Raw genomic sequence first — 45,355 nt, forward strand, 5'->3', positions numbered from 1 at the left:
ACGAAGAAGCGCTCATTGACATGGACGGCATAATGAAACGCATGGAATGGCTGGTGGAAACGGTGGCTCGTGAAAGATGGTTTGAGGCACGCGTCCTGCCGCAGCTTCATGTTCTGCTCTGGGGCAACAAAAGGGGCGTCTAGCCCGCGCAGTGCTGGTAGCTGGAATGCGCCTGGCCGAGGCGACCTATTCCGGTTGCGGAGCACTTCGTTCGGGCCACCTGCTATAGTAATTTTCGTGAATTTCGTGAAAATCTCCGAAGTAATCCATCGGGTTCAGGAATTGACGGCTTAAGATCATTGAACCGCAGCAGTTCCGTCGACGTCAATGTCACATCAAGTTTGACGAGGCAAATGCGGCTTTGGCCACACCTGCCTACTCTCCCGCGGTAACTTCTCCGCGACCCATGGCGAGCCCTTCCGCCCGATTTGATTGGCCGCCCACCGTCGCCACGGCCGAATGCGCTTGACAAGATAGCGCCGGCCCGTTCAATTCGACCCATTCACCAGGGGGGTCCCGGCAAGGGGCTGAGATACTGCTGGCTTTCGCGGCGCAGTGACCCGTTGAACCTGATCCAGTTCATACTGGCGTAGGGACGGTGCAAGCGCTTTGCGGGAGTTCGCGCCCGAAGTCCTGTTTGGAACAGGCGGCCAAAGCGTCTTTTCATCCTTCCGGCACAGAACTGGGTCTCCAATGCATGAGCAAAGGAGCCTCAAGATGAATGCCCTCACCCCCGCCGTGTCGACGGGACCGCTGCCCGCCTCGCGAAAAATCCATAGGCCGGGTGCCATCCACCCGCAGATCAGGGTGCCGATGCGCGAAATCTCCGTCCATCCGACGGCCGGCGAGCCGCCCGTCACGGTCTACGATTCGTCCGGGCCCTATACGGATCCGACTGTCGAAACCAGCATCGAAAAAGGCCTAGCCCGACTTCGCCACGAATGGATTTTGGCGCGCGGCGATGTCGAGGCCTGTGACGGCCGCCATGTCCGACCGGAAGACAACGGATTTGCGGCTGGCGAGCGCCTGACGCCGGAATTTCCCGTTCGCAACCAGCCGCTCAGGGCCAAGGCCGGTAATATAACGCGTCTCTCGCCCATCGAGGTGCGGAAGGCCGCATTCCTCATAGGTTGGAGACAGCCGACCTTTCGAAGCTCCGGCGAGCGCCGCGAAGCAGGAGTGTGACAAAGCTGCAATGACGGGACCTGGGTGGTGTGCTGCGTGTCCTGACGCCGCCAGGAAGATCTGGTCGTTGGACCTGCGGTCTGGTTCATGTTCTCCCGACAACTTGGTCGAGAACAGTTGGTGAGAAACAATCGGCTGGCAAGGCCGTGCCCGCAGCAATCTCCCACGGGCCCCAGGTTCGAAAAGGATCGTGTTGAGGCCTGGATTTCATTGCTTTCCGCGGCTGGCATCATTATCAACGAAACCCTTGTCAGCTGCCTTAGATTGACCAGGAGCATACCGTCTCAGCCTATGTGTCGAACAATCCGGTTCCGGTCGAGAACTCCCGGCCCTGATCGACCAGGTTCATGCAGCGTGCCGGAAGACGCAACCGATGCCCTCATCGAGTTCAACGCTGATGTCGTTGAAGGGCACGATCGGCAGCACGCCGGAAAAGCCTGAGGCTCTCATACCTGCCGTCCCCATCAGGAAGTCGGTTACGCCCGACTATATCCTCAGCTTGGAGGACGGAAAGAAATCAAGTCGCTCAAGCGGCATCTGTCGACCCACTATGGTCTGACTCCGGACGAATACCGCGCCAAATGGGGCCTGCCGGCGAACTATCCCATGATCGCGCCGAATTATGCCGCCGCGCGCTCGACTTTGGCCAAGACAATGGGCCTCGGCCGTAAGCCCAAGTGACGCGAACAGACGGTGTCTGCAAAAAGGATCCGCGCGAAGCCCGGGCCAATGCATCTCTTGATCTCGTGCCCACAGCCGCTGCCTGCACGTCTCTACCACTCTTTTGCTGGTGAGATAGGTTGTGCGTGCCCCTCTGGCGAAAGCTCGAGCCGGATCCGAGTGTTGGAGTGATCGAGGCAAGCACCCGATCGGCACCGGATCTGGCCCTGTTGCCAAGCGACGACCGCCTGGCGACCGACCAGGTTTGTATATGCCGTGGCAGCAAGGGGCGAGCACCAGATTCTTTAGAAGTGGCCCCGAGGGCACTCCGAGTGCGCAATTTGCTGGCGGGTTCGCCCGATCGGCCGATCGGCTGAACAGGCGGATGTAAGAGCTGCCGCATGAACGTCCGCGCCTTTGAGGAGCCGGCGATGCTTCAAGAAGAAAGCGGCCGAATCCGATTTTTCTGCAAAGCCTACGCGGCGACGGCGCCGCTCCCGTTCAAACCCGTGGGGCTGAGACTGCCTTGTTACAGCCCCAGCCGTCTTTTCAGTTCCGCGTTCTCCTTGCGCAGACGTTCGGCAAGCAGGTTCTTCAGCCGGTTGTTTTCTTCCTCGAGGGCGAGAAGATCCTTGAGATCGTCACTGGCTGGCGCGGCTATCGCGGCCTTCTTCTTCCATTGATAATAGGTCTGCTCCGTTGTGCCGGCCTGCTTAACGGCGCTCTTGAGCGTAGTGCCGCCACCGAGCAACTTTTCGATTTGACTGAGCTTTTGGACGCGCTCCTCTTCGGAGTACACCTTGCGGCCGAGCCGCACTGATCCGACCCCCTTATTGGCCTCGGATGAGGCGCCGTTCTTACGAGCAGGCGACCTCAAATCCGTCTTTGTGTTTCGCGGCGGGCGGCTCTTTTTCTTCGTCTCTGGAGCCTCGATGTTCGCAGCGCCTTTCGTGGCGGCGTTTAACGGTTCAGTATGCTCGGTCTCTGCCATGTGATGCTCCACTTTTGCCTGGTCCAAACGTTCAGCATTAAAGGTCACGATATTGGAATCAACAAACTGACGGTTTGACGTGTCCATCTCCTCGAGTTGCCGTGTTGTCTCGGCGAAAGCAGACGAGAGATCCATGTCGCCCCAAATGGAATTGTCGCGTTTTTGATAGCCGCGCCTTTGCTTGACTTCCACAATAAACGGTCGGGTTTGCCGCCTCATAATTTCTTCCTTGATTACATGCCAATTAGATAGGAAAACCACTGCTGAAGAGAGCCGCTCTGTCCAGGCGCTTCCCTGTTTCGGTGCAGATCTTTCCCTGAGTGAAGGAGCGATCTTTGCCGGAAACGTTCGATCAGGCTTTGGGCTTCCGTTTTGCAACTTGCTGGGCCTTTCGGCCTAAGCCCGCCTTCTTTGCCAAAGACGAGCGAGTTGCCGCGTAGTTCGGCGCAACCATGGGGTAGTCGGAAGGCAGTCCCCATTTCGCACGATAGTCGGCAGGTGTCATGCCATAGGTCGTAGCCAGGTGACGCTTGAGAGACTTGAACTTCTTGCCGTCTTCCAGCGAGATGATGAAATCCGGCGTCACGGATTTTCTGATCGGAACCGCCGGCTTCAACGGCTCTGCCTCTGGTTGGGATTGGGCACCAGACGGCAACGAGTTCAACGGCCGGTATACCCGGTCGATCACAGAGGGAAGTTCTCCCATAGGAACCGGATTGTTGGACACATATGCCGAAACAATTTCGGCGGTTAGCTCAACAAACGCGTTGCTTGTTTCACCCTCAGCCAACGTTTTTCCTCCAAGTCAGACAAATCGCACAAAAGCCGAGAATAGAGTAGCCACGCGATGTCTGCAATCGCACCCCATTGTGCGGCGTCCACCAACAGTTATCGATATATGACGGAGGCGAGAGGCACGTCGCTCGAAGCTGTCACCGGAGAGCAACCGCTTACGGAAGCGCGGTGAATTTTAGCGACGGTAAAAGTCGAGATTTTCGAATACGCCGACGTTAAGTTTTGACTGTTGCCGTGCCAACAGCGTGTTCAGGCGCAACGTGTCTCAAGAACGGCTGATGACGCTTGCATGCCTCGCCTGCGCGGCGTGCTCGCTGTCGCTTGCCACTGACCTCTTCGATTCCAGTTGCGGCAATTGCCCTTGCGGTGGGTGGCGCGGGTTGGGTCACCGCAGGGTCAGCGGCCAATACGGCCGGCGTGAGCCGGTGGGGCGGGCGGGCTGTTGACGCCGCCGCGCTTTTGGCCATCGATGCGTCAGGACACGAGAACGACAGGGAGAATGAACGAACCGGCCACGCCCTGGCGCGGGAGCGACCGGTCGGGACTAGGCCGCGCCGGTGACCAAGGATCCCTGACGGCCGATAACAGTACTTCCGGAAGCCCGCGCGTAACCGTCGGCACAGAACCAGCTAGCGAAGGGCGCCTATCGGGAAAGCTGCAAGAGAATCGTAAGGGACACATTCTCAAGCACCGTGAAATCGCGTTCGATGAAGGTCAGTTCTGCTGGTCGAAGAGTCGGTCCAGCTCGTCCGGATTGACGGTGGGAAGAACAGCCGTTCGTACACGGTGATCGTTCAGGTCAAGTCGTCTGATCTGCTCGCCCGCGACCCGGATCAGCTCGATGCGCCCGAATCCCGAACCATGCCGTCGACTGTGCCGCGCAGCACGATGAAGTCAGGATACCCCGGCAGGCGATTGCCATTGCGGAGCCAGGAAAGAAAGTCAGGGCGGTCGCGCTCCTCTGCGAGCACGGATTTTTCCCAGCCATTGAGTTTGGTGTTGAACGCACCGGCCTGGTCCACAAAAAGATGGCCCGGCGCATCGACGGCGTCCGCCGGGAGAGGAACGGCGATTGTTTCCGGAAGGTCCAGCATGCCGGGCTCTTCGTAACGAGTCACGGCATGTAGCTGGTTGTACGTGGCGCGTCGCTCCGGTCCGAGGCGCGTGATCGCCGCGCGATGCTTCTGAAACAGGGTGTGGATCTGCGCCGCGGCATCGGTCTCCAGGGCCCTCATGCACGCTTCGTCGAGTGCGAGTTCATAGGCCTCCAGCTTGGCGCGCAAGGGATCGTCGGCCTCGAACCGGCCCCGTTAGAAGGTGGGTAAGGATGGTCACAGTCGCAGCGATGACACCGGCCTGCGCATCGGGTGCTATGCCATCCTGTGTCAGCATGCGGCCAAGACGACGTCTCGACCTGAAGGCAGTGAACGACCTCCTCCGGCCGAAGGTCCGGAATGTTCTCGCGCAAGGTATCGAGAAGCGCGCAAACGATCGTCGACCATGCGCTCGGGGCAATCAAAGGAAACTGAACCGGCCGTACCGCTGGCGATGATCGATGCCTACTTCCCGAGGAGATGCTCCCCAGGATAAATGATCGTTCCATCCTCGCGCACGACAGCGCCGGGCGTCACGCTGGCCTCCTCGACATGACCGGCCCCAAGGATGTGCATGACGCGTTCGCCTTCTCCGAGCAGGTAGTCGGCAATGATGCGGCGATGGCAGCGCCACCAGACGGCTTCCGCGCACATGATTGCACAGCGATGCTGGCTGCCAAGCTCTCGCAGTTGCGCCAAGCCTTTGGCGAACGGCTCGGTCAGCGCATAGTCGGCGTAGTTGCGAAAGCTGCCTACGCGCCAATAGCTATTGGGGGAAGGTCCCGACCCACGCGCCTTGCCTCGCAAGCCACCAAGTGCAGCGATATGCTCATAGCGGATCCGCCACGGCACCAACGCTCCCGGAAGGCTTTCGCCGTTGAACTGCGGATTCATGCGCGAACGCGGCATCGAGCGCACATCGACAACGAAATCGACACGAGACTCCTCAAGCAGTTCGGCGAACTTGACGATCGTGCGCGTGGAATGGCCTATGGTGAAGAAGCTGTTCGTTTCGGTTCCAATCTAGCCGCGCATGGCGACCTGCCACCTCGGCGCGGATCGTACCCGGTTTAGCTTCCAGATCAAAAAGCCCTGCACCGGGAAGCGATTCACTGGAACGAGCGCGAAGGTTGAGTGGTGGATCATCGTTCGATCGCGGCATCCGATGCGGAACGGCGTCTTGGTTCCGCGAGAATCCCTGTCACCCTAGATGAGCCTCATGGCGGATAGATTCGAACTCGGCGATCACGTGAGCTGGAATTCGGAAGCCGGGCGCGTCAGTGGCACGATCGTTCGCGTGCACACACGCGATTTCGAGGTCAATGGCTACACGCACCATGCAAGTGCCCGCAGCGCCGCAATACAACAGCAAGACCGAGCATATTGCCTTCCACAAGGGTTCGGCGCTCACCAGACTTCGCGACTGACGGTAGCTCCATGCCCACCAACACGCAGCCTCCTTCGCCCGAACCGCTTCGCGCCAAGCTCAGCGACGCTTTCGCCAGACTCGATCGATCAAAGAAAGCGGCTCCCCGGCGTGCAGTCGCGGCCCCAATAGACCGTGGAGGATCGGCCAGGATCTGCAGGCCTGCCCGCATGATGATCAGCATGAAGAACATGTTCAGGAAATGCTGGACTTGCAGCCATCAGGGGAAAGCCACATTCAGCGCCAACGCGAGTTCAGCCGCTTATGTCGGAGCGCCGAAACCGACCGATATGTCGTCATCGAGGTCATCAATTCGAACGGGAGATGCCGGAGTGGCTTTGGGGAGAGGCCGGGCCTAGCATCCGAAGGCATGAACGGCCGGCCACATGGTGAAGGCGGCCTGCCGTATCAACAACCTGCCAGGCGAACCGGACTTACGCCACGCTTCACTAACTTCTCGACGAAAACTAGCGCGCCGATTGTTTCCTGGCATATGTGGGCATGGCGCAGAGGAAAGGCAAAGCAGCAGTGTCACACGCCGTTCGAGACGGCCCTTTTGCAAACAGTACGGCATCCGCAATCGGGAGAGTCAGGCCATGCTTTTGGCGAAGGATGTAAGCTCGTAAGGCTGATCGTCATCTTGATTGCGAATACCAAGTTGGTAGTCCATCGATCATTTCCTCCCGTGGTCCCAACCATCGCCTCTTTGAGCCCACAATGATTAGCTGCCCATGGCAGGTTCTTGTAAAGAGCATCTTCTTCGAAAATGCCTATGCCAAATAGGGTCATGCCTCGCGGGGCCAGCTACTTCGTCTCAGCAGAGCCTGCGCGGATTTTTCTTTCTGGGCAGATCCGGCCATGACGCCCGGCCCAGGTACGCCTTTGCCCCTCGCAGATGAGATGCGGACGCCGAATGCGGCGCACCTCCTCCGCAATGCATTTCAAATCAAGCCCGCTGCCATCTCCTCTCGGCAGCTGCTTTTTCTTTATATGAGCGGCAGTTCCGGGCCATGGGCGATGTCGCCGTCTAAGCGAGGCGAATGCTCCGGACTTCCAAGCCTTTCTTGCCTTGCCCGCATTTGGCAAACACCTTCTGTCCCTGCACCAGCACGCTGAGCCCTGAGCGGGTCAGTGTGCTGGCATGAACGAAGACATCCTTCTCACCGTTGTCAGGTGCAATGAAGCCGAAGCCCTTTTCGGGATTGTACCACTTTACCGTGCCCCCGCTCTCCAGCTCCATACCCGTCTCGACGATGGTCCCTCCAGCGACGCGCGTATGTGACGGAGTTTCCGCGATCTGATCGCCGATCTCCAGCACTTGCGCGACTTGATGACCTTTTGGACTTTTTTCGACCGTGACCTTGAGCGGCGTCCCCGCGGCAACATCCCGGCTTCCGGCCGCCTCTAACACTCGGACGTGCAGATAGGCCTCCGTGCCGTCCGACAGTTTGACGAAGCCAAAACCCTTGCTGACTGTGAACCACAATACCTCGGCGTCGACAGGGTCCGCGGTCACGGTCGCCGGGTGCTGAAAGTAGCTTGGCTCGGAAGTCCGTTCCAAAAAGGAAACGGGGCCATCGTCATTGCGATGCCGGCGTGGCTCGCGATGGTCTCGATATTTGCCCATGATCATCTCGACTGGCATGGATGGCGCACTGCGCAACCGTCAAGATAATCTCTATCGGGCCACGCGTTGATGTCAAATGGCCTTGATGGCCGCAGCTCAGTGCCTAGCCAAGTGCCTGGTAGCCGGGGCAAAACGGGCGGCGGACGCGGCGAAATGACTCGGGTGTATCGGGTTAGGGTGGGTGGCGGTTTGGTGGGGCGGCGTGATTCCGTCAGGCCATGGCGGGGTTCTGTCGCAAACTTTTCGGAAAGGTCATTTGCTGCATGACGCTTGCTCTTTTTTTCGGGAGTTTGTCATGTTCAAAGGCCGCCATTTTGATCGATCCGTGATCCTGCTGTGCGTTCGCTGGTATCTGGCCTACAATCTCAGCCTGCGCGATCTGGAAGAGATGATGGCCGAGCGCGGCATTCACGTCGACCATTCCACTGTCCACCGCTGGGATTTTTCGCCGCTGCTGCTTGAACGCTTCAACCGGACAAAACGTCCGGTCACCGGCAAGTGGCACGTTGATGAAACGTATGTCCGGGTGGGCGGTCGCTGGATGTATCTCTACCGCGCCGTCGACAGCGTGGGCGACACGGTCGAGTTCTTCTTCAGCGAGAACCGTGACCTGCCGGCGGCCAAACGCTTCCTACGGAAGGCGCTGCAGCGCCATGGCAGGCCGGAACGTATCGTCATCGACGGCAGCCAGACCAATCACGAGGCCATCCGATCTAGCGATCTTGAAAATCGCCTGCGGGATCGATCGCGACGAGCACTGAAGCCGATCAGAATCCGCAAGAGCCAGTATTTAAACAACCGCATCGAACAGGATCATAGGCGGATCAAGTGCCGCGTCCGGTCCATGCTCGGCTTCAAGTCAACGACAACGGCCGAAATTATCCTCTCGGGCATCGAGATGGTTCATATGATGCGCAAACGACAGGGGAGGTTTGCCTACGATCCGACGCCCTCCATTGCCAAGCAGTTCGAAATCCTCGCCGCATGAGCGCCGCGTGACGCTCAACCTGCCTTTGCGACCTCAGCTGGAGTTTGCGACGGAACCCTGCTGCTTCACAGGCGGCCAGCTCGGCTCGCAGAGGTGGCCATTGTCGAATTCTCCACATGATCGATGCCGGTCTCCAGAATAGAAGAGATCGAGACCAGGCTTGGCAGCGTTTCGGGGTCGCTCGCTATGTTACATCGAGCCTGGATGCGCCAACCGCGGCGGGATCAATACGCGCAAGATGGCGGAATTCGTCGCGATTGACCGCAGTGCAGGACGAGCATCGCAATAGTCGGCCGGAGCTTTATTGCTTTCAGCGGCAACCGCCACTATGTAGCGACACTTCGCCAACTGTCTTTCAAGCCACCTGGAGAGTTTCATGACAGAAGAAGCCGAAAGCACCTTCGATGTCCTCATCGAGCTCACCGCCGATGTCGTCTCAGCCTATGTCTCAAACAATCCGGTCCCGGTCGGCGAACTCCCTACCCTGATCGGCCAGGTGCACGCGGCACTCAAAGGCACGGCCGCCGCCAGTGTTTCCGCGGAAGAACCGGAGGTTCGCAAGCCTGCCGTATCGATCAGGAAGTCCGTGACGCCGGACCACATCATCTGCCTTGAGGACGGGAAAAAATTCAAATCGCTGAAGCGCCATCTGTCGAGCCACTATGGGCTGACGCCGGACGACTATCGCGCCAAATGGGGCCTGCCGGCGGATTATCCCATGGTCGCGCCGAACTACGCCGCCGCGCGCTCGGCATTGGCCAAGACGATGGGGCTCGGCCGCAAACCGGCGGAGCCGGAACAGCCTGAGACGGCGAAGCGGACCCGCAAGAAGGTCGCAGCTTGATTTCAGCAATCGATTTGTTCTGGGGCGCGCAGCTGCCATTGGCATGATCTGCATCGGTCCGGAATCTGAAAAGGCGGGGCTATTACCCGCCGTACCTTTGCTCCCCAGGAATTCGCGCGGGGTTGCGGCAATCTGCTGATCAAGCTGGACCGGTCGAGCTCACGCTCGCCCGATCTTGTCACGCGGCGTCAGACCACACGGGATCTATCGCGTCCATCCGCCGTTGCCAGCAGGCGATAGAAAATTCAGCCAGCTTTGCTGAGGCTTCCAGCCGAGGACTTGCCCGTGCGGCGGTCCTGTTCGATTTCATAGTTGATCTTCTGGCCGTCAGTGAGGGTCGAGAGGCCCGCTCGTTCAACGGCGGAAATGTGGACAAAAACATCCTGACCGCCATTGTCGGGCTGGATGAATCCAAATCCCTTGGTGCTGTTGAACCACTTCACCGTTCCAGTCGCCATATGCGTTTTCCTTTGTAACCATTGCAATGTGGGCAGGCCGTCAGGCCAGTCCCGATTCATAACCGAAACTTCTGCGTTAGGCTTAGCAAAAACGAGAAATTTGCAAGGCTCGGTTTGACCGGCGGCTATAACGCCTCAGGCACCGTCCAGCGTCCGCCCGTAGGGGCTCACGTGACGACACGCTTTACGGTCCCGATGCGATACCCGACACGGGCGGGCAAGAAGGCAAGAGCGACCAGCCACGGCAACGAGAAGGTGATCGCTTGGGGCAAATGGGAACTGTCGACGACGACGCTATCGGCCGGTTCGAGCCTCGCCGGTTAAGACGGAAGCTGGCCGTCGGCCTTCCCCGCGGCAGGTCCACCCGGCCCCAAGGGACGCCCGTCTTTTCGCGAGCGGTGGTCCTATGCAAAAGCCACATGTGCGCAGTAGATGTCCGTCCGGCCGGACAGGCCAAGAGCCTCTGGGGAATCGACAATGCCGCTGCTGCCGCCTTTGATCCGCCACCTCAAATCTCCTGACCTGTTTGGCAGCCTTGACCGCCTGCCGGCGCTGGCCAAACCAGTCAGTGAGCGCACTTTTGTGGTCCTCAACCCATCGACGGGCGAAGTGCTGGCAGAGCTTCCCGACATGGACGTCGAGGAGACCCGCGCTGCGATCGCCAAAGCCTATAAAGCGCAGCCTGGATGGGCGGCATTGACGGCCCGTGAACGCAGCGACGTTCTGTGGCGCTGGCATCAGCTGATCATCGACCACGCCGATGACCTTGCCGCGATATTGACCGCTGAGATGGGCAAGCCCCTTGCCGAGGCCAAATCGGAAGTGGCGCATGCGGCCGCGTACCTGCAATGGTACGCCGAAGAGGCCAACCGCATCTATGGCGAGACGATCTCCCCGCCATCGACGGACCGTCGCCTGCTGGTGATCAAGCAGCCGATCGGCGTCGTCGGCACGATCACGCCATGGAATTTTCCGGCTTCGATGGTGGCGCGCAAGATCTCGCCGGCCTTGGCGGCTGGCTGCACGATCGTGCTGAAACCCGCTGAACAGACGCCGCTCGTGGCCGGTGCGATGTTTGCCCTTGCGCACCAGGCTGGTTTTCCCGAAGGCGTGGTCAACCTGCTCTACGCTTCTGAGGGCGATGCCGTCGGCCGCGAACTCTGCACAAACGCCAAGGTCCGCAAGATCAGCTTCACCGGCTCGACCGAGGTTGGACGGCTGCTCATGCGCCAGTGCTCGGACCAGATCAAGAAGGTCAGTCTCGAGCTCGGCGGCAATGCGCCTTTCATCGTCTTCGACGATGCAGATGTCGATGCGGCGGTCGACGGTGCGATCCAGGCCAAGTTCCGCAACGCCGGCCAGACCTGCGTTTCCGCGAACCGCCTTTACGTCCAATCGGGCGTTCACGATCAATTTGTCGACAAATTCGTGGAGCGGGTTCGCCAGCTTCAGGTTGGTGACGGTTTTGATCCAGGTGTTGCCATCGGCCCGCTGATCGACAGGCATGCGCTTACCAAGATCGAATCGCACATCGCCGATGCCGTCGCAAAAGGCGGTGTAATTCACTGCGGGGGCAAACGCCTTGGCAAGGACGGCACATTCTTCCAACCGACGGTCCTCACCCAAGTCTCCGGCGAGATGACGATTGCGCAGGAGGAGACATTCGGGCCGCTGGCCCCGATCATTCGCTTCGACGATCCGGATCAGGTCGTGCACGAGGCAAACGACACGATCTACGGCCTCGCCGCCTACTTCTATGCCTCGAACCTGCAGCGTGTCTGGCGTGTGGCCGAGGCCTTGGAATATGGCATGGTGGGCATCAACACCGGACGCATGTCATCGGAAGCGGCACCCTTCGGCGGGGTGAAACAGTCCGGCATCGGGCGGGAGGGTTCGCGCCACGGGCTTGAGGACTACCTCGAGATGAAATACCTCTGCATGGGCGGCATCTGAAGCACCTGCGTACGAATTCGCGGAGCGGCCTGTGCAAGCGATTTCGAAGATGTGAACCATAGTCGATCCTCGATGGGCGGGGGCTCCGGACCCGCTGAAACTGTCGCGTTCTCGCCTCGAGGTCAGCTTCGCGCCGACGCCCGCCTTTGTGCCGCAGTCAGGTAAGTTGGGATCGCCATCATGATTGCAGCTGTCCCGACGATGGTCAGTCAGCAATTCCCGAGCCCAGCTTTGTTAATCGCTGCGCAGAATCTTTGCTTCAATCGCGGCTGCCACGAAAGCTCTTCGGGCAGCAGCCGGATAAGCCTCACCGCGCAATACCTGCAGACAGGCATCCATCGCGGCCTTGCGTTTTACAGTCTGACGTTGGAGATCACGCAGCAGAATGGCGGCCGCGTCATTGACCTCGAACACGATCCGCTCTGAGCTGTGGTGGCCAACTTGAACAACGACTGGCCTCTCAAATCTGCTCAAGCCGGTCATCTCTCCGCTCCTGCGTGGCAAATAGCCCTAGGTCGCACTCTTTGCCCAGCCGAACGGTTCGGTTGGTCGCGAGCCCGGCCACTCGCGATCGAAGCTCGGTATCTGATTCATGGTGGGATTGCGCCGCAAATGTCGAGACCTGCTTCTGCGGCTATCCGGGAAATCTCGACCAATGCACTCCTCAGCGTGCCCCGTGCCAGCCCCTATATCGGTACTTTTCCACATGCCGACTTGCAGGCAGCCAGCCACTGCATGGCGGAAATTGCATCTTCCAATATGGCTGCCCGCTTCGCAAAGCCGAAAAAAGCATTGCGTGCCGCGCTTACGGGTTTTCGCCCGTCATATGCATCATAGCAGGCCCTGAGGGTAGCTTCGTGGATCGGGTCCCTGCGGTCTTCCGGCCATTCATTGAGGAAGTCGATAGCGTCCGCAAGGCTGGCAATCTCCTGCACGATGTAGGTTGCACGCTTCACGAAAACCGGGCTGCTGAAAGCCTCAGGGTTCATTCGTTCCTCCCGACCTACTGAACGACTGGTCTGCATGAACAGGCGCTTCCTCGACACCCGCCGACGATTGCACAATGTGTTGTCAGGGCAATGACGGTTCAAGAGGAAAGAAGCGGCCTCGGCGACCAGCAGGCCGATTCTATGCTGCAGCTCCTCGAGACCTCTAGCAAGGAAGCGATGGTGGGTCTCGACCGCCCGACGCGTTTTTCAGGAAGCACCGGTGGTCGGCATGGCGCAGCGGGTGGCGGTCGCCCGCAGGCTCGTGACAAAGGCCGCGTTCCTGCTGCCCGACGAGCCGCTGGGGCCCGCGCTGACCAGGCTACGCTTGCAGGACGAGCTTTCCAAGAACTCGACAATGATCGTCACGCACGACCTCGAGGAAGCAATCTATCTCGGAGATCGCCACGTCATCATGCATCCCCTCCCGGGCGAATCTCCATGACCCTGACACAGTGTCTCGCGACCGTTCCGATCCGAATTTCATCCGGCTTCGCAACGAGGTGTACCCTGACTTGGCGTGCCGCGCGAGCGCATCTGTGTAATTGACAGGTGATCAATATGATCGAGCGCCAGCTTGAAGTGGCGCCAACGATCGGCGGCTCCGGCCGGCCTACCGACGCTGCAGGTCCATCAACAGCATGAATCGATCGCCTGTGACCGATTCCGAAAATGCGTTGGACGCGTCCGACGTCATTGGGAACATGGAAGTATGGATCAGCGTGGCGGCCATCTTCATTGCATTGTGCATATTTTGCGGCTTGGCAACGCGCTCCACAACGGCGACTGCCTGGGCGGCGAAATGATCGTCGTCACGATGGCGCTTAAAGCTGGACAAGAGATCGGGGACGCGGCCATGGGCCAGGTTGCGGGTTCCGAGCCGCTTGAGTGGTGGTTTGGGCAGCGGCAGTGTCTTCGAAAACCTTTGGAGAATGCGTGTGGGCGGGTGGACGAAGGCGCACGATCCGCTTGGACGACGTTCGCAACTCCCCTAAGTCCGCCGAGAGTACCATGAGGCAGCAGCAGCGACCCTTTGTCGTCGAGATCAAACAGAAGCGTGGGTTGGTGAAGCGGCCACAGTCGATTTGGGGCGGCATCGACCTGGCTTCCATCGCGAACGAAGTCGCGGAAGCAAAAACCGATGGTGTTACCGCTGAAGCGCCGCCGCCGATTTTTCCTGAAGATGTTCGTCCACAGCCCATGCTCGCCACCCGCGTAGCCGTATCCGATGCCAAGGACGTGACCGTGTGCGACGGATCGCTTCCTAAGCCGCCGACGGTTGAAGAAGCGCCGATGGCGGAAGCATCGAACGCACAGGCTGGAGGCAGACGAACCCGCAAGACGAAGCGGTGGCAGAAAGATATTCCTTTACCGCGCGGTCAACGATGGAAACGGCGCCTGCCTTGGGTGCTCCGCCAGAGCCGGACGTAGCGGTAGGTCGACTGCTCCAGGGTTTGAAGCTGCCCTTGTCAATCCGACAGACCAGCAGTGCATCCAGGTAACGAAAGAAGCTTGAACCGCACGCTAGGTGACGTCTATCAGCCGCTCCCGGAATTGGGTGCGAGAATGAAATCGAAAACGGGCTCAGGCAGGCCAGGCGTCGGCTCTCGCAAGGCAGTCGGGAAAATTGTGGCCGCTTCGGCCTCTGCCGCGAGGGCGGCAGGTGTCATTCCGAGTGCGGCCTCAAAAGGGCCGGCTCGGCAGAAGCGCCACCCGACGAAAAAGCGCCGCGGCTCTTGCCGCATGGCGCGCGGCAGCGACCCGCTTTCCCTCGCGGATCTTCACCCCGGCCGCTGCCAACAGGATCAATCCCTTGAAGAATTGGCGATGCTGGGCGCTTTGTTGTGCAGCATGCCATAGAGGCTCCCAAGCCTCGTGAGCCTCCCAATAATAGCCGTGGTTGAAAAGGTCGATTCCCCATCGGAACACATCTGAGTTGAGCGAGTCCTCGACGGCAACGATTTTCACAGCGTCGCTTTGATAGCTATGACCCAAGGGGTCGCGAACCGGATGTGGATGTTTGCCAGGCGGATATGCGTAGCCCGGGAAATTCTTTTCGGGCGCCAAGGCGAGGACGTGACATGGACCCAGCAATCATGAAAGGGCGTTGGTGGCAATTCCAGATGAAGCAATCGCTTGCACCAGAGTGCCAGCAGTAAAGAAATATCTTGCGATGCACCGGCAAAATGCGCTCATGGTGCCATTCCTCCACGGGCACGTGCGCCGGGAGGGCACCTCTAACACGACCTATAGACCGAGGGAGGGCTCAACCCAATGAGCAGGGTGGCGCGCGAAGATGCGAGTCCGGCGTCGTCGGCGACATTTGCGCCGCTCGAGAATGCGACCTTTCGTTCGATCTGGCTTGCCACTCAGGTCGCCAGCCTTGGCTGGCTAATTCAGACTGTCGCCATCAGCTGGCTGATGGCGACCATCTCAACCTCGGACGTTATGGTCGCCCTGGTTCAGGCTTCGACCACACTGCCCGTGTTCGTCCTGTCGATCATCGCCGGCGCCCTGGCGGACAATTACAGCCGCCGCAATCTCATGTTCGCCGGCTGGTGCGCTATAGCGTTATCCTCGGCGATGCTGACTGTTCTTGCGGCGCTGGGGATTTTCAATCCATGGATGGTTCTCGCATTCAGCTGTTTGGCAGGCGCGGGCGCCGCCTTCACCGATCCTGCCTGGCACGCGTCGGTCGGCGATATCTTACGAAAACGCGAAGTCCCAGCCGCGGTCACGCTCATCTCGGTTGGATACAACGCCATTCGAAGCGTCGGCCCGGCGCTCGGTGGCATCGTCGTTGCCTCCTTTGGACCTCTGACAGCTTTCGCTGTGGCGACACTGACCTATGTAGCGCTGCTGGTGACCATAGGGCGCCGCACATGGGATGTTCGCGCTTCACCTCTCCCGCGTGAGCCATTGACCACTGCCATCCATGACGGAGCGCGCTTCACGGCCCTGTCGACCGAGATCAAGGCGGCAATCGCGCGTGGAGCACTATTTGGCCTGGCCAGCATCTCCATACTCGCGCTCCTGCCGCTCGTCGCCCGCGACCAACTAGGGGGAGGACCAATCGTTTATGGTGTCCTTATGGCCGGCTTCGGGACCGGCGCCTTGTGCGTCGGCATTTGCAACAATGTGCTGAGACGGTCACTCTCCCAGGAGCGGCTGACCACACTGGCATGCATTGCCTGCGCGGCGTGTTGTCTGTCTCTTGCTCTCACGTCCTCAGTCGTGGTGGCGGCTATTGCGCTGGCCCTCGGCGGCGCGGGCTGGGTCGTCACCTGGACGGGGCTCGACGTGAGTATCCAATTGTCAAGCCCAAGGTGGGTTGTTGGTCGCACGCTATCGATCCACTATGCCCTTTTGTCGGGCGGGATCGCGGCTGGCAGTTGGCTTTGGGGCTCAGTGGCTGAGAACTATTCGCTGACCACAGCCCTGGCGTCTTCCGCTGGTGCGCTCGTAATGGTCGCGGCCACCGGCTTTCTGATGCCTATCCGTCAATGGCAAGATTCTGATCAGGATCCTTTTGGCTTCGAAACACCGCAGCTCGCTCTCGACCTGACGCCGAGAAGCGGCCCGATCGTCGTCAAGATCGAGTACTCGATACCGGAGGCAAACGTCGAAGCTTTCCTGGACCGGATGCAGGAAAGACGGCGAGTGCAAAGCCGCGTCGGTGCTCGGCACTGGAACCTCCAGCGCGATCTTCAGGATCCGTCGCTTTGGACAGAAACCTTTCGCACGCCGACCTGGATGGACTATCTGCGGCTGAATCATCGCCTGACGACCGCGGATAAGGCGTTGGACCAACATCTGCTCGAATTGAACATGGGAATTGCGCCTCGCACCAAGCTTTCGATCGAACGGCCGACCGGGGCACCCCGCAAGCGGGATCAATCGGCGCGATTTTTCTTCCGGCTGTGATCGGATCGTAGGCTCTGGGTTTGCAGGGGCTTGATGGGAGGCGAATTGACCGGCTTGATCAGATTTGAAAGGCCAGTCGTGATTCAGATTGGCCGCCATAGCACAGAACGTGCCGTGTTCGAGGTCAATGATGCCGCCTCAATTCTGCTTAGGGATTTTGGTGGTCGACAGACGGAGAAACGCAAGGCAGCGATGGACGCTTGTCTGAAGGTACTACGAGGTGACGCTTACCCACCCGTCGCCCGAAGGGCATTCGTCGCGGCCGCGCGCGAAGCAAATATCCTTCGCTGCGACTGACAGGACCGTTCACGCGACATCGGAGCATAGTGGCCACAACGGGCATTCGACCGGACGGGGGAGTCTTTGCAGCAAACTTTCCCAGGGGGAAGTCAGGCTGTTTGGCTCTCCCATCCAATGGAAAGGTCGGCGCCGCAGCAACTTGGGTTCCCAGTCAATTTTTGTTTTCTCCACGATGCTTCAAGAAGAAAGCCGCCGAATCCGATTTTTCTGCATGGCGCAAAGCCTACGCGGCGACGGCGCCGCTCCCATTCAAACCCGTGGGGGTGGGACTGCCATGTTACAGTCCCAGCCGCCTCTTCAGTTCCGCGTTCTCCGCGCGCAGACGTTCCGCAAGCAGGTTCTTCAACCGCTTGTTTTCTTCCTCCAGCGCCAGAAGATCTTTGAGATCGTCACTCGCTGGCGCGGCCACCGCGGCTACCACAGCCTTCTTCTTCCATTGATAATAGGTCTGCTCCGTTGTGCCGGCCTGCTTAACGGCGCTCTTTAGAGTGGCGCCGCCACCGAGCAACTTTTCGATTTGACTGAGCTTTTGGACGCGCTCCTCTTCGGAGTACATTTTGCGGCCGAGCCGTACTGATCCGACCCCCTTATTGGCCTCGGATGAGGCGCCGTTCTTAGGAGCAGGTGACCTCAAATCCGTCTTTGTGTTTCGCGGCGGGCGGCTCTTCTTCTTCGTCTCTGGAGCCTCGATGTTCGCAGCGCCTTTCGTGGCGGCGTTTAACGGTTCAATATGCTCGGTCTCTGCCATGTGATGCCCCACTTTTGCCTGGTCCAATCGTTCAGCATTAAAGGTCACGATATTGGAATCAACAAACTTACGGTTTGACGTGTCCATCTCCTCGAGTTGCCGTGTTGTCTCGGCGAAAGCAGACGAGAGATCCATGTCGCCCCAAATGGAATTGTCGCGTTTTTGATAGCCGCGCCTTTGCTTGACTTCCACAATAAACGGTCGGGTTTGCCGCCTCATAATTTCTTCCTTGATTGCATGCCAATTAGATAGGAAAACCACTGCTGAAGAGAGCAGCACTGTGAACCGCTTGCCAGTCCTCGGTGCAGAGCTTCCCTGAGCGAAGGAGCGATCTTTGCCGGAAACGTTCGATCAGGCTTTGGGCTTCCGCTTGCCAAATTTCTGAACCGAGGATCCTTTTGCAGCTTGCTGGGTTGGTTTCGCCCTAAGCCCGCCTTTTTTGCCAAAGACGAGCGAGTTGCCGCGTAGTTCGGTGCAACCATGGGGTAATCGGAAGGCAGGCTCAATCTCGCACGATAGTCGGCAGGTGTCGTGCCATAGCTCGTAGCCAGGTGACGCTTGAGAGACTTGAACTTCTTGCCGTCTTCCAGCGAGATGATGAAATCCGGCGTCACGGATTTTCTGATCGGAACCGCCGGCTTCAACAGCTCAGCCTCTGGTTGGGATTGGGCACCAGACGGCAACGAGTTCAACGACCGGTACACCCGGTCGATCGCAGAGGGAAGTTCTCCCATAGGAACCGGATTGTTGGACAGATATGCCGAAACAATTTCGGCGGTTAGCTCAACAAACGCGTTGCTCGTTTCACCCTCAGCCAACGTTTTTCCTCTTAGTCAGACAAATCGCACAAAAGCCGAGAATAGAGTAGCCACGCGATGTCTGCAATCGCACCCCATTTGCCGGGCGCGCCCATCAGCAGTTATCGCCACCGTTTGCTCTCCGGGTGTCCAAACTCGGCGACTTGGCCATCGCCTCCGTCTACGGCCTTGAGACGGCGGCCTTTCTTACCGTCGGGCCGGTTTACGAGGAACCGAGTAAGCCGTTCTATGTGACTACCTATTCGCCTGACTGGGTGAGACGCTACATCGAGAAGGATTTTTTCGACATCGATCCCGTGCTTCACCATGGGCTGCGTGCTGTGACATTGGTTGATTGGAAGGAGATCGACCTATCGGACAAGGCGGTGCGTACTTCTTTGGTGAAGCGAGGGAACATGGTGTCGGGAAGCATGGCGTCACGTTCCCGGTTAGGGGTGTCGCGGCGACCGCGCCGTGACGAACAACGAGAACGCAGCGGCGTGGCAGGCGTTTCTCAAATCTGAGGTTCGCGACTTTCAGCATCTCGCCGGCGAATTTCACAATGCTATCGGTCAAATCCAAGGAAGGCCACGCCATCAGACGGTCTGCTCCGATAGAGAGATCGAATGCCTGAAATGGTACGCGAGGGGAGAGAAGGTCAAACGGACCGCAGAGATACTGTCGCTATCCCCTCGCACGGTGCGATTTCATCTTGATCTGGCACGGGCCAAGCTGGGTGCCAAAAGCTTGGCCCATGCGGTTGCGATCGCCGCCGAGCGCGGCCTGTTCTTTCAAAGACTGTTCTGATCGGTAGCCAAGCGCTTCGCGGAAGCCGCCTCTAAACTCGTTGCGTTTCGTGAAGCTGGGAATGATAGAATGACTGAATCATGGGAAAGAAGGGAGACGTCGCTCTGGACAACCTGATCCGGAAGGCACCGCGTGGGTAGAATGCTGGCCAAACCAAGTGTCCTATTCGCAAACCACACGGTACCGCTTGCCGGGCTCGCTGATGTTCTTGCAGACAAGCGGCTTGTGTGGCTCGGAAGAGGAGAGCGGAGGACTTGCTGCCGGCGATGCCCGTCTGTTTGATGTCTTGAGACTTGCCGTACGGCGCGGTTCGAGCCGTTCCGGCTCCTGTGGCGCAACCGGAAACACGCTGGTTTCGAACTGTGGCTGCTGCAGGCGTGGCGGCTCTTTGTCAAAGAATCGCCTGGCATCAAGCGATCTCGGAATAATCACCGTACCATCATCGCTGCGCGCGCAGCCGCTACCCAACAGTAAAGCCAGCCCCAGGAGAAAAGGCAGTATCCGTCCAAACATAAGCTTAACCCTTGTCGGGCCTATACCCCGGCTTGCGGGTCGCCGACAATCGGCCGAATGGACACGAAGAAAGGGCAGCATTGCTTGCCGCCCTTTCCGTATCTGAACGCTGATGGGTTGGATTAGAAATCCATACCACCCATGCCGCCCATGCCGCCGCCGCCCATGCCGCCTGGCATGCCGCCGCCAGCCGACTCCTTCTTCGGAGCCTCCGCGATCATGGCTTCGGTGGTGACCAGCAGGCCGGCGACCGAGGCCGCGTCCCGGAGAGCCGTGCGCACGACCTTGACCGGATCGACGATACCCATGGCGATCATGTCGCCATATTCGCCGGTCTGGGCGTTGAAGCCGAACGTCGGGCCCTTGTTCTCGAGGATCTTGCCGGCAACGATCGATGCTTCCGCACCGGCGTTGGCCGCGATCTGGCGAGCCGGAGCCTGCAGCGCGCGACGCACGATGCTGATGCCAGCGGTCTGGTCGGAGTTGGCGCCGACGGCCTTGATGCTCAGCGAAGCGCGCAGCAGTGCGACGCCGCCGCCGGGAACGATGCCTTCTTCGACGGCCGCGCGGGTCGCGTTGAGGGCGTCATCGACGCGGTCCTTCTTTTCCTTGACTTCGACCTCGGTCGCACCGCCGACGCGGATGACGGCAACGCCGCCCGCCAGCTTGGCGAGACGTTCCTGCAGCTTCTCCTTGTCGTAGTCCGAGGTGGTCTCCTCGATCTGCTGCTTGATCTGGGCGACGCGGCCCTGGATCTCGGCCTTCTTGCCGGCGCCGTCGACGATGGTGGTGTTCTCCTTGGAGATCGACACCTTCTTGGCGCGGCCGAGCATGTTGAGGCCGACATTCTCGAGCTTGATGCCGAGGTCTTCCGAGATGACCTGGCCACCGGTGAGGATGGCGATGTCTTCCAGCATGGCCTTGCGGCGATCACCGAAGCCCGGCGCCTTGACGGCGGCGATCTTCAGGCCGCCACGCAGCTTGTTGACGACCAGCGTGGCCAGAGCCTCGCCTTCGACGTCTTCCGAGATGATGACCAGCGGCTTCGAGGTCTGCACGACAGCCTCGAGGATCGGCAGCATGGCCTGCAGGTTGGAGAGCTTCTTCTCGTGGAGAAGAATGTAGGCGTCTTCCAGATCCGCAACCATCTTGTCGGCGTTGGTGACGAAGTAGGGCGAGAGATAGCCTCGGTCGAACTGCATGCCTTCGACGACTTCGAGTTCGGTCTCTGCGGTCTTGGCTTCCTCGACCGTGATGACGCCCTCGTTGCCGACCTTCTGCATCGCTTCGGCAATCATCGAGCCGACCGAAGCATCGCCATTGCCGGCAATGGTGCCGACCTGGGCAACCTCTTCCGAGGTCTTGATCTTCTTGGCGTTCTTGATCAGCGTCGCGACGACGTCGCTAACCGCGAGATCGATGCCGCGCTTCAGGTCCATCGGGTTCATGCCGGCGGCAACCGCCTTGTGGCCTTCCTGGACGATCGACTGCGCCAGTACGGTCGCGGTCGTGGTGCCGTCGCCGGCGATGTCGTTGGTCTTCGAAGCGACTTCGCGGACCATCTGCGCGCCCATGTTCTCGAACTTGTCTTCAAGCTCGATTTCCTTGGCGACGGTGACGCCGTCCTTGGTGATGCGCGGTGCGCCGAACGACTTGTCGATGACGACGTTGCGGCCCTTGGGGCCGAGCGTGACCTTCACTGCGTCGGCGAGGATGTTGACGCCGCGCAGCATGCGCTCGCGGGCATCACGGGAGAATTTTACGTCTTTAGCAGCCATGTTTTAGCTCCTGGCAGGGGCTTGGGATCAAGCCCGGAATTCAGTTGACCGTAAGGCCGATAATCAGCCGATGATGCCCATGATGTCGGATTCCTTCATGATCAGAAGGTCTTCGCCATTGAGCTTGACTTCGGTGCCCGACCACTTGCCGAACAGGATGCGGTCGCCAGCCTTGACGTCCAGGGGAACCAGCTTGCCGCTTTCGTCGCGGGCGCCGGTGCCGACGGCGATGATCTCGCCTTCCTGTGGCTTTTCCTTAGCCGTATCGGGGATGATGATCCCGCCCGCGGTCTTGGATTCGGATTCGACCCGGCGAACGACCACGCGGTCATTAAGCGGCCGGAACTTCGACTTTGCCATTTTTTAGGATGTCCCTGGTGCGGAGGTTGAACGGTTGTCCGTTGCCGGAGCGTCGTTAGCGCTCGCCAGTGGCGAGTGCCAACGGCCCTGCCACCGCAAGAGGCCCTCGCTGTTCGTGACTGCCTGTGCCGGGTGTTAACCGCAAGCAAGTCGTAACCGGCTTGCAAATATCGCAGAGCTTGGCCACAACGCGCTTCGCTAAATGGCCGGAGCACGAAGAGAGCATGGTTTTCCGATTGAAGGAGCGACTCGGCAAGAGGTTTGATGAGGAAGTGCAATTCTTCAAAGGCTGGCAGAAGGACAAGAAGGGCGTAGGAGCCCTCATCCCCATTCGATTTATGCGGCGCGCCGGATGGCAAGCGTGGTCAACCCACGGTCCGGGATGCCGCTTGGCGCGGGAACCGGCGTCATCACCAAGGCAATCCTGGAGAGGGGCATCAAACCGCATCAATTGGTGTCGGTCGAATACTCCACGAATTTCTACAACGGCCTGGTGCAACGCTTCCCGGGCGTGGACTTCAGATTAGGCAACGCATTTGCGCTGAATGAAGTTCTGGGTGAGCGCAAAGGTGAGCAGTTCGATTGTGTCGTCAGTTCAGTCCCGCTGTTGAGCTTTCCTATGGAACGGCGCGTTGCTCTGATTGAAGATCTGCTTGCCCGCATTCCGGCCGGCCGGCCGGTAATTCAGATCACATATGGACCCCTGTCGCCGGTGATAAAGATGCCCGACCGCTACGTGGTTTCCCACTATGACTTCGTCGTCCGCAACATACCGCCGGCACAGCTGTGGACCTATCGACGAGCAGTCTAGGCATATCCCGGCATGCGAAGGGCCGACTGAGCTGAGGTATGTACAATCTGGTCCCACGTGACGTGAATTGCCATCTACGCGCTTTCGTGTTTGCTGGGTCTATGCTGGATCGGCTCTCGAATAGAAGCCTACTTCTCCACTTTGTCGGAAACAGGTAGATCAGCTGTTGGCGGGATTTTTTCGGAAAAGAGGAAGGTCGCTGGATCAAGTTTCAACGCCTTGGCGATCGCGGCAATCGTGTCCACGCTGATGTCGCCGCTCGCGCGTTCCAGTTTCATGTATGTCGCCTCCGCCACGCCGATGAGTTCGGCCATCTCATAGCGGTGCAAAGTACGTCGTTGTCGCTCAAAATCGATGATGTGCGCCAGCCGCTTGCGGATCGCATTGTCGTCCAACCGATGCGCCCATTCCGGAACTTTCTTGCCGCCGGCGAGCAGTCCTGCAAAAGACACTTGCAAGCCGTTTGCCATGATCTGCAGCGTCGTCAATGTGACATTATTTTTCTGACGCACAGTCTGAATATAGGTTCGGTAGGCCAGTTGAGGAAAAGGCTATGACCATACTCAAATTCCTACTGGCGGGTGCCGTCGCCATCGCGGGCGCCGCAGCTCTTCCATCCCAATCAAAAGCGTCGGAATGGGGCTGTCAGGTCCTCCTATGTCTTTCCGGCGACTGGCAAGGCACTCCGTCGTGCCACCCGCCAATTTACAAGTTGATTGCGGCGATGGAAGCCCCGGGTTTTAATTGGCCGACCTGTCCGCAAGCCAACTCCAGCGCGGCGAGATTTGAGAAGTATGCGGATTGTCCGTCTGGCTGGCAAGCAGTTGCCAGCGCCAATCCGATCGCCGGGCTTAGGTCAAGAACGGAACATCTGCCGCATCGCGGCCGATAGGCTCTCCTTGCCCGTCGTTTTCAAAAACAACGCCCTCGGCGGGCATCATGGAGACGGATCACGTCAGGTCCAAATCGAAATCGACGGTAAGGTGGTTGCGGCAACAATCCAGACCGTGGGGAACGATCGAGGGCATTCCATTGGTAATGGCCCCACCTACTACACCATCCCTCGACCGATGCGCGGAAAGCCCTGGTTCATCGAGTATGATGACGCGAACGGTGTGCGCCAGAAAAGCTGGTTCAATCTCAACATGCCTTGAGCCAGGCGATCGCGCAGGACGAGGTACTATTGGGGTCGCAATTCAGGGAGGTTTGTAGTGTTCAAAGCGCTTCTCCTGTCCACTGTGATTTTGAACACAGGCGCAGTGTCGACGGCGGCTGGCCAGAGTGACAAGCCGCGATCAAGCGTGGACAATCCTATGTGGCCCGCTTCACTGAAGTGGGACTGCAAGACCGCTGCCAAAATCGTGTGTGAGCGTGATGGCAATTGCTCAGTGGCTGAGGACCGCTCTGGATTTGTGCTGAACTACGGCAGCAACGAAGCTGAGTTCCCGGCCAGCAATGTCAGGATCAAACGCCACTATCAACAGACTGTGCAGGCAAGCCCTTTGCAGCAGGAAGTTAAAGTCGAATTGGCCGACAATCGCGTTCTTTGGCTGACGGCCGTGGATGCCAGCCGCACTTATTCGGAAGCATGGGTCGGCGCACTGAGCGAGTTGAAGGGTGGCGCGGTACTGATGGAATCCGAGGGGGTCTATTGCATGCCGCACAAGTGAGTGCGCCGAGAGGGGAGGCGAGCCAAAATGGTCTGACCCCGAGCGACAGCCAAAGCTGGGGTATTCATAGGGATAGCCCAAAAATCCACCACGCCGCTCAATGAAAATCATCTAGAGGCCAGATCGGCCTTCGGACATGTTGACAGGCAATGGCGGCATAGTTTGCGGTGCAGCTTTTTCCGCTATCGACGAATACGAGCGCATGGGACAAGGGTTCAAGGTCAGCACGAAAATGATTCATGGCTTTGCAAACAACTAGCTCTTCCTTCTCGAATTCGATCCCGAAGAGTTTGAATTGCTCACGTTCCTCGGTCTGGCTGGCAATTGAAGTTAGAACCACATCCAGTCCTTCGATCGAAACCAGCGCGCTCATCCCCAGTTTACCGACCGTGTTGCGCATAAACGGACCCTTCCGCAGGTACTCGCCGCGCGTCAGCGCTTTGACATGGCCCGTCACCTTTAGGCCGCCCTCACTCCCAAGTTCAAGTTTGACGTCTTCATCAAGCCCCGCAGCCTGGCAGGCTCGAACGGCCTCCGGCGCCCAAAGGCTAAAGAAGACGGCATCCTGGGTGCCCCGTGCAAGCATCGCCTCAAGGATCGTCACATCATCTCCGGCCGCTCCACCTCCCGGATTGTCGGCATAATCGACCAATATGACTGGTTTACCGTTACCAGTCAGGCTTTCAGCGATTGCCAATCCTTTATCAACAGAGTGAAACTTAATCGTGCGCTCGGCACGCGTCTGCCACATTTGGTTCGACAGCGCATTGCTTTCTTTGTTATATTTATCCGTCGCGTTAAGGCACGTAATTGCGGCGCTGGGACCGATATCAAATACATCACCATACGAGTACCCAGCCTGAACGCTGATATGCTTTATAGCCGGAATTCTCGTTCACTAGGCGTTCAGCAAGATCCAAGATTCGGGGCATTGGTCCGTCTTCGTTGGTCGTCCTTGCACTGTCCAAACCGGCCAACAGCGGAGGTTTGATCAGCCTAACTTGCGTGTGGGGTCCGCCGCTAAGCATTTCATTGAGTAGCCGGCACGCGAATTGCGTCGTTTTGATCTGATCAACATGAGGCGTCGTCCGGTAGGCCACAACAGCATTCGACATATCAGCCATGCGATATGTGACGTTGGCATGAGGGTCCAATGTCACAACCATAGGCACGTTCCAACCGACCACCTGCCGAACCCTTGTCAATATTTCACCTTCGCAATCCTCTATCCGCTCCGAGACCATCGAGCCATGGAGCATCAACAAAATGCCGTCACACGGTTCATGCCCACCGAGCGGCTGGAGCAGTATGTCAATCAGCTCTTCGAATGCTGCTTCGGCTAGAGTGCCGCCGGCCCCCCCATCAGCATGAAGGGGTGTAACAAGTTCCCAATCGTACCGGTCGGCGAAATCAAACAGAGAACCCCAATCAGTTTCAGTACCCCTAAAGTGACGAGCAATATCTCCACTGCACAGTAAGGCACCATCAGCAAACTGGCGAATTGTTGTTGAGTGCGGGTTGAACGTATTAGTTTCCTGTTGCCAAAACGCCGCCACCACTCGCTTCATCACCTCAACTCCCCAAAACCTGCGTTAAACGGTGATTCAGATTAGCTCTTGCCCTTTTGTGATGTCAGTGTGGTGAATTATATATGTCAAAGCACCCCGGGAATTTCAAAACTCCCTGTTGCAGAAGCATCGATCAAAACGGTATTGGACGATCAGGAAGCTGAGAGGATCGGAATTTGACCACGCCAAGCTCCGCTGTTTTGAGAGACCAAGTTTACGATCGATTGGGTGAGCTGATTCGTGGCGGGCACTTCTCTCCCGGCGAGAAGATCACGATAAGAAACCTTGCCAAAGACCTTTCAATGAGCCCAACGCCTGTTCGTGAGGCTCTTTATCGCTTAATATCTGAGGGCGTCCTACAAGGTGAAGCAAACAGATCCGCAGTTATACCCCTTCTAAGGCCCGAGCAAATCGCCGAACTCAAAGATATCCGTTTGCACATTGAGTGCTTTGCCGCAGAGCGCGCGGCACTAAGAGGTACGCCGGAGATTGCAGGAAGGTTGCGCAAGACATCAGAAAAACTGAAAAAAGCTCGCGCCGCTGGTGACCGTCACGCCGACATTGCGCTGGTATATCGATTTCAGTTTGAACTATACGCTGCGTGCAGCATGCCCAACCTTATTCGAATAATCAATTCACTTTGGCTGAAAACGGGGCCATACCTAAATCTGCTTTACCCTCATTATGTTTCCTCGATATCAGCTGGTCGCGGCGACTGGCGGGAAAGGATAGCCACGGGGGTTGAGAACAAAGATGCCGCCGCGGTTGCCGAAGAGATCAGACAGGACATTGACCAGGCGCTGACCTACATCGCTAGTATCATTGAGGCTGCCGCAATGCTCAATCAGACACGCGGGTAGCGCTACTATGCCCATTGTGGGGCAACTGTCGCTGAATCAAGAGATTAACCTATCTGGCCCCATAGGTCCCAACAAGTGAACGATCGAAGGAGTTTTCGCCCGATTCAAGCTGAGCAACGACCTGTCGAAGGTCGGCCAAATAGGCGTCTACCACTTCCCCAAAAGCGAGACTGAGAATACCCAAATTGATCGCAGGTGGATTCGGGGACGGCGCCACAGTATGCCAACCCTTGGCAGCCAGACCTGCCGCGATATCGGCTACATCAAGCGATTTCGAACCATAACTCATCACCGTAAGTTCAGGCTCGCCACAAACGAAAAGCCCCTCAATTGTGGGGATATCCCGCATAAGTTTTTCACGCACCTGCCAGATCTGATCGGCGATCTTACGATAGCCTTGATTGCCAAGGAAGCGCATGACCGCCCACGCAGCGGCTATGCTAGCACCAGAGCGCGTGCCGGATCCGACCAGCGTCCACCAAGACCCCTGAGCTGTCTGGGTTGAGTTCCGCAAAACGACGTGCTGCGTGAAGCCGCCGCCGCCGATGACCAGGCAATCACAGGCAACATCGCCGGCCTGCGGGACCAGCGCCAATTCCGGGCCGGCTGCCATATACCAGCCCGACATCGTGGGCTCCGGATGCGGAGGCTCAACCGAAATCCGCTTCGCTTGGCTCTTATCGCTCAATTGCACCTGCCGACTCGCTAGCTAACGGTGGCCGGTCACGGTCACCCTCAAGGTCTATCGGTATCGAATAAACCATCGGGCGGAACGCTCGTAGACGGAAAAGATCGCGCCTGATATAGACGTGTTTCATGTCCACCCTGCGTAATCTTGTACCCTCGACGCATTCGCTCTTCGTCTTCGAAGCAGCTGCTCGCACGCTCAGTTTCAAGAATGCAGCAAGGGAATTGAACGTGACGCAGCCAAGCGTCTCACATTCTATCAAGATGTTTGAAAAGCATTGTGGGATAGCGCTCTTCGCACGCGACAATCGCGGAGTACAGCTGACCGAGGCCGGGCGCGAGCTATACGACGAGGTGCGAACTAGCTTCCGCAGGCTGGAACAGAGGCTGGGAGCCATCTCCCATCGCGGGACGAAGTACATCACTTTCGCGGCCTCGACGTCACTAGCGGCCCATTGGCTTGCGCCGCAGTTGTATCACTTTCAGGAAGAGCACCAGGACGTTAAGATCAAAGTAGTCGCCACTGACCGGGATGCCGAACCTGACCACGAAGTTGACGTGACCGTATGGGTACGTCCGCGGGACTTTGACAGGGCAAACAGCTGGTTCATCTGTGACGAAATCGTTTTCCCAGTCTGCTCGCCCGCATATCTTCTGTCTCATTCCACCCCAAAGGCGGCCGATGACCTCCTTCAACATCAGCTGATTCACTCGTCTGATGCTTTTCGCAAGAGGCTGGGCTGGCCAGAATGGGTCGAGCTGGCAGGGGGCAATCCCACTGAAATCAAGACAAATATCGTCTTCAATGACTACCAACTCACCCTCCAAGCAGCTCTTGCCGGTGAAGGGATCTCATTGGGATGGTCGCTCACTGCACAGCAACTTCTGAAAAATCGCCTTCTTGTTCGTCCAATCCCCATCGAGATTAAGACAGATCGCGCATTCTTTCTGCTATCCAGCGAAGACCCTGCCAAAAATAAACGAAGCAAACCTCTGATTGATTGGTTTCTCGCGCAGACGAGTGAACTTCGGTCTTAATCGCCGCAGCTCTGCAATCGCGGCCGCGCTCAAGCAAGACCGCGGCTCAGGAATGCTCAATCCAGCCAATCAGATATAAACTGGATTGAAGGCCAGCGAAACCTTTTGCCAATTCTCAGACCCCTGACCGTGCCCTATCATGCTCGTAATTGAGCGGCGTCTGAGCTGGGGCGGCGAAGTCTGATTTTGTTGCGGGGATATGATTCTCGCATTTGGGAAGGCACGACAATGGACACTGATGCTCCCCTAACCCGGCGTCGAGGCGGCCGCGCATCGATCGTGGCCACCCGCGAAGCGGAAAGGCGGCCCCGGGTTTCAACCATAAGGTACGGGATCCGGCCGGTTAAAGCAGTTACTGCTGGGCAGCTAGAGCGTATCCACCAAGCTTCCCAGGCAATCTTGCGCGAGATCGGAATCGAATTCAGAGACGAAACAGCCATCCAGCAGTGGAAGGAGGCTGGCGCCGACGTTAGAGAGCACCGCGTGCGTCTCGAGGGCGACATGATTATGGACCTCATTTCCAGGGCTCCTTCCAGCTTCGAAATGACGTCTCGCGATCCTTCGCAGCGGTTCGAGATCGCGCTGGACACTATGACATTCGGGGCAATGCAGGGTGCGCCGAACATCCGTGATCTCCAAGGGGTTCGCCGCTCTTCGACCATCGAAGACCTTCGCAATATGAACCGGCTTACACAAATGCTGCCTGGGTTCCACATCGCCGGCGGGTTCACATGCGAGCCAACCGACGTGGCTGTGCCTTGGAGACACCTTCACATCAACCACTCCAGCCTGGTTGAGACAGACATGCCGTTCTTTGGTCTCACGACCGGGCAGCAGCGCGCCGAGGACTCGATCGCGATGGCGAGAATCGTCCATGGCAAAGATTTTATGGACCATAATGCCGTAATGATGGGACACGTGTCCGGAAATTCGCCGCTGGTGTGGGACTCCACGATGCTGGAGGGGCTCCGGGTCTTCGTCGAGGCAAACCAAGTCGTTCTGCTGTCCCCGTTCGTCCTTGGCGCCGCCAATACGCCGGCCGATATCCCCGCCACAATAGCCCAGTTGAACGCTGAGGCGCTCGCGGCGCTCGCCTACACCCAACTCGTCAGACCGGGTGCGAAAATGATCTACGGGCAATATTCAGTCTCGGTTTCGATGCGCAGCGGAGCGCCGATGTCCGGAATGCCCGAAGTCACCTTGATCAATGCCGTTATCGGCCAGTTGGCCCGGAGGTACGGGATTCCGTGGCGAACGACTGCATCGCAGTCCTCTGCAAAGACGTTCGACGCCCAATCCGGCTATGAATCGGCTGTGGCCTATATGTCGGGCGCTAGCGCTAATGCGAACCTGATGATGCATGCCGGCGGCTGGGATGAAGCGGGCATGGTGTGCTGCATGGCAAAGTTCGTGGCCGACGCAGAACAGAACCTTCTCATGGAGAAATATGCCAAGGGCATATCCTTCGACCGTTTTGATGAAGCACTGGAGGCTGTCCGGCGCATCGGCCCCGGTGGCCACTATCTTGGCGACTCCTTCACTTTGAAGCACTTCAAGGACGCATTTTTTGCCCCCGAAATCCTTGATTACCTGAGCTATGAGCAGTGGAAGGTAAAGGGCTCTCGCGACATGGCCCAGCGCTGCCGCGAAAAGGCAGCGGCTATTATCGCCGGTTACGAACAACCCGCGATGGACCCAGCGGTGCGCGAGGAGCTCGACGCATTCGTAACGAAACGGCAAGAGGAAATTTCGCCTAGCCTAGCCTAAAACACCCGGGAACAAAAACAAAGGGAGCGTGATAATGGGTTTTTTCAGAAGCAACGGCGATCGTATCCCCGACAACATCAAGACGATGGCGTCCGAAGTGAAATCGGGTGCAATGGACAGGAGGGAATTCCTCGCGCCGGCCAGCACCTTCGGCGCTTCGGCCGCAATGGCCTACAGCCTGATTGGCGTGACTTTGCCTTCCCAGGCGCGAGCCGCTGAGCCCAAGAAGGGCGGAACACTCCGCGTGGCTATGCCAGTCAAGGCGCAAAAAGACCCGCGCACGTATGATTGGGTAGAACTGGCCAACATCTCGAGGTCTTGGCTCGAGCCCTTGGTGCGCTACACTCACCAGTTTACGTTCGAGACCGTGCTGCTGGAGAGCTGGGAGGTCAACGATGATGCAACTGAATATGTCTTACACGTCCGGGAAGGCGTGACCTGGAACAACGGCGACGCATTCAACGCTGATGACGTTGTCTTCAACATCACACGGTGGTGTGAAAAGGCTGTGGTCGGGAACTCAATGGCGGCTCGCGTGGGCGGACTGATCGATGCGAAGTCAGGCAAGGCTCGCGAGGGCGCGATCGTAAAAGTCGATGACCATATCGTGAAGTTGAGGCTCAGCCAGCCGGACATCGCTATTATCGCTAACTTCACCGATTACCCCGGACTAATCGTTCATCATAGGTTTGACAGCACTGGCGCCGATCCCATCGCAAAACCGATCGGAACCGGGGCGCTTGAACTGGTATCGTATTCGGTGGGCAGCAAGGCCGAGGTCAAGCGTCGCGAAAATGGCAAATGGTGGGGCGGCGAGGCATTTCTGGACCGTGTCCAATTCATTGATTATGGCACCGATTTCCAAGCGACGATATCTGCTTTCGACTCCGCCGAGATCGACCTGGATCTGCAGACGCCGGCGGATTACATCGACATCCTCGACAAAATGGATGTGGCCAAAACAGAAGTAGCTACCGCAACCACGCTCGTCTGCCGTACCAATACGAGCAATAAGCCTTATGACAAGAAGGTTCGCAATGCCCTGCAGCTGGCCGTCGACAACAACGCCGTCCTGCAGCTCGGCTACGCTGGACGCGGTACGGTCGGTGAAAACCACCATGTAAGCCCGATTCATCCGGAATATTACCCTCTGCCCAAGAAACCGCGGGATCTCGAGGGGGCCAAGAAACTGATCGCCGAGGCGGGTCATACCGACTTCGAGCACGAGCTCATATCGATCGACGAAGACTGGCAGAAGAATACCGGTGACGCTATAGCCGCCCAGCTACGTGAGGCCGGGATCAAGGTCAAGCGGACTGTTCTGCCTGGCTCGACGTTCTGGAACGATTGGGCGAAATACCCTTACTCACTTACCGTCTGGTACATGCGACCTCTCGGAGTGCAGGTACTTGCGCTGGCGTATCGGACCGGTGAAGCCTGGAACGAGACAGCCTATTCCAATCCTGACTTTGACCAAAAACTCCAGAAGGCGTTCTCCGTCAGTGATGTTTCCAAGCGCAGGGAACTGATGGAAGACCTCGAAGAGATCATGCAGGACTCCGGCATAATCATTCAACCTTTCTGGCAAAGCCTGTTCAGCCATATGAACAAGAAGGTCCAAAACTACGCGGTCCATCAGACATTCCAGATGGATCTGGAGCGGGTCTGGCTGGCCTAACATACTCCCAAGGCTCCGTCAGAAGACTGGTCGGTGCCCTACCCCGAGGGTGCCGACCTCCTTTGACTCAAACAATTGAGAAACGACATGGCCGACGAACAGATCATTCTTTCGGAACTCTCGGACGACGAGTTGGTGCAGCAGATGCACGACGATCTCTACGATGGCCTGAAGGAAGAGATCGAGGAAGGCACCAACATCCTGATTGAGCGCGGCTGGATACCCTACAAGGTACTGACGGAAGCACTGGTCGAAGGCATGCGCATTGTCGGCGAGGATTTTCGCGACGGCATCCTGTTCGTTCCCGAAGTGCTGCTATCCGCCAACGCCATGAAGGCCGGCATGTTCATCCTGCGCCCGCTGCTTGCAGCCACCGGCGCGCCGAAGCAGGGCAAGATGGTGATCGGCACGGTCAAGGGCGATATCCACGACATCGGCAAGAACCTCGTCGGCATGATGATGGAAGGCGCCGGCTTCGAGATCATTGACCTCGGGATAAACAATTCCGTTGAGAAGTATTTGGACGCCATCGAACAGCACCAGCCCGACATCATCGGCATGTCCGCACTGCTGACGACGACCATGCCTTACATGAAGGTCGTCATCGACACCATGAAGGAAAAGGGTATCCGCGACGACTACGTCGTTCTTGTTGGCGGCGCGCCGCTCAACGAAGAATTCGGCAAGGCCGTCGGCGCCGACGCCTACTGCCGGGATGCTGCGGTTGCAGTCGAAACCGCCAAGGACTTTATGAAGCGCAAGCACAATATCCGCGGCTGACACTGCGTAGCAGGTCGCCCATTCTTACGGGAAGCGGCCAAGCCCCTTACCAGCACGAGGATTACCGTCACTATGAATGCCCCATTTTCAGCGGGTGAGCGTTCGCGGATCGTCAAATGGAACCCCGACCAACCGGCTATCAACATTCGAGAAGACATTTTCCGGCTGGCCATTGTCATTCTGCCTGGGTTTTCGCAGCTTAGTCTCTCGTCCTTTGTGGATCCCCTACGGCTGGCCAATTTGGTTTACGGCCGAAAGTTCTTCACGTGGTCGATTGCCAGCCTTGATGCTTTGCCGGTGGAATGCGCTAGTGGTTTCAGCCTGGAGGTTGATGGCGACTTTGCCAGTCTGGGGGAAAGCATCCAGGCGCTGAACGGCCCCAGCATGCTCATCGTCTGCGCCGGCGATCACGTGGAAAAACAGGTATCCGCTTCCCTCAGCAAAACGCTTCGTCTCTGCAAACGACAGGGAATTCCCATAGCAGCCTTGGGTACCGCAACTTGGCTTCTCGCCGAGACCGGGCTGCTCGACGGTTTCGAATGCACCATCCACTGGGATAAGCGCGCGGCCCTTGCGGAGACGTTCGCCCGACTTCAGGTGAACGATACGCTCTTCGTCAGGGGTTCATGCCTGGCTACCTGCGCCGGTGAATTTGCGTCGTTCGACCTTGTGATGGAGCTGATCATCGAACATCTCGGCAAGGAAACTGGCTTGGCCGTATGTCGCCACACGACGGCAGGTCATTGGCGGCCAGCATCTGACAGACAGTCGACCATCAACGCCAATCAAACCGGCGTCTGCAAACCGATCGCCGAAGTCATCCGGATGATGGAGGAGCATATCGAAGACCCCCTCCCCCTCCGCGATATCGCGAAATGTGTCGGCCGATCGCAACGCCAGATCGAGCGATTGTTTTCCCAAATGCTCTCTGCATCACCAATGCGCTACTATCTGCATCTCAGGTTGTTACACGCCAAGCGTTTGATTGAACAGACCGAACTGCCGATAGTCGAGATTGCAATCGCTTGTGGCTTCGCATCTGCGTCGCATTTTTCAAAATGTTTCCGCAATGCGTTTGGCATTAACCCGAGTGGCATCCGGATACAAGATGGCTCGATGATGAGCAAGCCTGTGACCCACGTCAGATAATGCCAGTTTATGTAAGGGCGTGTTTTTCCGTCTTTCGTACCCTGCAAATCCGGGCCTACATCCCCTTCCAACTGATTTCCGGAAATCGCTCATGTCATCGTTCTCGATTAGAAATCACAAAATTGATCCGTCGCGCGGCGCCAGTGCCCTGAAGCCAGATGGAAGCGTTGATGACAACGATCGCGCTGAGATAGGGCCTACCGATGTTGCGTTTGCCGAGTGGGCGGCATTGGGCCTCACTACCCCGAACCTCGAGTTACCGCGTGGGGACGGCGCGCTGCGGGGCGAACGCGCTGATCGCCGTAACTGCTTTTCGGCCCCGAGATGTGCCGCTGGGACACTTTGGTGTTGAGTTATTGCGGCACGTGGTTGGGCAGGTACTCCTCGCGGACCCACTTTGCGGAACTCCGCCAGAGCAGTCGTCGGGATAGCAATAGGCCGGCTGCGGGTTCGACTGGGCCTGGGGGAAATGCGCCAGATCCGAGATTTCGGCATCGCAAAGCCACTTCCTGTCATTCTTCTCCTATTTCCAACGAGCTCAATGCTCGCGTGAAATGTGTGGCGAATGGATTGGCGTATGGGTGTGACCCACTCAGTGCTGGTGCAGCTGATGGTGCAATTGGTGGTGGGCCAGTTCAAGGGCGGCGCGCATTCGCGCTTGCCCGGCTTCGCTGCTTCTCGGGGCAAGTGTGTCCAAGTAAGCAATAGAACCTTCAATCTGGGCCAAGACAGCCACGGCGTCCGTGGTCGCGAATATCGGCCGCTCGCCCACGTCGACAAACACTGAACTCGTGTGAGCAGCGATATCGCTTTGACGGCCGGCGACGCTGCCACGTACCCTTAAAGCTACCCAACAAGACTCGGCAACGTGAAAAGAATAATGGCCTGTCGCAGAAAGCTGATCGTACGACACAGACTCCCATACCAATCCGTTGCAGACCACCTCAACGGCCAGCGTTCTGACGCTGACGGACTCAATCTCCCAGTGGACCGTTATTGTGCCGCCAGTGGAGGGGAGTGAGACCTTGCTGCCAGGACGGCGCCCTTCAACTGTCGAATTCACCAAGGGCCCGACAGAAATGAAGGTATCGCCGCCACGGACGCAATCCATCCAGTTCTTGAAAGTGAAATCATTGTCGGCCAGTTTGGCGTATGTCCGAACTCCTCCGAGGAGCGCGGCAGCATCCATGTTGTCCGATCCGGCCACGACGGGTAGTTGATAGCCGATATTGAGGAACCGGTACCAATCGGCAAGCGCGAACGCGCTGATCTGGCACCACCCTGGCCATTTATGTAAGCATACTGATTAAGACCATTGGAAAATTCAGCAAACCAGTCTTCAAACGTTCCGACATTGACTTTCCGATGATGCCCCTTGGGAGGAAGATATTCGCCGTGGGGGCCATGAACGTGTATCCTGGCAGGGACGCGCCTGGACGTTCCCTTTTCAACGACTGTTAATCGTACGCTCCTGGTGGCTGGCGCGATCGGCAAAGCAGCCGGTTCAATGCGATCGCCATCGCTTGATCCATGTCTGCCAATGCACTCAGTTCCTTTTCCCAGATTGTGCCGTCGTCCGCTCGCAAGAAGAGCCGCGCATCGGGGTGGGCTGAATACTCCACGATGACCTCGGATTCCGAGGCCTTGGGCTGTACGTCATGAAGATCGCTGAGCCATTCTGTTTGCTCGTAGTCCAGCGCCCTCCGAGCGGAGATGACGACTCCAAGATCAACTCCGATCTGGTTGCCGCGATCGTCGCAGTCCAACTCACCAAGCCGGTTCAGACTCACTCCCGCAGGAAGGCTCAGCCTCATCTTCTTGCGCGTCTGCAGGCGCAATGGGTGTTCACAAAGCTCTGTGATGCTAAGGGCATACACGAGCGACGTCTCTGATTCCGCGGCCAACCGGATGCCCACGACCTCCTTTTCCGGGTGTTCGTTTGGCAAGGCGTAAAGCCAGATATTCTCGCCCCGATAGTCGAGCCCCGATTCGGCGCGAAATTCTGCTCGCCCGTAATCAACCCTTGATGCACGTCCTATTGCGACGTCCTCGGGGTGCGTTGCGTTTACAAGCGATCTGCGAGCCGGCACTGCAGCGAACGGGCTTGCTCCCCAACAGACTGTGATGTTACTGAATAGCAAACCGCCGCTATATAGGGGTTTCGACCTCCGTGCCATCCGCATACTGGATCGCGTAACGAGAAACGACATTCCCCAAAGAATTGGCTGCCACCCCTTTCGAGAACGGGCTGTCAAGCGGCGCCTTGCCACCAAACCCGGGCGGTACATCGTCAAAACGGTCGGCAACGGCCTGAGCGAATAGGACGTAGGTGAGCGTCTGGGACGTTGGTGAAATCTGTGTCGCAGCCTCCGCCGGCCGCAGCATTATGACGTCTGGGTTGCTCCACTGGCCAAAAAGGAAAGGGATGCTTCGCAGCGATTGGAGACCGACAAGCGAACGCGCCCAGCCCTCTCCGGCTGAGCCTTCAGCCATCTCGCTATGTGGCATCGCACGGTGCGCATTGAAGTGATCGGTCAGATCGATCGCCTTAAATTGTGGTGAGGGAGGTATGATCATTCAAATCTCACATTTAAGTGGAGTACGACATTTCCGGTGAGGCCTTATTGCGCAAGATCACCTATTGCCCGGTGCGTCGAGAGCGGGGCGCGACGACATGAACATCGGCTTCACCCATCATACTTTGACCGATCCGGTCTCTAAGTGACCGCGCTTATAGCTCGGACGTCTAAAAACGGCAGATCGCACATTGCATTCTCTTGGTTCGGACGTAACTGTCGATGGCTTTTTCTGAGCGAGTTTCGAACTATCAATCGAGGCTGTGAGCGATAGGCCGCGTGCCGAAGGATAAGACCTTAGACAGCGAGACGCGCCGATGCTCCTGGCGTGCCAATGCTGAAACCTTTGTACCCCTCGGCAGCCACTTCCTCGCAAAGCTTCTGATAATTTGGCAAACCACCGATATACGGCATAAATACTGGCTGCTTTCCCGGAACGTTGACACCTAGATACCAAGATTTCGCTCGAGTATACAGCGTCTCGTCCGCAGCCTGCCCGACGTGCTCCATCCACAATTCCTCAGCGCTCTGGGTTGCTTCAATAAATTCAGCGCCCACCGCGGCAAGATTCTCAATGCACTCAGCTATCCATTTGACGTTATCCTCAATCGCGACGATCACGTTAGTCAGAACGGAAGGGCTTCCCGGACCTGTGACGATAAACAAGTTTGGAAACCCTGAAGTCATCAACCCAAGAAACGTCTTCGGCCCATGTCGCCACTTTTCTCCGAGGGTGAGGCCTTGACGTCCAATAATGTCGATCTTGTTTAGTGCGCCTGTGATGGCGTCGAAACCAGTCGCCAGCACCAGCGTGTCGAGTTCGTAGAATTCAGACCCCACGGCAATTCCGGCCTCAGATACCTGACGGATTGGGTTGGCACGCAGGTCCACCAACGTGACGTTCTCACGATTGAAGGTCTCGAAGTATCTTGTATCAGCGCATATCCGCTTGGTGCCGATGGGATGATCGAACGGTGTCAGAAGCTCGGCCACGGTTGGATTCTCGACGACCTTTCGGATTTTTCCGCGCACGAATTCGGCAGCCGTTTCGTTGGCTTCCGCGTTCCTCAGCAAATCGCAGTAGGCCGCCATAAAGCCAGTTCCACCCTCGGCCCATCGGCGCTCGTATTCTTGGATCCGATCGTCCGAAGATACTGCCAACGCAGGCCTCTCACCAAAATCATATAGGATGCCGCTGGGCAAAGAGCGCGCACGTGCACGCCGATCAGCATAATTGATTTTCCAGGATTCCTCGTATTGGGCATCCATCGGCCTGTTTCGAGCAGGGACGCTGAAATTTGGTGTCCGCTGAAACACATAGAGGTGCTTAGCCTGGGATGCCAACTCCGGTATAACTTGTATGCCTGAAGATCCGGTTCCGATCACACCGACTCTCTGACCAGAGAGACTGACGGCTTCATGAGGCCAGTTGCCTGTGTGAAAGACCCGGCCCTCGAAGCTATCCATTCCGCTGATGTTTGGGGTCTGAGCCGCGGAAAGGCAGCCGGTTGCCATTATGCACCACTTTGCCCGATACCTTCTGCCTGCATCAGTTGAGACGAGCCAGCGACAATCGCCTTCGTCGAAGGCCGCCCGCGTAACGCGAGTGTTGAATTCGATGTCGCGCAAGAGGTCGAATTTTTTCGCAACATAGTTTGCATAGGCCAGGATTTCCGGCTGCGAGGCATACCGTTCAGTCCAGTGCCATTCTTGCTGGAGTTCTTCCGAAAAAGAGTAAGAGTATTGCATGCTTTCAACATCGCAGCGCGCGCCGGGGTACCGATTCCAAAACCACGTCCCGCCCACGCCATATGCCTCCTCAAGCACGACGGCGGAAAGGCCAAGGCTGCGAGCCAGATGCAGCATGTACATCCCGGCAAACCCGGCGCCCACGATAACAACGTCACATATCATCACCTGGTTCTCGCTAGTCTCACTCAAAGCGCTGGTATGCTGCATGGGTGATTTCCTTTCTCGTCAATTGCAATTTTGCTAGCGTGGATGAGGGAGGTGTTCGACCGCTTCAAGCGATCGGCAGCCGTAATTTATGTGTGCGGCCCCGTCGATGACGTAGCCCTGGCCGCTTGCGAGGTGCTTGCGTCCGAGTCCAGCCACATTCCGAGATTCGACAGCTTGGCTGCACCGAGACCCCCGACAGGATGCGCGACCAGCTGCTCCCTGAGTATGCCTGCGCTGACGGCCATGCTGTCGATTTGAACCCTCCCAGCTCGGAGTTGATCTGCGATGGCATTTCGACTTACGCGCTCGGGATAATGGTCTACGACCAGCGCAGCAGTCAGCCGAAAGCAAGCTGATCGAGAACAGTCTGGGCCGCAGAGGAAATCGGGTTCAGCGTATTGTCAGACTGGCAAGGTCAGAAGAGTTCCCCTAGCCTCCCATGAATGACCCGCCGTTCACGTGGATGGTCTGGCCCATGATATAGCTTGATGCGCCGCTGCAAAGAAACGCCACGGCATCACCCACCTCCTCACCGGTGCCCCACCGACCTGCGGGCGTGATTGACAGGAACTTATCCCCTTTGTGTCGCAGGAGCTCTGCCACCATAGGAGTATCAATGGTCCCGGGAGAGACCGTGTTCACCCTTATGTCTGGTGACAGTTCTCGGGCGAGTGACTTCATGAAAGCCAGTATCCCGCCTTTAGAGGCGCCATAGTGAACGTGCTCTGGGGAGGCGCCTTCATGTGCCGCAGACGACGCTATGGTGACGATTGTTCCCCCAGATCTTATATGGGGAATGGCTCGCCTGCAGAGATAGAACACGCCGTCTAGATTTATTGACATGGTTCTTCGCCACTGCTCGTCCGTCATGGTTGCGAACGGTTGGTCCTCGAAGATGGCTGCAGCCGGAACAACATGATCAATGTGGCCGAACTGAGCTACGCACTTCGAGACGATCGCGTCCGCATCGGATGGGTTGCTCGCATCGTAAGCCATTGCAGCTGCCCTTTCGCCGCTCCGATCTAACGACGACGCCAACCGCGTTACAGCCTGCTCGTTGTTGTCAGCGAGCAGCATGCGCGCACCTAGTCCATAACATACCCGTGCGATGGCGCTTCCGATGCCGCCGGCTGCGCCGGTTAGCAACACGACCTGGTCGGTAAGATCAATTGAGGCCACAGTTCTTTCTCTTGTGCGCGGTGACGAGGGTCTGGGATGGGAGCGTTTCCGAACTGCTGATGCAATAAACAAGGCATGGGTGATGTCCAAGTCGAAAAAGACTTCGCCTGATATCGATTGGATTGATGTCGCCCGGCCCAGGGCGCGCCACAATTCAGGGCGGATCATGGCACAGGCTGTCGTCTCCCAAAAAATTGGCGCCAAGCCTGCGCGAAAGCGCAAACCACATCTCATTAGTTAACAATCTTCGACATGAATGAGATCTATATCTGACTCAATTTTTTTCGTCTGTCGGCCTCGTCGCATCAGCTCTATACAAGCAGGTAATCAGCGCTCGAGTAAGTCGTGGATACGACTGCAGGACGCGGCGCAGATCGAGGCACTCGCAAGATAACGGGCGGTCTGGCACGGCCCCGGTCACGCGACCTAATTAGCCGGTGGTTTCGGAACGTATTCATGCTGGAAAATTGGACTGACGCTTGCAGCGTGGATGACATTGAAGAAGAAGGTGTTATCCGGTTTGATCACGGCGGTAGGACCTATGCGATCTACCGGTCTTCTGACGACCGATACTATGCCACCGACGGGCTTTGCACCCATGAACGCGTCCATCTCTCCGATGGTTTGGTTATGGGAGATGAAATCGAGTGCCCAAAGCACATGGGCCGTTTCAGCTATGTCACGGGTGAAATAAAGGGGCTGCCGGTTTGCGTTAACCTCAGGACCCATCGGGTCAAAGTAGAAGGTGAGCGCGTTTACATCGCGATCCCCTAGCGCAATGCAAGAACGAAGGGAAGCAACTGTGGCAACGAGCGGTCTCTCGGAAAAGCAAAACAAGGCGAGTGTAGGCAAAGAGCGTCGAACCGAGTGGAGGCCTGATCGTTTCTTACTGCCGCCGCCGAAAATGTGGCCGGTAAGTCCGACCGGTATCATAAAGTGGTTGTATTTCTATCTTATACCTTGGACGATTATCTATGTAGCGATTTCAGTCTTAGTACTGATATACTTGACGCCAAGCATGGTAACAATGAAGACGTTCAGTGTAAACTGGATATCTTTTATTTTGGCGCGAAATACAATACTGTTAGTTGTATTTGTAAGTTGCATACACATTCCACTCTACACAAAAAAGATACAGGGGTTCGAAAAAAAGTATAATGGCAAATGGCTTGCCAGAAATAATCCCAACTTCTTATTTGAGAATCAGCTACTCGATAATCTATTCTGGACCTTCGTGAGTGGGGTGCCGATCTGGACTGCCTATGAGGTGCTAACGTGGTGGATGTTCGCGAACGGATATATCCCCTACGTGTCGTTTAGTGAACATCCGGTCTACTGCTTGGCTGTTTTGTTTGCGATCCCTCTCTTCCGGAACGTCCACTTTTATCTGATTCACCGACCGATCCACTGGCCGTTTCTGTACCGATGGGTGCATTCCGTCCATCATGCGAATGTCAACGTCGGCCCATGGTCGGGTCTGTCCATGCACCCGATTGAACACATCATTTACAATTCAGGGGTTCTCATTCACTGGATCGTGCCCTCGCATCCGATCCATGCGATGTTCCATATGATCCATACAAGCCTAGCGCCTTCTCAAACCCACACCGGTTTTGAGAAGTTGATCATCAAAGATGGCATCGAAATGCGGATGGAAGACTACTACCACTATCTCCATCACCGCTACTTCGAGTGCAACTATGGCGGCGGGGGTATCATGAACGTCGACGCTTGGTTCGGAACGTTCAACGATGGGGGTTCAGAGGCGATGGAGAAGATGAACCATCGCGTCATGAGCCGTCAGCAGAAGGCGCAGAGCGAAGGCCAATCCTCCTGACGACATGATGATAGCGACGGAAGCAACACCGTCGCCGTCTCTCGCCAGCCTTTGAAGCGGCTCCCGTCTGTGCAGCCCATTTTCTATTCGCGAGGTCACGATGGACGTACGCGCCGCCGTTGCCGTTCAGGCCGGAAAGCCACTCGAAACAATGTCCGTGAAACTCGAAGGCCCGCGCGATGGCGAGGTGCTTGTCGAGATCAAGGCGACTGGCATCTGCCATACCGACGAGTTCACCTTGTCGGGGGCCGATCCTGAGGGCCATTTCCCTGCGATCCTCGGCCATGAGGGCGCCGGTATCGTCGTCGATGTCGGCAAGGGCGTCACCTCGGTCAAGAAGGGCGACCACGTCATTCCGCTCTATACGCCGGAATGCCGGCAGTGCCCGTCCTGCCTGTCGCGCAAGACCAACCTGTGCACGGCGATCCGCGCCACGCAGGGCCAAGGCTTGATGCCGGACGGCTCATCGCGTTTCTCGATCGGCAAGGACAAGATTTTTCACTACATGGGCTGCTCGACCTTCTCCAACTTCACCGTGCTGCCCGAGATTGCGCTGGCCAAGGTCAATCCAGAGGCCCCCTTCGACAAGATCTGCTACATCGGCTGCGGCGTCACCACCGGCATCGGCGCTGTCATCAACACCGCCAAGGTCGAGCAAGGCGCCACCGCGGTGGTCTTCGGCCTCGGCGGCATCGGCCTCAACGTCATCCAGGGGCTGAAACTTGCCGGCGCCGACATGATCATCGGCGTCGACCTCAACAACGACAAGAAGCCGTGGGGCGAGAAATTCGGCATGACGCATTTCGTCAATCCGAAGGAGATCGATGGCGACATCGTCCCTCATCTGGTCAACATGACCAAGCGCGGCGCCGACCAGATCGGCGGCGCCGACTATACGTTCGACTGCACGGGCAGCACCAAGGTGATGCGCCAGGCGCTGGAAGCCTCGCATCGCGGCTGGGGTAAGTCGGTCGTCATCGGTGTCGCCGGCGCCGGCCAGGAGATCTCGACCAGGCCGTTCCAGTTGGTCACCGGCCGCACCTGGATGGGCACCGCCTTCGGCGGCGCGCGCGGCCGCACCGACGTGCCAAAAATCGTCGACTGGTACATGGAGAAAAAGATCCAGATCGATCCGATGATCACCCACACGCTGAAGCTGGAGGACATCAACAAGGGCTTTGACCTCATGCATGAGGGCAAGTCGATCCACAGTGTCGTGGTCTTCTAGTCATCCGACGCGGAGGGAGCATGGCACAGAAGTTAGCGGTACTTCAGTCGATGTGGGCAATGGAGCGGCGACACACGCATCGAGCGGAGCGCACGCTTGATGCCAATATAGCCATGATATCGGATGCAGGCTTCGCAGGAATAAGTACGCAGTGTGTCGACGCCGCTGCGGTCAGGCGGACGATGGATTGTCTGCAAGGGCGCGGAATGCTCATCGAAGGGATGTGCTTTCCGGCAACCGTGGATGACCTAAAGCCCTGCCTCGAGCTGGCAGCGGAAATGGGGGTTCATCATCTAAACTTGCAGCCGGACGTGCGACCAAGGACGGTGGCGGAAGCGCTGCGCGTCATCGAAGGATGGAGGCAGCTTGCAGAGCAGGTCGGTTTTCCCGTTCTGATCGAAACTCATCGCGACAGGATGACGACGGACCTTTTCTTCGTGCTCGATCTGCTGGATGAAATGCCAGACCTGCCTCTGTTGGCCGATCTGTCGCACTTTCTGGTAGGGCGGGAATTTGCGTGGCCCATTTCCGCAGAACACCATGAAATGATCCATCGGGTTCTCGACAACAGTTGGGCCTTGCACGGCAGGGTAGCTTCTCGGGAGCAGGTGCAGGTTGAGATATCCTTCCCGCACCATCGAATGTGGTTGGATCTATTCCTCAATTGGTGGCGGTACGGCATCACGAGTTGGCGTAAGCGCGCCGAACCTGATGACACACTGTGCTTCACCTGCGAACTCGGCCCTAAACCCTACGCAATTACCGGGCGCGACGGAAACGACACAACGAACCGATGGGAGGAGGCTATCACGCTCAAGGCCGCTATTGAGGACCTGTGGACGGCCGAGGTCGACGAGCCTAGGCCGGCAGCAACTGGAGGTTAGCATGGCCCGCAGCGGGATGGTGATTATCGGAGCCGGTCAGAGCGGTGTTGCCGCGGCATTTGAGCTACGGAGCGCAGGCTGGCAAGGCTCCATCACACTCATAGGCGACGAAGTGTTTCTGCCCTATGAACGCCCCCCACTGTCGAAGGAATTGCTCGCCGACAACTTTCAGCCGGTGTTCTTGTTCACAGAATCGGATTCTATTAGAGCCAACATTACCGTTGTGCGTGATCACGCTACTAAGATTGTGGCAGCGGAACACCTTATCACCCTGAAAACTGGGAGTTCCGTCGAATATGAAAAGCTTCTGCTTGCGCTCGGCGCTGAGCCGCGCGCGCTCCCCCCAATTCCAGTTGCAGGTGAGGCGAGAATTTTCACGCTCCGCAAATTTGACGACGCACTTCAGCTGAGAAAAGCTTTGGCGAAGGCACGTAAAGTAGTTGTCTTGGGCGGCGGATTTATAGGCCTTGAGATTGCGGCGACCGCAGCCAGCAATGGCAAGGATGTGACCGTCTTGGAATCAGGCGCCAGGATTCTCGCGCGCGGAGTTCCTGAAAACGTTGCAGCATTCGTCGCGGATCGCCACGTTAGGGGCGGAGTTCAGATAATCTGTGGCGTGACAGTTACCGAGATCAAGCACAATGAAGGCGTAACCCTTGTGCAAACTGGACGCGACGGTGCCTTTGGCGCAGATCTCGTGATCGTTGGCATCGGTGCAGTTCCAAACATCGCGCTGGCGGAGGCCGCAGGCCTAGCAATCGACAATGGCATTGCCGTCAATGGACGTCTGGAGACGTCAAAGAGTGATATCTTCGCTGCAGGCGATTGCTGTTCATTCCCCCATCCTTTGTTCGAAAATCGACGTTTGCGGCTTGAGGCCTGGAACAATGCTCGGCTCCAGGGAGAGGTCGCGGCCAGGAATATGATTGGAGCTGCGATTATCTACAGCGCCGTACCCTGGTTCTGGTCAGATCATTTCGACTGCACTTTGCAGATCGCCGGAATCCCGGCCTTGGCAGCAAAGGAGGTGCAACGTTTAACCCAAAACGCCTACTTGTCATTTCATCTAGACCCGGAGAATACGTTGATCGGGGCGTGCGGCTTCGGAAAACTCGGATCGATCGCCAAGGATATGCGGGTATCCGACATACTTATTGGTCGTCGTAGGAGGGTAGAACCCTCACCACTGAGCGATCCTTCCCTTCAGCTCAAATCTCTCCTACTGGACCCTCCCGCGACAATTGCCGAGGAAAGCGTACGGGCGTCGCCGAGGGCTGAGTCATAAACAGAAGGACGATAGGCTCCTCGTTTCGGAGCTTCCGTGTCCCTCGTCGTGGACAAGGTGCTGCGACCTGCAAATGCAAGGTACGCATCCGGTGAAGATCGCAGACGTGCGTATCCGGCGGCCATGAGCACCTGAGCACAGCGGTGCTGGGGTCAAGCTTTCGAT

At 57.6% G+C, this 45,355-nt stretch carries 45 protein-coding genes, 6 pseudogenes and 1 riboswitch; of the genes and pseudogenes, 29 read left to right on the forward strand and 22 right to left on the reverse strand.

Translation table 11 applies throughout. The annotated features are described in order from the left end of the window. From NKH36_RS31325 to NKH36_RS31335, 3 pseudogenes are all read left to right on the forward strand, one after another. Positions 1-143: pseudogene (locus NKH36_RS31325) on the forward strand (7-carboxy-7-deazaguanine synthase QueE); the annotation flags it as partial. Between the two features lie 354 nt (positions 144-497). Beyond that, a riboswitch (TPP riboswitch) is annotated at positions 498-614 on the forward strand. A 103-nt stretch (positions 615-717) separates the two neighbouring features. Further along, a pseudogene (locus tag NKH36_RS31330) lies at positions 718-1,095 on the forward strand (phosphomethylpyrimidine synthase ThiC); the annotation flags it as partial. 353 nt (positions 1,096-1,448) lie between these two features. Next, positions 1,449-1,866: pseudogene (locus tag NKH36_RS31335) on the forward strand (Ros/MucR family transcriptional regulator). Positions 1,867-2,374: 508 nt separating this feature from the next. On the opposite strand, the gene NKH36_RS31340 reads toward NKH36_RS31335, so the two are convergent. The 4 genes from NKH36_RS31340 to NKH36_RS31355 form a co-directional block, all read right to left on the reverse strand. Continuing rightward, a complete protein-coding gene (locus NKH36_RS31340) occupies positions 2,375-3,055 on the reverse strand; it encodes a transposase (RefSeq protein WP_352965837.1) in 681 nt (226 codons plus the stop codon). A 133-nt stretch (positions 3,056-3,188) separates the two neighbouring features. Next, positions 3,189-3,626, reverse strand: a complete 438-nt coding sequence (locus NKH36_RS31345; protein ID WP_352965835.1) for a Ros/MucR family transcriptional regulator — start codon at positions 3,624-3,626, stop codon at positions 3,189-3,191. 838 nt (positions 3,627-4,464) lie between these two features. Further along, positions 4,465-4,914, reverse strand: coding sequence for a hypothetical protein (locus NKH36_RS31350; RefSeq protein ID WP_352965833.1), 450 nt, complete (start codon positions 4,912-4,914; stop codon positions 4,465-4,467). A 276-nt stretch (positions 4,915-5,190) separates the two neighbouring features. Continuing rightward, complete coding sequence (locus tag NKH36_RS31355) at positions 5,191-5,748, reverse strand: DUF488 domain-containing protein (protein WP_352965880.1); 558 nt, start codon at positions 5,746-5,748, stop codon at positions 5,191-5,193. A gap of 196 nt (positions 5,749-5,944) precedes the next feature. Here NKH36_RS31355 and NKH36_RS31360 point away from each other — a divergent pair. Continuing rightward, positions 5,945-6,152, forward strand: a pseudogene (locus NKH36_RS31360) (hypervirulence associated TUDOR domain-containing protein). A gap of 1,026 nt (positions 6,153-7,178) precedes the next feature. On the opposite strand, the gene NKH36_RS31365 reads toward NKH36_RS31360, so the two are convergent. Beyond that, a complete protein-coding gene (locus NKH36_RS31365; RefSeq protein WP_352965830.1) occupies positions 7,179-7,778 on the reverse strand; it encodes a cold-shock protein in 600 nt (199 codons plus the stop codon). 295 nt (positions 7,779-8,073) lie between these two features. On the opposite strand from NKH36_RS31365, the gene NKH36_RS31370 reads away from it, so the two are divergent. Beyond that, positions 8,074-8,766 carry an IS6 family transposase gene (locus tag NKH36_RS31370; protein ID WP_352965827.1) on the forward strand — a complete coding sequence of 231 codons (693 nt, stop codon included), beginning with the start codon at positions 8,074-8,076 and terminating at the stop codon, positions 8,764-8,766. A 376-nt stretch (positions 8,767-9,142) separates the two neighbouring features. Next, the gene (locus tag NKH36_RS31375) at positions 9,143-9,610 is read left to right on the forward strand and encodes a Ros/MucR family transcriptional regulator (RefSeq protein WP_352965824.1); all 468 of its coding nucleotides are present in this window, start codon (positions 9,143-9,145) and stop codon (positions 9,608-9,610) included. Between the two features lie 245 nt (positions 9,611-9,855). Here the strand turns inward: NKH36_RS31375 and NKH36_RS31380 are convergent, their stop codons facing one another. Beyond that, positions 9,856-10,068, reverse strand: coding sequence for a cold-shock protein (locus tag NKH36_RS31380; RefSeq protein WP_019863204.1), 213 nt, complete (start codon positions 10,066-10,068; stop codon positions 9,856-9,858). A gap of 171 nt (positions 10,069-10,239) precedes the next feature. Between NKH36_RS31380 and NKH36_RS31385 the strand changes: the two genes are divergently transcribed. Both NKH36_RS31385 and NKH36_RS31390 read left to right on the forward strand, forming a co-directional pair. Continuing rightward, positions 10,240-10,392 (forward strand): hypothetical protein, encoded by a 153-nt coding sequence (locus NKH36_RS31385; protein WP_352965822.1) that lies wholly within the window; start codon positions 10,240-10,242, stop codon positions 10,390-10,392. Positions 10,393-10,545: 153 nt separating this feature from the next. Further along, positions 10,546-12,021: an NAD-dependent succinate-semialdehyde dehydrogenase gene (locus NKH36_RS31390; RefSeq protein ID WP_352965819.1), complete on the forward strand. Its 1,476-nt coding sequence runs from the start codon at positions 10,546-10,548 to the stop codon at positions 12,019-12,021. Between the two features lie 234 nt (positions 12,022-12,255). Here the strand turns inward: NKH36_RS31390 and NKH36_RS31395 are convergent, their stop codons facing one another. Together NKH36_RS31395 and NKH36_RS31400 are read right to left on the reverse strand one after the other, a co-directional pair. Beyond that, positions 12,256-12,504, reverse strand: a complete 249-nt coding sequence (locus tag NKH36_RS31395) for a DUF982 domain-containing protein (RefSeq protein ID WP_352965817.1) — start codon at positions 12,502-12,504, stop codon at positions 12,256-12,258. A 203-nt stretch (positions 12,505-12,707) separates the two neighbouring features. Further along, positions 12,708-13,010 carry a DUF982 domain-containing protein gene (locus tag NKH36_RS31400; RefSeq protein ID WP_352965814.1) on the reverse strand — a complete coding sequence of 101 codons (303 nt, stop codon included), beginning with the start codon at positions 13,008-13,010 and terminating at the stop codon, positions 12,708-12,710. Between the two features lie 220 nt (positions 13,011-13,230). On the opposite strand from NKH36_RS31400, the gene NKH36_RS31405 reads away from it, so the two are divergent. Together NKH36_RS31405 and NKH36_RS31410 are read left to right on the forward strand one after the other, a co-directional pair. Beyond that, positions 13,231-13,452 carry a hypothetical protein gene (locus NKH36_RS31405; RefSeq protein WP_352965811.1) on the forward strand — a complete coding sequence of 74 codons (222 nt, stop codon included), beginning with the start codon at positions 13,231-13,233 and terminating at the stop codon, positions 13,450-13,452. Positions 13,453-14,018: 566 nt separating this feature from the next. Beyond that, on the forward strand, positions 14,019-14,438 hold the full coding sequence (locus NKH36_RS31410) for a hypothetical protein (RefSeq protein ID WP_352965808.1): 420 nt from the start codon (positions 14,019-14,021) through the stop codon (positions 14,436-14,438). A gap of 252 nt (positions 14,439-14,690) precedes the next feature. Here the strand turns inward: NKH36_RS31410 and NKH36_RS31415 are convergent, their stop codons facing one another. Beyond that, entirely contained in the window at positions 14,691-14,975 is a 285-nt protein-coding gene (locus NKH36_RS31415; RefSeq protein WP_352965805.1) for a DUF309 domain-containing protein, read from the reverse strand. A gap of 306 nt (positions 14,976-15,281) precedes the next feature. Between NKH36_RS31415 and NKH36_RS31420 the strand changes: the two genes are divergently transcribed. After that, positions 15,282-16,931, forward strand: coding sequence for an MFS transporter (locus NKH36_RS31420; RefSeq protein ID WP_352965802.1), 1,650 nt, complete (start codon positions 15,282-15,284; stop codon positions 16,929-16,931). 33 nt (positions 16,932-16,964) lie between these two features. Next, entirely contained in the window at positions 16,965-17,228 is a 264-nt protein-coding gene (locus NKH36_RS31425; protein ID WP_352965799.1) for a DUF982 domain-containing protein, read from the forward strand. Between the two features lie 280 nt (positions 17,229-17,508). Here the strand turns inward: NKH36_RS31425 and NKH36_RS31430 are convergent, their stop codons facing one another. Continuing rightward, positions 17,509-18,198 (reverse strand): transposase, encoded by a 690-nt coding sequence (locus tag NKH36_RS31430; RefSeq protein ID WP_352965796.1) that lies wholly within the window; start codon positions 18,196-18,198, stop codon positions 17,509-17,511. Between the two features lie 200 nt (positions 18,199-18,398). Then, a pseudogene (locus NKH36_RS31435) lies at positions 18,399-18,797 on the reverse strand (Ros/MucR family transcriptional regulator); the annotation flags it as partial. A 125-nt stretch (positions 18,798-18,922) separates the two neighbouring features. Here NKH36_RS31435 and NKH36_RS31440 point away from each other — a divergent pair. Together NKH36_RS31440 and NKH36_RS31445 are read left to right on the forward strand one after the other, a co-directional pair. Continuing rightward, on the forward strand, positions 18,923-19,300 hold the full coding sequence (locus NKH36_RS31440; protein WP_352965793.1) for an autoinducer binding domain-containing protein: 378 nt from the start codon (positions 18,923-18,925) through the stop codon (positions 19,298-19,300). Continuing rightward, entirely contained in the window at positions 19,251-19,583 is a 333-nt protein-coding gene (locus NKH36_RS31445) for a response regulator transcription factor (protein ID WP_352965790.1), read from the forward strand. The genes NKH36_RS31440 and NKH36_RS31445 overlap by 50 nt, the downstream gene beginning before the upstream one ends. 635 nt (positions 19,584-20,218) lie before the next feature. Here the strand turns inward: NKH36_RS31445 and groL are convergent. Then, complete coding sequence (gene groL / locus NKH36_RS31450) at positions 20,219-21,874, reverse strand: chaperonin GroEL (RefSeq protein WP_352965871.1); 1,656 nt, start codon at positions 21,872-21,874, stop codon at positions 20,219-20,221. Positions 21,875-21,937: 63 nt separating this feature from the next. Then, complete coding sequence (gene groES / locus NKH36_RS31455) at positions 21,938-22,234, reverse strand: co-chaperone GroES (protein ID WP_352965517.1); 297 nt, start codon at positions 22,232-22,234, stop codon at positions 21,938-21,940. A 224-nt stretch (positions 22,235-22,458) separates the two neighbouring features. Between groES and pmtA the strand changes: the two are divergent. Next, a pseudogene (pmtA, locus tag NKH36_RS31460) lies at positions 22,459-23,045 on the forward strand (phospholipid N-methyltransferase PmtA). 128 nt (positions 23,046-23,173) lie between these two features. Here pmtA and NKH36_RS31465 read toward each other — a convergent pair. Continuing rightward, positions 23,174-23,533: a helix-turn-helix domain-containing protein gene (locus tag NKH36_RS31465; RefSeq protein WP_352965519.1), complete on the reverse strand. Its 360-nt coding sequence runs from the start codon at positions 23,531-23,533 to the stop codon at positions 23,174-23,176. A 65-nt stretch (positions 23,534-23,598) separates the two neighbouring features. Between NKH36_RS31465 and NKH36_RS31470 the strand changes: the two genes are divergently transcribed. Genes NKH36_RS31470 through NKH36_RS31480 form a run of 3 tightly spaced genes read left to right on the forward strand, consistent with a single transcriptional unit; the run spans position 23,599 to position 24,715 of the window. Continuing rightward, the gene (locus NKH36_RS31470; RefSeq protein WP_352965522.1) at positions 23,599-23,937 is read left to right on the forward strand and encodes a hypothetical protein; all 339 of its coding nucleotides are present in this window, start codon (positions 23,599-23,601) and stop codon (positions 23,935-23,937) included. A 7-nt stretch (positions 23,938-23,944) separates the two neighbouring features. Further along, positions 23,945-24,199, forward strand: a complete 255-nt coding sequence (locus tag NKH36_RS31475; RefSeq protein ID WP_352965525.1) for a hypothetical protein — start codon at positions 23,945-23,947, stop codon at positions 24,197-24,199. 57 nt (positions 24,200-24,256) lie between these two features. Then, a complete protein-coding gene (locus NKH36_RS31480) occupies positions 24,257-24,715 on the forward strand; it encodes a hypothetical protein (RefSeq protein WP_352965527.1) in 459 nt (152 codons plus the stop codon). A gap of 97 nt (positions 24,716-24,812) precedes the next feature. Here NKH36_RS31480 and NKH36_RS31485 read toward each other — a convergent pair whose 3' ends face one another. After that, on the reverse strand, positions 24,813-25,604 hold the full coding sequence (locus NKH36_RS31485) for an MlrC C-terminal domain-containing protein (protein ID WP_352965564.1): 792 nt from the start codon (positions 25,602-25,604) through the stop codon (positions 24,813-24,815). Next, positions 25,555-26,283 (reverse strand): M81 family metallopeptidase, encoded by a 729-nt coding sequence (locus NKH36_RS31490; RefSeq protein ID WP_352965529.1) that lies wholly within the window; start codon positions 26,281-26,283, stop codon positions 25,555-25,557. The genes NKH36_RS31485 and NKH36_RS31490 overlap by 50 nt, the downstream gene beginning before the upstream one ends. 176 nt (positions 26,284-26,459) lie before the next feature. On the opposite strand from NKH36_RS31490, the gene NKH36_RS31495 reads away from it, so the two are divergent. Next, positions 26,460-27,143 carry a GntR family transcriptional regulator gene (locus tag NKH36_RS31495; RefSeq protein WP_352965531.1) on the forward strand — a complete coding sequence of 228 codons (684 nt, stop codon included), beginning with the start codon at positions 26,460-26,462 and terminating at the stop codon, positions 27,141-27,143. A 49-nt stretch (positions 27,144-27,192) separates the two neighbouring features. Here the strand turns inward: NKH36_RS31495 and NKH36_RS31500 are convergent, their stop codons facing one another. After that, positions 27,193-27,771 (reverse strand): PLP-dependent aminotransferase family protein, encoded by a 579-nt coding sequence (locus NKH36_RS31500; protein ID WP_352965533.1) that lies wholly within the window; start codon positions 27,769-27,771, stop codon positions 27,193-27,195. 188 nt (positions 27,772-27,959) lie between these two features. Here NKH36_RS31500 and NKH36_RS31505 point away from each other — a divergent pair, with 188 nt between their 5' ends. The 5 genes from NKH36_RS31505 (at position 27,960) to NKH36_RS31525 (ending at position 34,242) form a co-directional block, all read left to right on the forward strand. Further along, positions 27,960-28,868, forward strand: coding sequence for a LysR substrate-binding domain-containing protein (locus tag NKH36_RS31505; RefSeq protein WP_352965535.1), 909 nt, complete (start codon positions 27,960-27,962; stop codon positions 28,866-28,868). Between the two features lie 228 nt (positions 28,869-29,096). Continuing rightward, a complete protein-coding gene (locus tag NKH36_RS31510) occupies positions 29,097-30,635 on the forward strand; it encodes a trimethylamine methyltransferase family protein (protein ID WP_352965536.1) in 1,539 nt (512 codons plus the stop codon). 34 nt (positions 30,636-30,669) lie between these two features. Then, positions 30,670-32,313 carry an ABC transporter substrate-binding protein gene (locus NKH36_RS31515; RefSeq protein WP_352965537.1) on the forward strand — a complete coding sequence of 548 codons (1,644 nt, stop codon included), beginning with the start codon at positions 30,670-30,672 and terminating at the stop codon, positions 32,311-32,313. An 87-nt stretch (positions 32,314-32,400) separates the two neighbouring features. After that, complete coding sequence (locus NKH36_RS31520) at positions 32,401-33,093, forward strand: cobalamin B12-binding domain-containing protein (RefSeq protein WP_352965539.1); 693 nt, start codon at positions 32,401-32,403, stop codon at positions 33,091-33,093. 72 nt (positions 33,094-33,165) lie between these two features. Beyond that, positions 33,166-34,242 carry a GlxA family transcriptional regulator gene (locus tag NKH36_RS31525; protein WP_352965542.1) on the forward strand — a complete coding sequence of 359 codons (1,077 nt, stop codon included), beginning with the start codon at positions 33,166-33,168 and terminating at the stop codon, positions 34,240-34,242. Positions 34,243-34,834: 592 nt separating this feature from the next. Here NKH36_RS31525 and NKH36_RS31530 read toward each other — a convergent pair. From NKH36_RS31530 to NKH36_RS31550, 5 genes are all read right to left on the reverse strand, one after another. Next, positions 34,835-35,449, reverse strand: coding sequence for a CehA/McbA family metallohydrolase domain-containing protein (locus tag NKH36_RS31530; protein WP_352965544.1), 615 nt, complete (start codon positions 35,447-35,449; stop codon positions 34,835-34,837). A gap of 250 nt (positions 35,450-35,699) precedes the next feature. Beyond that, positions 35,700-36,158 (reverse strand): hypothetical protein, encoded by a 459-nt coding sequence (locus NKH36_RS31535; RefSeq protein WP_352965546.1) that lies wholly within the window; start codon positions 36,156-36,158, stop codon positions 35,700-35,702. Positions 36,159-36,390: 232 nt separating this feature from the next. Beyond that, entirely contained in the window at positions 36,391-36,819 is a 429-nt protein-coding gene (locus NKH36_RS31540; RefSeq protein WP_352965548.1) for a hypothetical protein, read from the reverse strand. 296 nt (positions 36,820-37,115) lie between these two features. After that, the gene (locus tag NKH36_RS31545) at positions 37,116-38,777 is read right to left on the reverse strand and encodes a flavin-containing monooxygenase (RefSeq protein WP_352965550.1); all 1,662 of its coding nucleotides are present in this window, start codon (positions 38,775-38,777) and stop codon (positions 37,116-37,118) included. A gap of 429 nt (positions 38,778-39,206) precedes the next feature. Continuing rightward, positions 39,207-40,190, reverse strand: a complete 984-nt coding sequence (locus NKH36_RS31550) for an SDR family NAD(P)-dependent oxidoreductase (protein WP_352965551.1) — start codon at positions 40,188-40,190, stop codon at positions 39,207-39,209. A 222-nt stretch (positions 40,191-40,412) separates the two neighbouring features. Between NKH36_RS31550 and NKH36_RS31555 the strand changes: the two genes are divergently transcribed. From NKH36_RS31555 to NKH36_RS31575, 5 genes are all read left to right on the forward strand, one after another. After that, on the forward strand, positions 40,413-40,730 hold the full coding sequence (locus NKH36_RS31555; protein ID WP_352965553.1) for a MocE family 2Fe-2S type ferredoxin: 318 nt from the start codon (positions 40,413-40,415) through the stop codon (positions 40,728-40,730). Between the two features lie 253 nt (positions 40,731-40,983). Then, a complete protein-coding gene (locus tag NKH36_RS31560; RefSeq protein ID WP_352965555.1) occupies positions 40,984-41,793 on the forward strand; it encodes a sterol desaturase family protein in 810 nt (269 codons plus the stop codon). A 100-nt stretch (positions 41,794-41,893) separates the two neighbouring features. Next, the gene (locus NKH36_RS31565; protein ID WP_352965557.1) at positions 41,894-43,021 is read left to right on the forward strand and encodes an S-(hydroxymethyl)glutathione dehydrogenase/class III alcohol dehydrogenase; all 1,128 of its coding nucleotides are present in this window, start codon (positions 41,894-41,896) and stop codon (positions 43,019-43,021) included. A 20-nt stretch (positions 43,022-43,041) separates the two neighbouring features. Further along, positions 43,042-43,905 (forward strand): sugar phosphate isomerase/epimerase family protein, encoded by an 864-nt coding sequence (locus tag NKH36_RS31570; protein WP_352965559.1) that lies wholly within the window; start codon positions 43,042-43,044, stop codon positions 43,903-43,905. A gap of 1 nt (position 43,906) precedes the next feature. Beyond that, entirely contained in the window at positions 43,907-45,190 is a 1,284-nt protein-coding gene (locus NKH36_RS31575) for an NAD(P)/FAD-dependent oxidoreductase (RefSeq protein WP_352965561.1), read from the forward strand. Positions 45,191-45,355: the final 165 nt, after the last annotated feature.

Source organism: Mesorhizobium sp. M1312 (genome assembly GCF_040318115.1).
Lineage (GTDB): Bacteria > Pseudomonadota > Alphaproteobacteria > Rhizobiales > Rhizobiaceae > Mesorhizobium.

What these genes read in the sequence shown, in the direction of transcription:
- NKH36_RS31340 (WP_352965837.1), bottom strand. Translation starts at nt 3,055, where the DNA reads ATGAGGCGGCAAACCCGACCGTTTATTGTGGAAGTCAAGCAAAGGCGC.
- NKH36_RS31365 (WP_352965830.1), bottom strand. Translation starts at nt 7,778, where the DNA reads ATGGGCAAATATCGAGACCATCGCGAGCCACGCCGGCATCGCAATGAC.
- NKH36_RS31370 (WP_352965827.1), top strand. Translation starts at nt 8,074, where the DNA reads ATGTTCAAAGGCCGCCATTTTGATCGATCCGTGATCCTGCTGTGCGTT.
- NKH36_RS31375 (WP_352965824.1), top strand. Translation starts at nt 9,143, where the DNA reads ATGACAGAAGAAGCCGAAAGCACCTTCGATGTCCTCATCGAGCTCACC.
- NKH36_RS31380 (WP_019863204.1), bottom strand. Translation starts at nt 10,068, where the DNA reads ATGGCGACTGGAACGGTGAAGTGGTTCAACAGCACCAAGGGATTTGGA.
- NKH36_RS31390 (WP_352965819.1), top strand. Translation starts at nt 10,546, where the DNA reads ATGCCGCTGCTGCCGCCTTTGATCCGCCACCTCAAATCTCCTGACCTG.
- NKH36_RS31395 (WP_352965817.1), bottom strand. Translation starts at nt 12,504, where the DNA reads ATGACCGGCTTGAGCAGATTTGAGAGGCCAGTCGTTGTTCAAGTTGGC.
- NKH36_RS31400 (WP_352965814.1), bottom strand. Translation starts at nt 13,010, where the DNA reads ATGAACCCTGAGGCTTTCAGCAGCCCGGTTTTCGTGAAGCGTGCAACC.
- NKH36_RS31410 (WP_352965808.1), top strand. Translation starts at nt 14,019, where the DNA reads ATGAGGCAGCAGCAGCGACCCTTTGTCGTCGAGATCAAACAGAAGCGT.
- NKH36_RS31420 (WP_352965802.1), top strand. Translation starts at nt 15,282, where the DNA reads ATGAGCAGGGTGGCGCGCGAAGATGCGAGTCCGGCGTCGTCGGCGACA.
- NKH36_RS31425 (WP_352965799.1), top strand. Translation starts at nt 16,965, where the DNA reads ATGGGAGGCGAATTGACCGGCTTGATCAGATTTGAAAGGCCAGTCGTG.
- NKH36_RS31430 (WP_352965796.1), bottom strand. Translation starts at nt 18,198, where the DNA reads ATGAGGCGGCAAACCCGACCGTTTATTGTGGAAGTCAAGCAAAGGCGC.
- groL (WP_352965871.1), bottom strand. Translation starts at nt 21,874, where the DNA reads ATGGCTGCTAAAGACGTAAAATTCTCCCGTGATGCCCGCGAGCGCATG.
- groES (WP_352965517.1), bottom strand. Translation starts at nt 22,234, where the DNA reads ATGGCAAAGTCGAAGTTCCGGCCGCTTAATGACCGCGTGGTCGTTCGC.
- NKH36_RS31470 (WP_352965522.1), top strand. Translation starts at nt 23,599, where the DNA reads ATGACCATACTCAAATTCCTACTGGCGGGTGCCGTCGCCATCGCGGGC.
- NKH36_RS31490 (WP_352965529.1), bottom strand. Translation starts at nt 26,283, where the DNA reads ATGAAGCGAGTGGTGGCGGCGTTTTGGCAACAGGAAACTAATACGTTC.
- NKH36_RS31500 (WP_352965533.1), bottom strand. Translation starts at nt 27,771, where the DNA reads ATGTCGGGCTGGTATATGGCAGCCGGCCCGGAATTGGCGCTGGTCCCG.
- NKH36_RS31505 (WP_352965535.1), top strand. Translation starts at nt 27,960, where the DNA reads ATGTCCACCCTGCGTAATCTTGTACCCTCGACGCATTCGCTCTTCGTC.
- NKH36_RS31510 (WP_352965536.1), top strand. Translation starts at nt 29,097, where the DNA reads ATGGACACTGATGCTCCCCTAACCCGGCGTCGAGGCGGCCGCGCATCG.
- NKH36_RS31515 (WP_352965537.1), top strand. Translation starts at nt 30,670, where the DNA reads ATGGGTTTTTTCAGAAGCAACGGCGATCGTATCCCCGACAACATCAAG.
- NKH36_RS31520 (WP_352965539.1), top strand. Translation starts at nt 32,401, where the DNA reads ATGGCCGACGAACAGATCATTCTTTCGGAACTCTCGGACGACGAGTTG.
- NKH36_RS31525 (WP_352965542.1), top strand. Translation starts at nt 33,166, where the DNA reads ATGAATGCCCCATTTTCAGCGGGTGAGCGTTCGCGGATCGTCAAATGG.
- NKH36_RS31540 (WP_352965548.1), bottom strand. Translation starts at nt 36,819, where the DNA reads ATGATCATACCTCCCTCACCACAATTTAAGGCGATCGATCTGACCGAT.
- NKH36_RS31545 (WP_352965550.1), bottom strand. Translation starts at nt 38,777, where the DNA reads ATGCAGCATACCAGCGCTTTGAGTGAGACTAGCGAGAACCAGGTGATG.
- NKH36_RS31550 (WP_352965551.1), bottom strand. Translation starts at nt 40,190, where the DNA reads ATGAGATGTGGTTTGCGCTTTCGCGCAGGCTTGGCGCCAATTTTTTGG.
- NKH36_RS31555 (WP_352965553.1), top strand. Translation starts at nt 40,413, where the DNA reads ATGCTGGAAAATTGGACTGACGCTTGCAGCGTGGATGACATTGAAGAA.
- NKH36_RS31560 (WP_352965555.1), top strand. Translation starts at nt 40,984, where the DNA reads ATGAAGACGTTCAGTGTAAACTGGATATCTTTTATTTTGGCGCGAAAT.
- NKH36_RS31565 (WP_352965557.1), top strand. Translation starts at nt 41,894, where the DNA reads ATGGACGTACGCGCCGCCGTTGCCGTTCAGGCCGGAAAGCCACTCGAA.
- NKH36_RS31570 (WP_352965559.1), top strand. Translation starts at nt 43,042, where the DNA reads ATGGCACAGAAGTTAGCGGTACTTCAGTCGATGTGGGCAATGGAGCGG.
- NKH36_RS31575 (WP_352965561.1), top strand. Translation starts at nt 43,907, where the DNA reads ATGGCCCGCAGCGGGATGGTGATTATCGGAGCCGGTCAGAGCGGTGTT.